The sequence below is a fragment of the Ruegeria sp. AG6 genome (assembly GCF_056541565.1).
Genome location: NZ_JBQFYQ010000007.1, coordinates 109,231 through 166,186 on the forward strand (window position 1 = coordinate 109,231; position 56,956 = coordinate 166,186).

Here is a 56,956-nt window from a genome sequence, read left to right on the forward strand (position 1 = left end):
CCACCATTGACCGCCGCGCATGGCGTTGAACACTGTGACGTCGGTCAACTGCGCGATCAGGAACGCGGTGCCCGAAGCGACGGCGATGCGCAGCGGCACGGCGGCATAGGTGAACCCGTCACCCTGAAGCATGATCTGGCTGCCGATCAGCGAGCAGATCACCCCGGTGACGAAGCCCGCGAAAACAACCTTGCGGGCCGGGCCCACACCATAGACGCGGTTCATAATATCAGTGACCAGAAAGGCCAGCGGATAGGTGAAGGCACCCCAGGTCAACAGGCCGTCAAAGATCAGGAACTGGACCAGGATGTTCGAGGCCACGACGATGGCGGCCATGGCAAGAATGCCGGGAATATAGTTGCGTTGCATTTTGTGATGCCCGTTTTGACAAGGTAGCGGCGACTTGGCCAAGGGACCGTCCCAAGGCAGGCTGTGCGTTTAGACCTTCATCTGCCGTGTGTCAATCGGGCAGCAGATACTCGACCAACTCGGTCCGTTGCAGTGCCAGAAAGTTGTCATCCGAGATCATCGTGGCCCGCAAACGTCCCCGATCATCCCGCCAGATCGACAAGCCTTCTAGGTTGTCATGCGCGCCGGTTCCGGTTTCGAACAGGGTTTCCTCGGCGTTTGGCACGTCGCCTGTCAGATCCCATCGCCGCAGGCGCGAGCGAAATCCGATTGCCGTGAGGTTTCGCTCCAACACGTAGAACCGCCCATCAGGACCGAAATCAGCGGCAACCGGTTTGAACCAACCACGCTGGGGCAGAACAAATGGGGTCGACCAGGTTTGGCCATTCCAGCGATAGACGGGAATATCTCCGTCCGAGGTGCGGTTCGTTTCCGGCAGCGTATACAGCCGCCCGCGCCTGTCGATGGCCAGACCTTCAAAGGACCCGTTGTCGGCGAGATGCTGAAATGCCTGCGGGCGCGGCAATACACGCGCCTTCGTGCCCGGTGCGGGGTAATGGGCGACGCGGTGCACCCCTTCGAATGAGATATAGAATCCACCGTCAGGAGCCGCCGCAATCCCCTCGGAATCGCCAACGCCGCCGGACATGAGATGCCCATTGCTGGACAGAACCGGCCATTGCCCCAGAATGCGAATGCCGGTGATCTCGCCATCAAGACGTTCAATGCGCGCAATCACCAACCGTGCCCGGTCGCTCAGCGCCATCATTTGCTGCCCATTGTCCGAAATGTGCAGCGCCGAGAATCCACCGAACCAATCCGCCTTGTCACGCCATGCAAAACTGCTTTGATGTGTGGCGGTTTTTACATCCACTCCAGGGGCCGCCGTGGCCAGAAACAGTGCCGCACCTACTTGGATTGCAAGACTGAGGCGCATTGCTTCGGCAAATCGGCCAGCACATATTCCCGGCGTTTCTTGGGCGGCGGCGCGTTTGGATCGGGCGGCGGCGGGTTCAGAATGTTACGCACCCATTGTTGCGCCTCGGCACAGCCATCGCCCTTGGGTGGTGCATCCTGGTTGACGCATCCCTTTGATCCTCTTGGGCATTTCAGGCGTACGTGAAAGTGGTAGTGATGCCCCCACCAGGGCCTGATCTTGCGCAGGTAGGCCCGGTTGCCTTTTTCATCGTTGCACATCTGAACCTTAGCCCCGGGGAACACGAAGATACGTGCCACGCGCTTGTCCTTGGCGGCTTCGCGCAGTACCGCGTGGTGCTGTTTGGTCCAGTTGCTGTTGACATAGGCGCCGTTCGAGCGGCGCAGCGATATGGACGAAATATTCTCGCGCGCCTTGCGCGACAGGCGCATGTTGTCACCCGGAAGCATCCAGATATCGATATCCAGCCCCAGCTGGTGCGAGCGGTGGCCCGAAGTCATTGGCCCACCCCGCGGCTGGCTGATATCCCCAATATAGAGACCGTTCCAACCCGGCTGTTTCGCCGCAAACCGGCTGAGGTCCTGCACGTAATCGATCGCTTCGGGATGCCCCCAGTTGCGATTGCGCGACAGGCGCATAGCCTGCCACGTGGGCCCGGTCTCGGGCAATTGAACCGATCCGGCCGCACATCCGCGCGAATAACTGCCGAAAGCAGCCGATTTTTGTTGCGAGCTTACCTTCTGTGCCCCGAACAACTGCTTTGCCAAGGGCTGCGCCGATGCCGTATTCGCCAGCGCGGTTGTTACCAGTAGTGCCAAAAAACGTAGTAAAATCATCTGCTCTGATCCCCTTCAGGTCTGACCCAGCGCATCAGGAATAGACCCAGAATAAACAACAGAATGATTGGTGACACCCCCAGACGCGCACTGCCGGTTGCGGTTGTTGCAATCCCGATCAACAACGGGGCCGCAAAAGCGGTCGCGCGCCCCGACAGACCATAAAGACCAAAGCTTTCGACCGGGGTTTCGGGGTCGGTGTGGCGCACCATCATCGAACGGCTGGCCGATTGCAGAATGCCTCCCATGCCACCGATCAGCACACCACAGCCAAAGAAGACCATGTCTGGCAGGTTGGATCCGTCAGGCAGGCCGATGCCGTAGATCTGCGTCCGGTTCATCGACACCACTGTGACGCAGACGAAAATCAATACCCAGATCGCTACCAATATCACTGGTTTCGGGCCGTATTTCTTGTCTGCCTTCCCCCCGATCCACGCAAAAACGGCCGAAGCGAGAACGCTGACGATCCCGAATACTCCGATCTTGATCAGATCCCATTCCAACACCAGCCGCGCGTAGACACCACCAAAACTGTACAGCCCGTTCAGAGCGTCGCGATAGAACATGGACGAACCGAGATAACTGGCCAGACTGACGCGATAGCGCAAGTTAGACACTGATTTCGACAACAGGCGCAGCGCCTCACCCACGCTTCCCTTCCTGTCCGTCGCCGCATCGTCGCGGACCCACAGGAAGTATGGCACCATGAACAGAATGAACCAGATTGCCGTAAATGGGCCGACAAAACGCGTGCCTTCCCGGGTGGCGGCATCCAGACCAAAGGCGGGCGTCATCCCGATCAGGGTTTTGCCGTTTGGCTGTTCCACAAACAGCGCCAGCATGATCGCCAGCGAAATCAGCCCTCCAAAATAGCCAAAGGCAAAGCCCGAGCCCGAGATCTCGCCCACTTCGCTGTCATCGCCCAGATCGGGTAGCTGCGAGTTGATGAAGATCAGCGCATATTCCGCACCTACAAAGCCGAAACCAAAAGCCGACAGCATCAGCCACATGTTCGAGCCATCGGGCATCGTATACCAAAGCGCCGCGGACCCGACCGCATACATGACCGAAAAGGCAAATATCCACGGGATGCGCCGCCCCGAGACATCCGCCATCGCCCCCAGAAGCGGCGCACCAAAAGCGATGATCAGCCCGGTGATCGTCAGACAGTTCGCCCAAACAGTCTGCGCGCGCGCCGCAGCCGCCTGCGCATCCAGCCCTTCAGTGGTGAAATACCCGGCGGCGACGCCCGCGAAGTAAGGGCCAAAGACAAAGGTGACCAGAAGGGTGTGAAAGGGCTGGCTGGCCCAGTCAAAGAACCACCAGCCCCAGATGCGCCTGCGCTTGGAAATCTCTGCCATCTCTGCCCCTGTTTATCGTTGCGATTATATGACTGGGCTTTCATTCAAATCGCAAGCGTTGAGTGCCAGACACTTGCTCTTTGTCGCCATGGTGCTTAGGTCTCGGCCAACAAGAATACGGAGAACCCATGCTGTCGCTGATCCAAATCCTGCTGCTGATCCTGGACATTGTCTGGTTCATCATCCTGGCCCATGTGATCATGAGCTGGCTGATCAACTTTCAGGTGCTGAACTTGCACCAACAGCTGGTCGCGCAAATCTGGTACGGGCTGAACCGCCTGTTAGAGCCTATTTATGGCCCGATCCGGCGCATCCTGCCCAATATGGGCGGTCTGGACCTGACGCCGCTGGTGGTGCTGATCGGGGTCTATGCGCTGCGGATCATCCTGATCAACAACGCGGTCTATTTCTACTGACCTCTTGTTCCCCGATTCCGACTGTGTGATTGTCCTTTCAAGAGCAGTCAAATCTTGAAACAGGGCACCCCCGCACATGTTCGACGCCGCGCCTCTGCTGCGAGATGTCTTTGGATTCGATGAATTCCGCCCCGGGCAGGAAGAGATCGTCGATGCCGTAACCGCCGGCCAGAACGTGCTGGCGATCATGCCCACGGGCGGCGGCAAATCCCTGTGTTATCAACTGCCTGCCCTGCTGCGCGACGGGGTCACGGTGGTGATCTCGCCGCTGATCGCCCTGATGCGCGATCAGGTGCGGGGGCTGCAAGAAGCCGGGGTCGAGGCCGGCGCGCTGACCTCGGGCAACACGCCCGAGGAAACCGATGCCGTGTGGGAAGCGCTTGAGGCCGGGCGGCTGAAACTGCTTTACATGGCGCCCGAACGGCTGGCGGCAGGCTCGGCACTGGGCATGTTGCGGCGGATCAATGTCAGCCTGATCGCGGTGGACGAGGCCCATTGCGTCAGCCAGTGGGGCCATGATTTCCGGCCTGATTATTTACGGATCGGAGAGTTGCGGCACGCCCTGAACGTGCCTCTGGCCGCCTTCACCGCGACCGCCGACGCCGAAACACAGGACGAGATCGTCGAGAAACTGTTCGACGGCACGCCTCCGCGCAAGTTCCTGCGCGGCTTCGACCGCCCGAACATCCACTTGGCCTTTGCCGCCAAGGACAGCCCGCGCAAGCAGATCCTGGATTTCGCCGATGCGCGCCGGGGCCAGTCGGGCATCGTCTATTGCGGCACCCGCAACAAGACCGAAGTTCTGGCGCAGGCGCTGCGCGAACAGGGCCACAGCGCCTGCCACTATCACGGTGGGATGGAGGCCGAGGACCGCCGCATCGTCGAAACCCGCTTCGCGCGCGAGGACGGGTTGATCGTGGTGGCCACCGTGGCCTTTGGCATGGGCATCGACAAACCCGACATCCGCTGGGTCGCCCATGCGGACCTGCCGAAATCCATCGAGGCCTATTACCAGGAAATCGGCCGCGCTGGGCGCGACGGCGGGCCGGCCGAGACCCTGACTCTGTTCGGCCCCGACGATATACGTTTGCGGCGGTCCCAGATTGACGAGGGGCTGGCGCCACCCGAACGCCGCATGGCGGATCATGCGCGGTTGAACGCGCTGCTGGGGTTGGCCCAGGCGCTGGAATGCCGCCGCCAGACCCTGCTGGGCTATTTCGGGGAACAGGCCGCACCCTGTGGCAAATGCGACCTGTGCGATACACCGCCCGAAGTATTTGATGGAACAACACCCGTCCGAATGGCCTTGTCCGCGATTCTTCGCACCGAGGAATGGTTTGGCAGCGGTCATCTGATCGACATCCTTCTGGGAAACGAGACCGACAAGATCCGCGCCCGTCGTCATGATGGTCTGTCCACCTGGGGCATCGGCAAGGACTGGTCGCGCGCGCAATGGCAGGCAATATTCCGCCAGATGATGGGGCACGATCTGGTGCGCCCCGACCCCGAACGCCACGGGGCCTTGCGGATGACCGAGGCCGCCAAACCAATTCTCAAGGGCGAGGCAAAGATCAACCTGCGCAAGGACGCCCTACGCAAGGCAACCCGTCGCCCCGCCGTGAAAGCCATGGTGTCCGATGAAGATGCGCCCTTGCTGTCGGCTCTCAAGGCCAAGAGACGCGCATTGGCAGAATCCGCCCGGGTCCCGGCTTATGTCATTTTTCCGGATCGTACCCTGATCGAAATGGCGGAAAAACGCCCCATGACGCTGGACGAGATGGCCCGGATCGGCGGCGTCGGCGCCAAGAAGCTGGAACGGTATGGCGACACCTTCCTTGAAGTGATAGCGGGCGAGGCCCAGGCGTTGCACCCGGCGCGGCGCAAGCTGGCCGGTCGCGATCAGGGCGACATCTATGACCGTTTGCTGGAAGTACAGTCCCAATTGTCCCGCGGTCCCGAGGGGATAGACAAGCCTCTGACCTGCTCGGCCTCGCAACTGGCAAAGGTGGCACAGATGCGCCCGGATGACCTGCGCGGGCTTGAACAGGTGCTGGGCGACCGGCGTCACGAAAGGTTCGGCACCGCCTTTCTGGACGTGCTGCGTGAGGCGGGCTAGATACGCCGGGACAGGTAAGGAAAGAGGGCAGGTATGCTGGTAGTGATTTCCCCGGCCAAGCGGCTGGACTGGACAGAGCGGGATGTTGAAGTCACACAGCCCGATTTTCAGGATGATGCGATCAGACTGTCCAAAACCGCGCGCAATCTGACCCTTGGCGATCTGAAAAAGCTTATGGGTCTGAGCGATGATCTGGCGCGCCTGAACCGCGATCGCTATCGTGCTTTTTCCGAAATGCCAGACGCCGATGCAACGCGCCCGGCCGCGCTGGCCTTTGCTGGGGACACCTATCAGGGTCTGGAAGCAGCTTCGCTCGATCCTGATGAACTGGCATGGGCACAGGATCATCTGCGCATCCTCTCAGGTCTCTATGGTGTCTTGCGGCCACTGGATGCGATACAGCCCTACAGGCTGGAGATGGGCAGCAAGCTGAAAACACGGCGCGGCAAGACCCTGTATGAGTATTGGCGCGACCAGCTGAGCAAAGCTCTGAACACACAAGGCAACATGATCGGCAGCGACGTTCTGATCAACTGCGCCAGTCAGGAGTATTTCGGCGCCGTGGACCCGAACGCTCTGAAATTGCGCGTCATCTCGCCGGTGTTCATGGAAGACAAGAACGGCACTCCGAAGATCGTGAGTTTCTTTGCCAAAAAGGCGCGTGGTGCAATGGCGCGATATGTCATTCAGCACCGCCTGACCGACCCCGATGCCCTGCTGGATTTCGATGCGGGCGGTTACGCGTATCGTGCTGACCTATCGGAAAAGGATAAACCTGTCTTTGTTCGACCTTATTCGTCCTGAGACCCTGACAACCTGATCGATATTTCCTTCCACGGTTCTGGGCCGTGGATCCGAGCGAGGGGCCAGCCCCTCGCGCTCCCCGGGATATTTTCAGCCAGATGAAGTGGGATCCTGTTCGCGGTCACACATGGGTGCATGTTTCTGGGCGAGGTGATTGTCCATGACTTCGCTTACGCCATCCGGTTGGTGTTGCAGGATCATTTGATGAATATGATTTTTGCGCAGCGGTTTCGTCATGTAGTGATCCAACCCCGCGGACAGGATGCCCTGATCGTCACCGGCCATTGCATGAGCAGTTAAGGCGACAATCGGGACATGACGCCCTGTTTCGACCTCGAGCCTGCGGATTTCAGCAGTGGCCTGTTTGCCGTCCATTTTTGGCATCGATATGTCCATGAAGATCAAGTCCGGGTCAAATTCCTGAAACATCTCGACGACTTCTATTCCATTGGACGCAAATCGCAGATCTATATGCAGGTCTTTGACCATCTTTTTCAGGATCAGCTGGTTGGTAAGATTGTCCTCGGCCGCAAGTACCTTCATGCGCCTTGCTTCCAAGGCCTTGGTTTCTTGGCGGACAGAGACGGGTTTTCGCTGCGTCGAACGACGTTCTGGCGGCGGGGTGTCCTTGAGAGCCACGAGCCTGGAATACAACTCGGCCCTGGGGATCGGCCTCTGCAACACACCGTCGATCAGTTCGCGGGCTGGGTGCGTGTGGATCAGAGATGGATTTGCAGACATCACGATGACCGAGGCGTCGCCCCACCCACGGTCTTTGAGGGTGACGGCAAGATCCAAGCCATCCATATCCGGCAGATCATGATCGCACAGGACAAGTTCAATCGCGTCATGCATTTCTGCCAGCGCCTCGGCCCCTGATGCGCAAACCGTCACTTCGGCCCCCAAACGGCCAAGTTGTTTCGCCAAAATAGCCCGGTTTACGGCCAGATCCTCGACCACCATGACGTGATTCACACAATCCGCCAGTTTCGGAGGTTCGGGCTGCGGGCCTTCTGCCGTGGGCAGCGACACCCTGAACCCGAAACAGGATCCCCGACCCGGTTCGCTTTCGACCCAGACTGAACCGCCCATCATGGTGATCAGGCGCCTGGTGATCGCAAGACCCAACCCGGTACCTTCAAATTGACGATTGCGTTCATCTTCGACCTGATTGAACTCACCAAAAACGTGGTTGATCTTTTCTGCATCGATACCGATGCCGGTATCTTCGATGGCAACATGGATGTCGCATGTCTGAGCCTGGGCATGCGGAACGCCTGTCACACGGATCAGGACATGACCTTCCGTGGTGAATTTGACTGCGTTGCCGACCAAATTGGTCAGAACCTGCCGTATTCGGCCCGGATCGCCCACAAAAAGGGTGGGCAGGAACAGGTCGTAATCCACAAGCAACGTGAGCCCCTTGTCACGCACGCTTGGCTGCAACAGCATCGCGACTTCAAGAATGCAGCGCTCCAGATCGAAGGGTTCAGGGTGCAGAACCAGCTTGTCCGCCTCGATCTTGGAGTAATCAAGCACGTCGTTGATGATAACCAACAATGCCTCACCCGAATTGCGGATCGTGTTGACATAGAGCCGCTGTTCTTCGTCCAGCGGAAATTCATCAAGCAGTTCGGCCATACCCACGATACCATTCATCGGCGTGCGGATTTCGTGGCTCATATTGGCGAGAAAGGCTGATTTGGCCCTGTAGGCCGCTTCCGCCCGTTCGCGGGCAACCTTCAGTTCTGTTTCGTGCCGGACCGACGCGGTGATGTTGAGTGCCAGGCTGACCACGTCACCACCGCTGCCACGCTGATCAATCAGGCGAATGTAGTGACCGTTCCACAGCTGCATGACGATCGGAGTTGGATTGGCCCGATTCCAGCGTGCCTGCATTCTGGCCTGCCATTCCTCGGCAGTTTCGTCACCGGTATCGACAATTCCTTCGGTGGTCAGCAATTGCAGAATGCGCTGGTAGGAAATCCCTGGCGCCACCTCATCCAGCCCTTCAAACACGCTGAGATATGCAGCGTTTGCGCTGATGAGCCTGCTGTCGCCGTCAAAGAATGCAAACCCGTCCTGAATGGTCTGGATCGAATGCCAAAGGCGGCGTTCGGCAATCTCGATCTTGGCATGAGCGACAGTGAGATCGGATTTGACCTTTTCGTTTTCCCCACGAACAGTTTCGACTTCGGCCTGAGTTTCACCAATGCGCCTGGTCAGCGCCATGGCGTGTTGGCCCAGTTTGCGATTGGCGGCCGAAAGCTCGGCCTGTTTCAAGGCAAGCATTCGTTCGGCTGCCAGACGCGCACGCCGTTCCTGTGCCAGTTTGTTTGCAAGACTCATTTTGATCGATTCCGGGACGTTCGGATTTCAGCATCGCGACAGAGAATGAAAAACTGTTTAAGCCGTTGCGCTACAGGCGCGCGCCATGCAAGGTTGAGCCCAAAGAGGAGAGCACGATGCACCGCTTTGTTTTTATTTCAATAACTTACATAATTGGCCTTCTGATCCTTCCCGCTGCCGTTCTGGCGCAGAGTGCGGTGCCTGAGTTCCGCTATGTCACCTCTCGGGACACGGATTTTTACGGGTCGGATCTGGATCCGTTGTTCGACACCGATCTGAAGTCCTGTGTTCAGGCCTGCTCGGCCAACGCGCAATGTACGGCGTTCACCTATAACACCCGTTCCGATGCCTGCTTTCCCAAAAGTGGCGTGAACAGACAAGAGGCGTATCAAGGCGCATTGTCCGCGCAAAAGGTGCCAAGCAGCGAACAGACTCTAATCTTGGGAAAAACGCGCGCGCAAGCACTGAGCGTCCTGAGTTCTGACGATCTGGATCACGCAAGAAAACAAGCCCGCGATCTGGGATTCCTGCACCCGGCAGGGGGGTATGATCTGCGGGCCGTTCTGGATGCGGCGCGCGACGCAGGCAGTGTCGCACAAACGATGCAGTGGACCGGTGTTGCCGTATCGCTCAGCGACCGCGCGGATCTTTGGAAGGAATATGCGCACCTGCTGCTGGCCATGAACCCTTCGCGTTGGAACGAGCGGCACGACCTGCGCAACCGCGCGCTGAATGCGGCGATCAATGGCTATCTGCGCGCCGAAACCCCCGGCACCCAGATCGCTGCTCTGATGACCCTTGCGGAAGCCCTGGAAGAGGTTGAGCGCGGGCGCGACATGATTCCCGTTCTTCGGTTGGCCGAGCAGGTGCAGCCGCGCGAAGACGTGCTGACCGCATTGGACAAAGCCATCGGCAAATACGGTTTCCGCGTGGTCGACAGCTCGGTCGAAAGCGATGCGGCAGCCCCCAGGATCTGTATCGAATTCTCGGAATCACTGGTCAAGGCCGGGGTCGACTATGATCCCTTCGTTCAACGTGACGCCGATGGGCTGGTCGTGCAGGCCGAGGACAGCCAGCTTTGCATCGATGGGGTCGCGCATGGCCAGCGTTATCGCCTGACATTGCGCGAAGGCTTGCCTGCCGCCTCGGGCGAAGCACTGAATCGCAGCATCGAACTGACCCATTATGTACGCGACCGGACGCCTTCGGTTCGGTTTCCCGGACGCAGCTATGTCCTTCCGAAATCTGCCAACGCGGCCTTGCCCGTCGAAACGGTCAATGTCACCGAACTGGACCTGACCCTGCGGCGGGTCAGTGACCGGAACCTGTTGCGGGCCGTGCAACAGGACTTTTTCGGCCGCCCGCTCAGCGAATGGCAGGAGGAAGAATTCTCGGACCAGATTGCCCAGGACATCTGGACGGGTACTGCCGAGGTTTCAAACCAGTTGAACCAGACCATGACGGCACGTCTTCCCATGGCCGAAGCGATCTCGGATCAACCTGCCGGTATCTATGCATTGACCGCCCGCGTTCCGGGGGCCGATCCCTATGACGATCCCGGCGCAACGCAATGGTTTGTGCTTTCTGATCTGGGGATCAGCACCGCCCTGGGCACTGACGGGCTGCACGTGACCGTGCGCGGGCTAAGCGATGCGGCACCGCGCGAGGGTGTCGAAGTTTCGCTGGTCTCAGGGGCGAACGCCGTCATCTCATCGGCACAGACCGATGAAACCGGCTATGCAAGGTTCGATCCGGGCCTGACACGCGGCACAGGGGCCAGTGCGCCTGCTCTGGTGACGGCGGCAATCGATGAGAGGGATTTCAGCTTTCTCTCGCTGACCGATCCTGCCTTTGACCTGTCGGATCGCGGCGTTGAAGGGCGCGCACCGGCGGGGCCGGTCGATGTCTTTCCGACCACCGACCGAGGTGCCTATAGGGCCGGTGAAGTAATCCATGTCACCGCCCTGTCCCGCGATGGCAAAGCGCAGGCCATCGAGGGCCTGCCTCTGACGGCGATCCTGTATCGCCCGGACGGGGTGGAATACCGCCGGTCTGTCTCGGATGGCGGTGTTGCCGGGGGCCATGTCTTTGCCCTGCCCGTGGCCGCAGACGTACCGCGCGGCGCATGGAAGATTGAAATCAAATCCGATCCAAAAGGCGATGCGCTGGCGCGTCAGACCGTTCTTGTCGAGGATTTCCTTCCCGAACGGATCGATTTCGAACTGACCCTGTCCGACGCACCCCTGCGCCCCGGCGACAGTCCACCGCTCGCGATCGACGCGCGCTATCTGTTTGGAGCGCCGGGGTCGGACCTGAGCATTGACGGGCAGGTCATCGCCCGCCCGGCGAACACGGTCCCGGGCTACGACGGATATCGCTTTGGCCGCTATGATGCAGAAACCTCGATCAAGAGCACATATTTCGGAGACACGCGCACAGACGCAACCGGGCACGCGACCGTGGCGGTCAAAGTCCCCGTGTTAGAAACTGAAGGAAAGCCAATCGAAGCTGAAATCATCGCCCGGCTGGCCGATGGCTCGGGCCGCCCGGTCGAGCGTCGCCTGACCGCGCCCGTCCTGCCGCCGCACCCTGTTATTGGTGTCAAACCTCTGTTCGACGAAGTCATCCCGGAAGGCACCGAGGCAGCGTTCGAGATCGTTGGCCTGTCTCCTGAGTTGACGCCCGTTCCGATGCGTCTCCGCTGGACGCTGAACAAGATAGAAACGCGCTATCAATGGTACCAGCTTCACGGCGACTGGAACTGGGAACCGACAACGCGCCGCAGCCGTGTCGCCACCGGCGAGGTGGACGTCCTCTCTGACCCTCTGACGCTGACGCAACCGGTGGAATGGGGGCGCTATGAACTGGTGGTGCAGCGAGTTGACGGAACATATTCCGAAACCGCCGTCGATTTCTATGCGGGCTGGTATCAGGCCGCCGATGCATCGACCACGCCGGACCGGCTTGAAATGTCGTTGGATCGCGACAGCTATCGCATCGAGGATACGGCGCAGTTGCGGATCGTGCCCCGCATGGCCGGTGTCGCTCAGATCGAAGTCCTTTCGAACCGTCTGATCCACCGCCAGATCGTGGAGGTGCCCGAAGGGGAAACTCTGATCCCGATTGAAGTGACCCAGGATTGGGGCGCCGGGGCTTATGTCACCGCAACCGTGATCCGCCCAATGGATGTTGCAGCCGGTCAGAACCCGGCGCGGGCGATGGGCGTTGCCCATGCCAGCATCGATCCAGTGGACCGCAGACTTTCCGTAACTGTCGACGTGCCCGAGGTCACCGCACCGCGTCAGACGCAAAAAGCCCGTATCAGGGTCGAAAATACCGTGGACGATGAGCCGGTCTGGCTGACGCTGGCCGCCGTCGACGTGGGCATTCTGAACCTCACCGGGTTCAAAAGCCCGGACCCGCAAGGATACTATTTCGGGCAGCGCCGTCTGGGTGTTGATCTGCGGGATGTCTACGGGCGACTGATCGACGGCATGAACGGAGCCATGGGCACAGTGCGCTCGGGCGGCGACAATGACAGCGGGATGCGTCGCCAATCTCCGCCACCGACACAAGACCTGATGGCCGTGTTCAGTGGCCCGGTCGAGATCGGCGCGGATGGAGAGGTTGAGATCGACATTCCCCTTCCTGCCTTCAACGGAACCGTCCGGCTGATGGCCGTCGCGTGGTCGCGCAAAGCCGTCGGTCAGGCCGAAGCTGAAATGATCGTCCGCGACCCGGTGGTCGCTACCGCCAGCCTTCCGCGCTTCCTTGCCCCGGGCGATCAAAGCCGGATGCGTCTTGAGATCGTCCATGCGGATGGCACACCCGGAGAAATGGCACTTGGCCTGACCGCCTCCAAGGGTTTGGAACTGGGCGCGGCACCGGCCAGCTTTTTGCTGGAGGACGGTGGCAAGGCGGTTTTCGAGATCCCGATCACGGCCAGCGCCATCGGCGATCCTGAAATCAGCGTATCGATCACCACACCTGATGGGCGCGACCTGTCGCAAACCCTGCGCATGCCGGTGCGGGCCAATGACCCGGTGATTGCACAGACGCGGCGTTTTGCCTTGGGCGCAGGCGATAGCTTCCTGTTTTCGCAGGATGTGTTTGACGGGTTCCAGCCGGGTTCGGCCAAGGCCATCCTGTCCGCCGGAGCGTTGGCCAAATTCGACACGCCCGGTCTGCTGGATCAGCTGAACCATTACCCCTATGGTTGCACCGAACAGATCACCAGCAAAGCGCTGCCGTTGCTGTACCTGTCATCCGTTGCGCAAGCCACGGGGCTGGGGGATGGCCCGGTTGTGGATCAACGCATCGCCGATTCGATCCGCAGTATCCTGACTCGTCAGGCCGCAAACGGCGCCTTTGGCCTGTGGCGCGCAGACAGCGGGGATTTCTGGCTGGACGCCTATGTGACCGACTTCCTGTCCCGTGCCCGCATTCAGGGGCATCTCGTGCCGGACCGGGCGTTCGCTCAGGCGATGGACAATCTTCGGAACAGGGTCAATTACGCGCCTGATTTCGACGAAGGCGGTCAGGACATCGCCTATGCCCTGATGGTTCTTGCGCGGGAAGGCGCGGCCTCGATGGGCGATCTGCGCTATTACGCGGATGTCAAAGGGGATGCCTTCGACACCCCTCTGGCGGCGGCGCAACTGGGCGCAGCTCTGGCCTCTTACGGAGACCAGACTCGAGCGGATGCGATGTTCAACCGTGCCGCGCGGATGCTGGATCGGCAACAGAACCAGCAACAGAACGTCTGGCGCGCTGACTACGGCACCCACCTGCGGGACGCAGCGGGCTTGTTGAGCCTTGCAGTGGACGCGGGCAGCGAGGCGATTGACCGCGATGCTTTGATCCAATGGGTGAGCACGGGCCGCGCGCCGCTGTCCACTCAGGAGGCCACGTGGTCATTGCTGGCGGCGCACGCGCTTGTGTCTGACCCAACGGGATCGGGCTTGATGGTCAACGGGGCGCCGGTTTCCGGTCCGTTTGTGAAAGTTCTGCAATCCGGACAGGCGGATGAGATCCACGTCACGGCCGCCGACGGTCAGGCGACGGATATCACTTTGACGGTCACAGGCATCCCGGAGGTTCCGCCCGAGGCAGGCGGCACCGGCTATGCAATCGAACGGCGGTATTATTCGATGGATGGCGATCTGATCGATTCAGACAGCTTTGCCGTGGGTGATCGGTTCGTCACTGTGCTGCAAGTTACACCGTTCGAAAACGGCGGTGCGCGGCTGATGGTGAACGATCCACTGGCCGCCGGGATCGAGATTGACAACCCAAGCCTGCTGCGCTCGGGCGAGGTCCGATCGCTGGACTGGCTGGATCTGTCCGACGCCACCCATACCGAGTTCCGCTCGGACCGGTTCCTGGCCGCCGTTGATTTGTCCGGTCGTGAAACCGTGACGCTGGCCTACGTGGCGCGCGCCGTGACACCTGGCGTGTTCCATCATCCGGCGGCCTCGGTCGAAGACATGTACCGCCCGCAGAACCGGGCGCGGACATCTACCGGACGGGTCGCGATCCAGTGACCGGACTTGCGCCATACCCTTGTTTGGGTGGTCGTCATGCCTAAGCGGTCGCGGCTCTTGTTTGCGCTGGCCGGAGCACTCTATCTGACGGCGCTGGCACGGGATGGTGTTGACCGCTGGGTCGATGCCACAACCCTGCCTTCCGTTATGGCTGAAACTCCGGTCGAGATGCGGGACCGGAATGGCGACCTTCTGCGGGCGTTTCCAGTTAAGGATGGCATCTGGAGGCTGCGGCCCGGCGCAGTTGACCCTGATTTCATCGCTATGCTGATCCGGTACGAGGATAAACGGTTCTGGACCCACGCCGGAGTGGACCTCATCGCGATGCTGCGGGCTGCCGGGCAAAGCCTGTGGAACGGGCGTAACGTGTCGGGCGGGTCCACTCTGACCATGCAGGTGGCGCGGTTGATCGAAGATGGTCCAACCGGGCGCTGGAGCGGGAAATTTCGCCAGATCAGAGTCGCATTGGCGTTGGAGCGGCGTCTGAGCAAACAGCAAATCCTGAACCTTTATCTGACCCATGCCCCCTATGGTGGCAATCTGGAAGGGCTCCGCGCCGGCGCCCGCGCGTGGTTTGGAAAGGACGCCACCCGGCTGACGCCCGCGCAAAGCGCCCTGTTGGTTGCGTTGCCGCAATCCCCCGAGGCCCGGCGCCCGGATCGCAAGCCCGAGGCTGCCCGGCAGGCCCGCGACCGGGTTCTGAACAGGCTGGTGCGCCACACCGTCCTGACCGATGCCGAAGCGCGCGCGGCCATGACCGAGCCTCTTCCGGATCGGATGAATCCGTTTCCGCGTCTTGCACCTCATCTGACTGACCGCGTGAGGCGGCAAGCACCCGCAACACAGGCCTTCGATCTGACTCTGGATGCCGGATTGCAGGCCCGGCTGGAAACCTTGGTGGCCCGGGCCGCCAACCGCGTCGGACCACGCGTTTCCGGGGCTCTGATCGTGGCCGACCATCGCAGCGGCGAGGTTCTGGCATCGGTCGGATCTGCCGGGTACCAAGATGCCCGTCAGGGGTTCGTGGATATGACCCGGGCCGTACGGTCGCCCGGATCGACCCTGAAACCTCTGGTCTACGGGCTGGCCTTCGATCAGGGGCTGGCCCATCCCGAGACCCTGATCAGCGACAGCCCCGTGATGTTTGGCCGATACGCACCGCGCAATTTCGACGGCGCCTTTCGTGGCGATGTCCGGGTGCGGGACGCCCTACAGCTGTCGCTGAACATCCCCGTCGTGCGCCTGACGAATGAGCTGGGCCCCGCTCGGTTGATGACAGCATTGAGGTTGGCCGGATCAGAGCCACGTCTGAATGGCGCAACACCCGGATTGGCGATTTCTTTGGGGGGCGTGGGGTTGAGCCTGCACGATCTGGTGCAGGTTTACGCCACTCTGGCAGCTGGCGGCACAGGCCCGATCCTGCATCATGACGTTCTGGCAGACGCCCAGCGCACCCGGCGCGTTCTGTCGGAAACCTCGGCCTGGCAGGTTTCGGACATTCTGGCCGGGCTTGCGCCACCGGCAGGCGGTGCAACAGGGTCGCTGGCCTACAAGACCGGCACGTCTTATGGCCACCGCGATGCCTGGGCCATCGGCTTTGACGGGCAGCACGTCATAGGGGTCTGGCTGGGCCGCGCCGATGGAACGCCTGTTCCTGGTGCATTCGGGGGCGACCTTGCCGCGCCCCTGTTGGCCGAGGCTTTCAACCTGTTGAAACCCGATCTAACGCCCCTGCGCCCACCGCCACCTTCGACCTTGCTTGTCGGCGCGGCCCAATTGCCTCAGCCGTTGCAGCGATTTCGCCCCCGCACGACAGCTTTCAAGGATGATCCCGCGGCACCGGACCTGCTGTTCCCGCCCGATAACGCCGTATTAGAGACGTCAGGAGCACCTCTGACGGTCAAACTGCGTGGCGGCGTCGGGCCGTTTTCCGTACTGGCAGATGGCGTGCCGGTGCTGACCGGGCAGCGGCGACGAGAGTTCGAAATCCCAAATCCGGGGACCGGCTTCACCTCACTTGTCGTGGTGGATGCGCAAGGTCAATCCGACAGGGCGTCAATCAGGATCGATTAGCGCCGCCCCTCCCGCAGCCAACCGCCCAACAGGAAACCTCCTGCCAACAGCAAAACCAGCCAAGGCGGCAGCAGACCCGCCTGGGTCACATCCCGTGTCTCGTAGGCATCGCGCGGGGTCAGACCGATCCAGCCCCGACCAGCCGCCGGGCGCCCGGCGCGCACGTTGCGGATCGACGGCAATCCATCTTCCACCCGGATCACGCCGCCCCGCATGCCGGCCAGAACCGGTTCAAGAACATCCCCCGTAGCGATGGTGCGTTCAAACTCCTTCGGCGCGGCGGGACCAAGCCCGATCACGGCCATGTGGTCACCTTCCTGCAAACGGTAAAGACCAATCTCGGGCCCATAGTATTGCGCTTCGAACCGCCCCGGAGAGACCTCCTGCAAGGTGATTTCCAGCGTTTCGCCGTTCGGGCGCGTCACAGTCACCGGACCCACATCATCCCCAAGCGTCTGTCGAATGATGCGCATGGACTGGCCGTTGGCTTCGGCCCACAGCGCCTCTTCCTCGAGTTCGGGTTCCTTCATCATCCAATGGGCCAGCCTGCGCAAAAGTTCCAGTTGCGGACCGCCACCTTCAAAGCCACGGCTCCACAGCCAGGCATGGTCCGATGCCAGCATCGCAACACGCCCTTCGCCCACTCGGTCCAGAACCAGCAGGGGGCGTTCGTCAATGCCCGTCATCAGAACCTCGCCCGAGCGATGGTTCACATCGATCTGGCGCAACCAGGCCCCCCAATCCTCGGAATCGCCAAGATTTGTTGTCACCGGATGGCGCTGACCCAACGCGCTGACCTTTGGAACAAAGCGTTCCTCGAAGACACGCGCGGAAGGTTGCGCTGGCAGGATGGGCGCCAGCGGCGACCGAAAAATGCTGTCAGCTCCGGCGAAATCGGGACCGGCGGCAATCAGAACGGCGCCGCCGTCATTGATATAACTGGTGACGTTGTCCAGATAGATTGCAGGCAGGATGCCGCGCCGCTTGTAACGGTCGAATATGATCAGATCGAAATCGTTGATCTTTTCCAGAAACAACTCGCGGGTCGGGAAGGCGATCAAAGACAATTCGTCCACCGGCACGCCATCTTGCTTCTCGGGCGGGCGCAGGATGGTGAAATGCACCAGATCGACCGAGCTGTCGGATTTCAGCAGGTTGCGCCATGTGCGCCCGCCCGGATGCGGCTCGCCCGAGACCAGCAGAACGCGCAGGCGATCCCGAACGCCGTTCATCTGGATCAGCGCGGTGTTGTTGCGGTCGGTCAACTCGCCTTCGGCCAGGGGCACGGAAAACTGGAGCACGTTGCGCCCGCCATGAGGCAGGGTGACAGGCAGTTCGACATCCCGACCGATTGGAATACTCAGCTGCTGAGGCTCACCACCATCCACGGAAATCTCCAGCGGCGCTGTCGCGGCACCCGCGGGGGCTGCTCCGCTGTCTTCAACGCGCAGGGTCAAAGTCACCGATTCACCGATGATGGCAAAGGCAGGCGCATTTCGGACGATAAGCCGGCGATCCCAGTCGTCCGCACGCCCGGATTGCAGCAGATGCATCGGCGCTGGCAATTCCGGGGCCTGATCGGCATCGTGCACGATCCCGTCCGATACCACCAGAATGCCTGCGATGCGCGCACGCGGCTCTTCGGCCAGGGCCTCATTCAGGGCGGCCATGACCTGCGTGCCCTCATCCCCGTCACCGTCGCCGATCCGAATGCGGCGCAGTTCCGTATTGTCGCGCGCCTCAATCTCGGCGGCCAGATCTTCGGCGGCCTGCGCCGTTTGTTCGGCCCGGTCCGAAAGTGTCTGGCTGGCGCTTTCATCCTCGATCATCAAAACGATATCCGTCAGCGGCGCGCGGTCCTCGACTTGATAGACCGGACCGGACAGTGCCGCGATGACAACCAGGGCCGCCAATCCCCGCAGGGCCCAGCCCGACAAGCCGCGCCACAAGGCCAGAGCTACTCCGACAGCGGCAATCGCCCCCACAGCAGCCAAAAGCGGCCACGGGATCAGCGGGTCGAATATGACGGTTCCGGTCATTGTCCCAACCTGTCCAAAAGGGCGGGCACGTGGACCTGATCGGATTTGTAATTCCCGGTCAGCACGTGCATCACCAGATTGACGCCAAAACGATTGGCCAGTTCGCGTTGCCGTTCCCCGGCATACCCACGACCGACAGGCAAAAGGGCCTGGCCGTTGCGATCCACGGCCCAGGCCCCGGCCCAGTCATTGCCGCCGATAACCACCGGTGTCACGTTGTCATTGAGGTTGCGGAATGGCATCCCTTCGATCTGTTCTGCATCCCCGGGTGCAGCTTCGACCCAGACTTCTGCGCCGGAATAGCGGCCCGGGAAATCCTGGAGCAAATAGAATGTTCTGGTCAGGACGTGATCGCGGGGAATCGGCTCTAATGCAGGGATATTCAGCGGTCCGGCCAGTTGCTGCAACTTGCGGCCATTCGGACTGGATGCGCCGAAACCGGCAATATCCGCATCGCGCGTATCAAACAGGATCATCCCACCCGAACGCAAATAGGCGTTCAGTTTGATATACGCCTCGGCCGAAGGTTGCGGCTGGTTCGGCGTGATGGGCCAATAGAGAAGCGGAAAGAATGCCAGCTCGTCTCGTTCCAGATCAACGCCGATTGGGTCCGCCGGTTCGACAGAGGTGCGAAAGAACAGGGTTTGCGCCAAGCCCCGCAATCCGGCCTCGGCAATATCGTCCACCTGCGTCTCACCGGTCAGCACATGCGCCAGCACAAGCTCGTGCGTTGCAGCGAGGGCAAATTCGGTATCTTCGGGCGTCTGCGCCTGTACGTCCGGCACCAGCAGAAAAGCGGCCAGCGCGGCAGCCGCCGTTCGCGCCAGGCCCAGCCTGCCCGACAAGGCCAGCGAGGCAATCACGTCAACCGTCAACAAGATCAGCGCGAGGCTGAGCAACAGGCCACCAAGCGGGGTTTCCGTGCTGACCTCCTGCCCTTTGATCGGCACATTGGCGGGCCAGGTCACCGGGCGCAGCTCGGTTTCTTCCGAAACCACGTTCAATGCCAGCTTCTGCTTTCCGCTTTCATAGAGACCCGGACGCAAATCTGGCCCGATCCGGCCCGAGATCAGCTGAACGCCATCCACACCGGCCAGGGTTCCGGCATCTGACAAGGCGCCAAACCCGTCCATGATCTGAACCGGCTCCCACGTGGTGCCTTGCAGTTGCGATTCTTGCCGCGACTTGGCTGCCGAAGCCACGGCCAAACGATCCAGCATCTCGACGAACAGGCCCGACAACGGCAGGCTGGACCATTCGGCATCCGCAGTGACGTGAAACAGCACCACCTGCCCAAGCCCCAAAGCCTTGCGTGTTACCAACGGAGTCCCGTCAGACAGCGAAGCAATCACGCGATCCGCCAAGTTAGGGTCTGGTTGCGCCATGACTTGGGTCGAAACAACCACGTCCTTTGGGATATCCAGGCCGAAAAACGGAGAGCTTTCGGGGAATGGAGCCAGCGTCTTGGCTTCGCCCCAGCTCATCGCACCGCCGACGGATCGTCCACCGCTGCGCAGCCGCGCCGGCAACAGGGTGTCTTCGGTATCCCTGCCCAGATCGCTGGCCGCCATGCGCGGACCGGCAAAACGCAGCAGAAGCCCGCCCTGTTCGACCCATTCGATCAAAGCGGCTTCTTCCGGCTCCGACATCTGCGCCACGTCCGACAGGACGATCACATCCGGGTTGGCGGGCAGAACCTCAAGCAGGCCGCCATCGACAAAATCCGCGGTCGGGACCAGAACCTGCGTCAGGTAATGGAGGGGTGACAACAGCTCTAGCCCTTCACGGTTGCGGGTTCCGGCAATCAGCGCAACCTCGCGCCGGCGCAGACTGTCATCGGTCAAAGTCACGGCCCCGGCGGACCTTTGGCCCTGAATTTCAAACCGCGTGATACGGGCGCGCAATTCCGACGGCAGCGCCAGATCGGCCTGCGCCGAGGTTTCGCCGGCCTCCAGGGTCAGCTCAACGGAATGCAGCACCCGGGCCGTGCCAGCCGGATCACGGCCTTGCGCCAATACCGTCACGCGGTCTTCCGGTCCGGGGCCCGCGCGCTGAACGGTCAATTGGATCAGCCCGTCCTGATAGGCCGCAGGCCGGATCGCCACGGGCCGGGAGGCCGCCTGATAGACCGTCACATCTCCGCGCGCCTGAAGGCTGGACACCAGTTCAGCGTGGTCTGCATAATCCAGCCTGTCACTGAACCAATGGGTATCAAATCCGCCGTCAACGGCGTTCAACGCGGCAATGATCTGAGCAATCTGATCCGCATTCGGCTGCCAGGGGTTCGGGGTCAGCCCCGGCAAACGCCCACGCCACGCTTCCGCAGCCTGAAATACCGGTGTTTCCGGCTCTGTCAGGCGCAAAATCGCAACCGTTCGGCCCGCGCGCCCGGCCTCCGACAGTTGCGTGTCGATTTGGTCAAGTGTCGCCGGCCAGCGCGCGGCTCCGGCCCAACTGGCGTCCAGCACCAGCAGCAGCGGCCCGGTTCCGGTTTCATCCCGTGACGGGTTCAGAACCGGCCCTGCCAGCCCGATGATGATCGCAGCCGCCGCCAGCATCCGCAGCAGCAGCAGCCACCATGGGGTGCGGTCGGATACGCTTTCGTCATCCTTAAGGCCCAACAGCAGCGTGACCGCCGGGAACAAGCGGCGGATCGGAGCGGGCGGAACCGCGCGCAGGATCAGCCACAGGATCGGCAGAGTCAGAAGACCCAGCAACACCCATGGCGCGGTAAAGCCGATGCCCGCCAGAACCGTCATCGCGTGCCCCCATCCAAGGCCCGATAAAGCCATAACAGAGCCGCTTGTGCGCTGTCACCCGTGTGGTGCAGGCCCAGTTGCCAGCCCGTCGCTCGGCACAGTTGCCTCAGCGCGTCCTTGCGGTGCGCCAGGCGTTCCAGATAACGGTCCCGCAGCTCGGCGGCCTTTAGCGTTTCGTGTCGGACGGACCCTCCGACGCTTTCGAAAATGGTGCGCCCGCGATAGGGAAACGACTCTTCACCCGGATCCAGCACTTGCAGAACCACGCCGCGCACGCCACGGTCGGCGGCTTTGGTCAGGGCAAGTTCAACCTCATCCATGGGGCCCAGAAAATCCGAGATGAACACGGCGCGGGCATGAGGGATCATGGCGCGGTGTTCGGGTGGGGCGTAATCCGCTTGATCATCCTCGGACCAGGCCTGCGCCAGCCGAATGATCTGCGCATTGCCGCGCCGGGGCGGCAAGGTGGTGCCGGTCAGACCTACGCGTTCACCGCCGCGCACCAGAAGGATGGATGTCGCCAGCCCCAACAGCCGCGCGCGATCCGCTTTGGTCGGCAGGGTCTTGTCGGACGCAAACCGCATCGAAGCCCCCTGATCGACCCACAGCATCACGGATTGCGCGATCTGCCATTCCCGTTCACGTACGAACTGCTGATCCCCCCGCGCCGAGCGGCGGTGATCGATCATGCGACGGCTGTCGCCGACCTGTGCCGGGCGGTATTGCCAGAAATCATCCCCCATCCCGGACCGCCGTCGACCGTGGTCGCCCAGAAGAACGGTTCCGGCCAAGTGCTCAGCCCGCGCCAAGAGGGGCGGTAGCCGCGATGCCTCGGCTTCGGATCTTTCGCGAAGGGTCAGCTCGGCATTCACGCCGCGGCCTCGGTCCGGATCAGCCCGACAGCGGTCGAATCAATCAGCTCTGCAAGGCTGTCACCACGCGCCCTTGCCGCAAAGTTGAGCGCCATCCGGTGGCTGAGCACCGGGCGCGCCATATCCAGAACATCCTCGGCATTGGGTGCCAGGCGCCCCTGCAACATGGCCCGCGCGCGCACCGTCATCATCAGCGCCTGCGCGGCACGGGGGCCCGGACCCCAGGCCACGGTTTCGGCAACCCGTTCGGACACACCGGGTTCTTCGGGGCGGAACGCCCGCACCAGATCAAGGATCAGTTCAACGACGGATTCTCCGACCGGCATCCGGCGCAACAAGACCTGCGCGGCCAGCAACTCTTCCTTGCTGAAAATCTGATGCGCCTCTTCCTCTTCAACCCCGGTCGTAGCCAGCAGAATATCCCGCTCTGTCTGGCGGTCGGGGTATTCGACGTCAATCTGCACCAGGAACCGGTCAAGCTGGGCTTCGGGCAGCGGATAAGTGCCTTCCTGCTCGATCGGGTTTTGCGTTGCCAGCACGTGGAACGGCGTACCCAATGAACGATCTTCACCCGCCACGGTAACGGTGCGTTCCTGCATCGCCTGCAACAGCGCCGATTGTGTCCGCGGACTTGCCCGGTTGATTTCATCCGCCATCAACAGTTGACAGAAGATCGGGCCGGGAATGAACCGGAAATGGCGGCTGCCATCGTCGGCAGTGTCCAGAACCTCGGACCCAAGAATATCGGCGGGCATCAGATCGGGCGTGAACTGAATGCGGCTGCCATGCAGGCCCATCACCGTCGACAGAGTCTCGACCAGGCGTGTCTTGCCCAAACCCGGCAGACCGATCAACAGGGCATGGCCGCCGCACAAAAGTGCGGTCAGCGTCAGGTCCACGACCCTCTCCTGCCCGATGAAGCGGCGGGTGATCGAGGCCTTGGCCTCTTGCAGCTTGTTTTCCAGCGCTTCGATCTCGGCTACGAGGTCGGCAGGTTCGGTCATGACTTTCCCTTCCGTGGACTATTATGATTGAAGTGTATCGCGCTGAGAGGAAATGGCAAAAGCAATGAGCGGACAAAAACCTGTGAAACCGTCGCCAGATGGTCTGGCGGCATCGGTCAAGGCGGCCAAAACCAACGGTTTACCGCCCGTTCACCTCTGGAATCCTCCGTTTTGCGGCGATCTGGACATCAAGATCGCAAAAGATGGCACATGGAGTTATTTAGGCTCACCCATCAACCGTTTCGAGCTTGTGAAGCTTTTTTCCTCAATTCTTAAGAAGGAAGACGGCAAATACTTCCTAGTCACCCCGGTCGAGAAGGTGGGAATCACTGTCGATGACGCGCCGTTTGTCGCTGTGGATTTCGACCGGGACGGGGATGGAAAGGACCAGTCCTTGACCTTCACAACCCATGTTGGCGACCGGGCCTCGGCCGGAGTTGATCATCCGATCCGAGTTGTAATCGACCCTGAAACAGATGAACCCTCACCCTACATATTGATCCGCGACAACCTTGAAGCTCGGATAGACCGCAAAAGCTTTTACCGCCTCGTCGAGATCGGAACGCACCACGACGGCTGGTTCGGTGTTTGGTCAGGCGGGCAGTTCTTTGGCCTGATCCCTTCAGCCGACCTGAGCTGACCGCGGCGCGCGATCCTGTGCCAGCACGACAGCCATTGCAACAATGCCCGCACCAAATGCCCGGGTCCAGTTCCACTCGTCCCCCAGCATCAGCATGATCAGCATCACGTAGAAAGGGGCAACATTGATGTGAAAAGAGGCCAGCGCCACGCCCAGCTTGCCGACGGAGGTGATAAATAATACCTGGCTGAGACCCATGGAGATAAGCGCATAGATCATCAGCATGCCCGCCTGCTGCGTGTCGAACGCAGTTGCAGGCATCACGTCCAGACCAAACTGCGCCGATCCGAAAACCAGCAGCGATGCCATGGCCAGCCCTCCGACGAAGGTGATCGTCGTGCGCCCGGTCTGGCTCAGTTCGGCGAAATCACGGGCGGTTGCCATGCTGGCCCAGCAGAACAACACCGTTGATCCAACCGCACAGGTCGCGCCCAGACCCAACTGGGCCGGGGCCAAGGCGCTGGTGGCGATCAATCCGCCGACAATCGACACAAGAACGCCCAGCGCAAAATTCCACTTCAGCCGGCGTGTGCCAGCAGCCAATTCAAGCAATGTGGCCACCAAAGGTGCGCAGGAGACGATGATTGCTACCGTTACCGGGTCGGTTAGCTTTTGCGCCAAGATCAACAGGAACATTCCCAACCCGATTCCAAGGCCTCCGACGGTCATTGCATGACCCCAGCGGGCTGAAACAACCCGGCGCGGCCCGTCCAGAATTACCCAGACCGGAACCATCACCAACACGGCCAGCGCCAGTCGCGCGGCCAACAGGGCAACGGGCGGCCATGTTTGCAACAGCACCTCGGCCGCCGGAAACCCGGCCGCCCATGTCAGCATCGAAGCCACGGCCAACCCGTTGCCCGACAAGGCAGAATGCTGTCCCGCCGGCGCAGAAAGACTGTTCCCGCGGACGGGGTCTGGGCTCATCGCCATCGTTTTCAAACCTTCCATTGGCACGGCGTCAGAAAATTGATTCGCCGCAATGCAGGAAGCGTTTCCGATTTCATCGGGTCGATCTGGTCGAATTTCGACAAACTGTCGTTTTCTGTCACTTTCACAGAAATCAACGCGCGGATAAGGTCGGGCCACCTGAAATCCATGGGCCGCCTATGCCAAAATTCGCCGCGAATATCTCATTGCTCTTTGCCGAACTTCCGTATCTGGATCGGTTTCAGGCAGCGGCAGATGCCGGGTTCAAGGCGGTCGAGATCCTGTTTCCGTACGAACTGGCTGCAAAAGAAACCCGGCGTGCCTTGCTGGCCAACGGGCTCGAACTGGTTCTGATCAACGCGCCCCCGCCGAATTATACCGGTGGCGCACCGGGTTATGCCGCCATCCCCGGCGGTGCGTCCCGGTTTCAGTCTGATATCCGCCGCGTTCTGCGCTACGCTCAGGTGCTGCGGCCGGGTTTCATTCATATCATGTCCGGATACGCCGCCGGGACGGATGCGTTGGACTGCTTCGTGCAAAACTTACAGTGGGCCGCCGATTTCGCGCCGCAGCAGACATTTACGATCGAACCCCTCAATCCGATGTCCCAACCCGGCTATTTCCTGAACGACTATGATCTGGCGACCGAGGTACTGGGCCGCGTGGATCGCCCGAATGTCGGTCTGCAATATGACAGTTTTCACGCACATATGATCCACGGCGACGCGCTGGCCGTCTGGAAGCGTTTTCACCCCAGCGTTGTCCACGCCCAGATCGGGGCCGCCCCCGAACGTTCTGAACCGGGGCGCGGGCCTACGGATTTCACGCAGCTTTTCGCGGCAATGGATGATGCTGGTTACACCGGTTGGGTCAGCGCCGAATACGCGCCTTCTACCGCTCGAACGGATGCGACACTGGCTTGGATGCGACGTTAACGCCGTTCATTGGTCTGGAATTAGCAGCCCGAAAGGCGCACATATCGGGCAAGCCGTTTTCAAGGATGACCGATATGATCCCTGCCCGCTTTGCCCATGCCATCTTTGGACTGATCATGTCAGGGCTGATGTCGTGCATTGTCACCGGGATCGCTACGGTCAAGGCAGTGGGGTTCCATCCTGAAACGCTGGGCGACTGGATGGCGTCCTGGGCCTTTTGCTGGCCCATCGCCTTCACGGTGATCCTGGTCCTGGGACCTTCGGTGAAACGTATGGTCGAAGGGTGGGTCAGGCCACAAGGCTGACTTGGGGGGCTGACCCGGCGCTAGTGCGCCTCGGCCCAGTTCGCACCCTGGCCGGCATCAACGCTCAGCTTCACATCCAATTTCACCGCCGGGTCCGAGGCACCCTCCATCACCTCGCGCGCCACATCGATCAGCGGATCCACGGAATCCTCGGCGACTTCGAACAACAGTTCGTCATGGACCTGCAACAGCATCCTGGCGGGCAGCCCGTTGATCGCACCCGGCATCCGCACCATCGCGCGTCGGATCACATCCGCCGCCGTGCCCTGAATCGGCGCGTTGATCGCCGCCCGGCGCGAGAATCCTGCATGCGGCCCCTTGGCGTTGATCTCGGGCGTGTGGATCTTGCGCCCGAACAGGGTTTGGACATAGCCGTGCTCTTTGGCAAATGCCACCGTGTCATCCATATACTGTCGAATGCCCGGAAAGCGTTCGAAATAGCGGTCGATGAAACCCTGTGCCTCGGCCCGCGGTATGCGCAGGTTGCGCGCCAGGCCGAAGCCCGAGATGCCATAGATCACACCAAAGTTGATTGCCTTGGCCTGGCGGCGGATGTCCGGCGTCATCTCGTCCAGCGGCACGTCGAACATTTCCGACGCGGTCATGGCGTGGATGTCCAGCCCATCGGAAAAGGCCTGTTTCAGGGTCGGAATGTCGGCGATATGCGCCAGGATGCGCAGCTCGATCTGGCTGTAGTCGAGGCTGACCAGAACATTTCCGGGCTCGGCGACAAAGGCCTCGCGGATGCGGCGGCCCTCCTCGGTGCGCACGGGGATATTCTGCAAATTGGGGTCAGTCGAGGCCAGACGCCCCGTATTCGCCCCGGTGATGGCATAAGACGTGTGCACCCGGCCCGTGTCGGGGTTGATATGGGTCTGAAGCGCGTCGGTATAGGTCGATTTCAGCTTGGACAGCTGGCGCCAATCCAGCACACGGCGCGGCAGTTCATGCTCGGTCGCCAGATCTTCCAAGATATCGGCCCCGGTCGAGTACTTGCCGGTCTTCCCCTTCTTGCCGCCTTCCAGGCCCATCTTGTCGAACAGGATCTCGCCCAACTGCGCGGGTGAGCCGACATTGAAATTCTCACCCGCCAGCTCGTGGATTTCAGCCTCTAAACCGGCCATTTTCTGGGCAAAGGCGTTCGACATACGGCTCAGCACGTCGCGGTCGACCTTGATGCCATGCATCTCCATCTCGGCCAGAACCGGCACAAGTGGTCGTTCGAGTGTCTCGTAGACAGTCGTCACCTGCACCCGGTGCAGCTGCGGTTTGAACAATTGCCACAGGCGCAGCGTTATATCCGCATCCTCGGCGGCATAGGCAGTGGCCTCGTCGATCGGCACCTTGTCGAAGGTGATCGCAGATTTGCCTGACCCCAGCAGCGGCTTTATCGGGATCGGCGTGTGGCTGAGATACCGTTCCGAGAGTGTATCCATGCCGTGTCCATGCTCACCGCCATGCATGGCATAAGACATCAACATCGTATCATCGATGGGGGCCACATCGATACCTTGACGCCGGAAAATCTTGGCATCGTATTTCATGTTCTGCCCGATTTTGATGATCGAGGGGTCCTCAAGCACCGGCTTCAGCAGCGTCAGCGCCTCATCCAGGGGCATTTGCCCTTCAGCCAGCGCGTCCGACCCGAACAGATCATCCGCCGCACCATCGCGGTGGGTCAGCGGGATGTAACAGGCTTCGCCGGCCTCGACACACAGCGAAATACCGACCAGATCGGCGATCATTTCATTCAGACCGGTGGTTTCAGTATCAACAGCGATCCAGCCTCGTTCATGGGCCTGATCGATCCACTTTTGCAATGCCGCTGCATCACGGACACATTCATACTTTGCCGCGTCAAACGGGATCGTCTCGGCCTCAACTTCTTTGGCCGCAGGCGCCGGAGCGTCGGCGATGGCCGGTGCTTCGGCCCCCAGCTTGTCGGCGATCCGTTTGGTCAGTGTGCGGAATTCCATATCCGCCAGAAAACCCAGCAGGGTCTCTGCATCGGGCTCTCTCACTTCAAGGTCATCCAGCGTGAAATCCAGCGGTGTGTTCTCGTCCAGCTGCACCAGTTTCTTCGACAGTTCGATCTGATCGCGCTTTTCGATCAGGGTCTGCCGGCGCTTGGGCTGTTTGATTTCCTCGGCCCGGTCCAGCAGTGTTTCCAGATCACCGTATTCATTGATCAACAGCGCGGCCGTCTTGACCCCGATTCCCGGAGCGCCCGGCACGTTGTCAACGGAATCCCCGGCCAGCGCCTGAACATCCACAACGCGCTCAGGAGCAACTCCAAACTTCTCGATCACACCGTCCCGGTCGATGCGCTTGTTCTTCATCGCATCCAGCATCTCGACGCCATCACCGACCAACTGCATCAGATCCTTGTCGGAACTTACGATGGTCACGCGGCCCCCAGCCTCGCGCGCCTGCACGGTCAGGGTGGCGATGATGTCGTCGGCCTCATAGCCTTCGAGTTCCTTGCAGGCGATATTGAACGCCTTTGTCGCCTCACGGGTCAGCGGAATTTGCGGGCGCAGGTCCTCGGGCATCGCTTCGCGGTTGGCCTTGTACAGGTCGTACAGATCATTCCGGAATGTGTGCGACCCCTTGTCGAAAATCACCGCCACATGGGTTGGCGCATCCGGCCCGGTGTTTCCTTCGACATATTTCTGAAGCATGTTACAGAACCCGGACACCGCCCCAATCGGCAGACCATCCGACTTGCGGGTTAGCGGAGGCAGCGCGTGATAGGCCCTGAAAATAAAGGCCGATCCGTCGATCAGATGCAGGTGACATCCTTTTCCGAAATTGCTCATGCGCGCGCTCCCTGTCGGTCAGGGATGGTTCTGCCACAGGGTCGCGCGGGTGACCAGCCAAGAACGCAGCCTAACCGCCAAACAATCCCGAGAAGACGTCAGAGAAACTGTTCAGCAAAGCCATGATCACCAACACCCCCAGCAAGGCAAAAAATGCAAAGGCAAAGAACTGGAACAGGATTGCCCCCGTACCTATAACCATTCCGGCGATGGCAGGGCGCCGCTTTTCGTGACGCAGGATGCCAACGGCCGAGATGACGATCGCAAGCCCGCCAAGCATGGCGACTCCGATCCGCAGGAAATCATCCAGATCGCGGGCGCGGGTAACGGGCTCGGGTTGTTCCATCCCCGCGGCGGCCCTCAGGGTCGACTTGCCGATCTCGGCCGCCAGTTCGCCCAGTGACACACCCGCAGTCTGCTGAGGTGCAAAGGGCCCCGCCCAGAATACGAACAACGCAGCAAACAACGCCAAAGACGCGATGCAGAACCCAGCCCAGCCGAAAACCGGGTTAACATTGTCAGTGGCCGAAATTCCGGTCATCACGTATCCCTGCTTTGGTTGCGCCAAAGCACTAACATGAAAACCGAGGCAAGATTTGGGCCAAACCCGGCTGGTCGGGCAATCAGCCCTGATCACGGCCCTTCAGCACATATTTGCAGTCGCAATACGGGCATTCGACCCAGCCTGTATCCTCGGGGATTTGCAGCCAGACGCGCGGATGGCCCAATGCGCCTTCGCCGCCGTCACAGGCGACACGGGCGGTTTCGACGATCTTGGTTTCCGGCGCTTCGATGGTCACGGCTGGCGATCCTTCTTCGGTTGTCGGCCTCGCGGGCATGTATTAGGTGCGTTTATGAGCGATGAGCAATCCGGGGGCAAGAGCCACATGAGCGATGCGGCAATCAGGATCGAAGGTCTGCGCAAGACCTATCGTGGCGGCAAGGGTCAGCCTGAGAAACACGCGCTGAAGGGCATTGATTTGACTGTTCCCAGGGGCTCGGTTTTCGGGCTGCTGGGCCCGAACGGCGCCGGGAAATCGACCCTGATCAATATTCTGGCCGGGTTGGTGGTGAAGTCCTCGGGCCGTGTGTCGATCTGGGGTTTCGATCAGGATCAGAATCCGCGGCAATCCCGCGCCGCGATTGGTGTGATGCCGCAGGAGCTGAACCTTGACCCGTTTTTCACCCCGCGGGGCGCCTTGGAAGTACAGGCAGGCCTGTACGGCGTTCCGAAATCCGAACGTCGCAGCGATGAAATCCTTGAACTGGTCGGCCTCAGCGACAAGGCCGAGGCCTATGCCCGCACGCTGTCGGGCGGGATGCGGCGGCGGCTGCTGCTGGCCAAGGCGCTGGTGCACCACCCGAAAATCCTGGTGCTGGACGAACCCACGGCAGGCGTGGATATCGAACTGCGCCAGATGCTGTGGGCCAATGTGCGCAAGCTGAACCAGCAGGGCATGACCATCATCCTGACCACCCACTATCTGGAAGAAGCGCAGGAGATGTGCGACGAAATCGCCATCATCAACCACGGTGAAAAGATCGCTCAGGACAGTACCGCCAACCTGCTGGGCCGAATGGACAGCCGGACCATGGTCATTGTTCCCGACACCCCGGTGGTCGACCTGCCGGTGACCGAAGGCGTCGAGGCCAGCTTACGTGAAGACGGCAGCCTGATACTGCAATATCGCAGCGCCCGGACCAGCGCCGAACAGGTTCTGGAATCCGTCCGGGCGGCGGGCATCCGCATCCGCGACGTGCGCACCGAAGAGGCCGATCTCGAGGACGTGTTTCTGGCCCTGACCTCCTCGCGCACCGACGATGCCCCGGCCGACGATCGGGACCAGCCGCGCCGGGGCCTGCACCGGGTCAAGCTTTAAGCCCGGTCGATCCGTGCTTGGTAGCAGTTGTTCCGTGCAGATCTGACGTGAATATAGGCCACGTCCGGGCGGGCAAAAATGTCGCTGACTTTTGCGTTGATCTGATCCTTGGGCGTGATTGCCCCGGTACCATAAACGATCCGGTCATCTGGTCCATACCCCTTGATCAAATAGTCGGGTGCAGTGGTCAAAATCTCGGGCAGGGCGTCGCCTTCATAGCGCTCGCAAGGCGTTGCGCACAGAAAGATCGGTCCTGTTTCAGCGTATGGATGTGGCTCTAAAAAGGGGCGATGCGCCAATATCAGCATCTCTGCGCCTTCGGGAATGTTCTTCAGGCAGTGGCGACAGGGGTTGCCTGCCCCCGACGAAACGGCGCGTTCGGGCGCAGCGCCATATGCATCAGGCTGGCCTGCCTGAAGAGCGCGGACTTCGTCAGTGGGCAGAGCGGTGATCTTGAACATATCAGGTCTCCTTTTTCTGCAACCATGCGCGCCTGGCCAGGTTCAGGCGACCCGTTTCCTGCGCAAAGGACTCGAAAAAGAACAAAACGTGAATATAATGTGGAATCGCCATGTATGCCGAACTGTCGATCACGTCGAACTTCACCTTCCTCACCGGGGCCTCGCACCCCGAGGAGTACATGGAGCGCGCCGTCACCCTGGGCCTGCCCGCCATCGCCATCGCCGATGACAACTCGGTGGCCGGCATCGTCCGCGCCCATACCCAGGCGCGCGAGATCGCCCGCAAGGTCCGTGAGCGCCGCGCGTGGGACGAGCAGAACACGCCCATCGGCCCGCCCTGCCCCGATCACATCCCGAAACCGCCCTCGTTCCCGGTGCATGCGGTGCCGCGCCTGATCCCGGCGGCGCGGCTGATTTTTACCGATGCCCCGCCCGTCACCGCCCTGCCCATCAACCGGCAGGGTTGGGCCAACCTGTGCCGCCTCCTGTCCACCGGACGGCTGCGCGCGGCCAAGGGCGACTGCATCCTGCACCTGTCCGACCTGCTGGAATTTTCCGACGGTCTGCACCTGCTGCTCTGGCCACAGGCGGGCCGCCCAACCGGCGGCGCGAGCGGATGGCGGACACAGGCGGAACAGCTGACGCGCCGCTTTTCCGGTCGCATGCATCTGCTGATTCACCCCCGGTATGATGGCGCCGATAGCGCATTTTTTCATCTGTTAGAGACTGAATCTCATCATCTGAACCTGCCCACAATCGCCAGCGCCGCGCCGATGATGCATCACGGGTCGCGCCGCAAGCTGGGTGATGTGCTGTCCGCGATCCGCCTGCGCCGCAAGGTGGATGATCTGGGCCGCGACGCGCTGGCCAATGGCGAACAGCGCCTGCGCTCGGAACCCGAGATGCTGCGCATTTTCAAGGGCTTTGAGGACGCCGTGGCCCGCGCTTATGCGCTCAGCCAAGAACTCACATTCTCGCTGGACGAGCTGCGCTATGAATACCCCAGCGAGGGCAGCGAGCAGGAAACCCCGACCCAGCGCCTGCATCGGCTGGCGCATGAAGGGTTGAAATGGCGCTATCCCGCCGGGGCGTCCGAGAAAGCCAAAAAGATGCTGGCGCATGAACTGACGCTGATCGGCAAGCTGAAATACGAACCCTACTTCCTGACCGTCCGCGACATCGTCCATTTCGCCCGCTCGCGCGGTATCCTGTGCCAGGGGCGCGGCTCGGCAGCAAACTCTGTCGTCTGTTTCTGTCTCGGCATCACCGAGGTCAGCCCCGAGATGGGCACCATGGTGTTTGAACGTTTCGTCTCCGAGGCGCGGGACGAGCCGCCCGACATCGATGTCGATTTCGAACATGAACGCCGCGAAGAGGTGATCCAGCACATCTATGACTGCTATGGCCGCGAACGCGCGGGGCTGTGCGCCACGGTTGTCCACTATCGGGGCAAGCGCGCCATCCGAGAGGTGGGCCGCGCCATGGGCCTGACCGAAGATACGATCTCGGCGCTTTCCTCACAGCTTTGGGGGTTTTTCTCGGCCTCGGGGCTCGAGGCACAACGGATGCGCGAGATCGGCCTCGACCCCCAAGACCGCCGCCTGAAACAGACTCTAATGTTGGTTCATGAGATCGACGGCTTTCCCCGCCACCTCTCTCAGCACGTGGGAGGATTCATCATCACCGAGGGTCGGCTGGATGAGCTTGTCCCCATCGAAAACGCCACGATGGAGGGCCGCACGGTCATCTGCTGGGACAAGGACGATATCGACAGTCTTGGCATCCTCAAGGTCGATGTCCTCAGCCTTGGCATGCTGACCTGCATCCGCAAGGCCTTCGACCTGATCGGCCAGCATCACCAGACCAGCTACACCCTTGCCACCCTGCCGCCCGAGGATCCGGTGGTCTATGACATGCTGTGCAAGGCAGACTCGGTGGGCGTGTTCCAGGTGGAATCACGCGCGCAGATGAACTTCCTTCCCCGGATGCGGCCGCGCAATTTCTATGATCTGGTGATCGAGGTCGCCATCATCCGCCCCGGCCCCATCCAGGGCGATATGGTTCACCCCTATATCCGCCGCCGGAACGGAGAGGAGGAGGTCAGCTTTCCCTCGGACGCACTGGGCGAGGTCTTGGGCAAGACGCTGGGCGTGCCGTTGTTTCAGGAACAGGCGATGCAGATCGCCATTGTGGGTGCGGGGTTCACCCCGGAACAGGCCGACCGGCTGCGACGGTCGCTGGCGACCTTCAAGAAGCATGGCAGTGTCAGCGAATTCCGCACCCTGTTCCTGCGCGGGATGCAGCGCAACGGCTATGACGCCGAATTTGCCGAACGCTGTTTCTCGCAGATCGAGGGGTTCGGCTCCTACGGCTTCCCCGAAAGCCACGCGGCCAGCTTTGCGCTGCTGGTCTATGCCAGCGCCTGGATCAAGTGCCACCACCCGGGGATTTTCGCCTGCGCGCTTCTGAATTCGCAGCCGATGGGCTTCTACGCCCCCGCCCAAATCGTGCGCGATGCGCGCGAGCATGGCGTGCAGGTGCGCCCGGTCTGCATCAATGCCAGCTTCTGGGACAACGTAATGGAGCCTGACGGTCAGGGCGGGCTGGCCCTGCGGCTGGGCTTTCGCCAGATCAAGGGGCTGAGCGAGGAAGACGCCAGCTGGCTGACCGCCGCGCGCGGCAACGGCTACCATCAGGTCGATGATGTCTGGCGTCGTGCGGGGCTGGGCCCGTCGGTGATCGAACGGCTGGCCGAGGCCGATGCCTTTGCCGCCTGCAGCCTGACCCGGCGCGAGGCGCTGTGGCAGGCCAAGGCAATTGCCACAGCCAAGCCTCTGCCCCTGTTTGCGCAGGATCTGGAAGGCGAGGCGCTGGACGAGCCCGCCGCCCATCTGCCCCGGATGTCGCTGGGCGAACAGGTGGTCGAGGATTACGTCGCCACCCGCCTGAGCCTGCGGGCGCATCCCGTGGCCCTGCTGCGGCACCTGCTGACGCCGGGGCAGCGCGACAATACCACCTCTGTCACATAACGCCGGAACCGCCTATCTGCCAAAAAACAGAGGTGAAAACAGGCCACCATGACCAGACCAACCCTTCCGCCGCGCTTTCCCGCGACGCCCGAGCAGATCAACGCACAGGTTCGCGCCTTTTACGCCCGTGTGCGGCAGGACGCGGTACTTGGCCCGGTATTCGCCAACCATGTCACCGACTGGCCCGCGCATGAGGAAAAGATCGCATCCTTCTGGCGCAACGCCATCCTGTTCGAGCGCAGCTATGACGGCAACCCGCAGCGGGTGCATATCGAACGACCGGACGTGAAGCCCGAGATGTTCGCCCATTGGCTGGACCTGTTCGAAGAGGTCGCCACCCAGACCCTGCCCCCGGAAACCGCCACCCCATGGGTCGCTCTGGCGCGCCGCATCGGTGTTGGGATGAAAGCCGGGGTGCAATCGGCCCGCCAGCCCAAGAACGCGCCACCGATCCTGCGTTGAGCCCACGTCATGGCTGCCTTGCGATGTTAGCGGTAAATTAGGGGCTATGCGGGTCGAGGAAATAGGGTTAGTCAGAGACACGACAGCCCCTTTTGCGCTGCCCCTTCACATCGACACATCACCCGAGGCCGACCCATGAGCACTCAGAACACCACCCTCCGGGGTCTTGGCTATGCATTCGCGGGCTTTGCGGTCTTCGCCACCCATGACGCGCTGATCAAGGTGCTGGGCGGGACCTACTCGGTGATGCAGATCATCTTTTTTGCCACGCTGTTTTCCTTTGTTCCGATGGCCGTGACGATCTTGACGGACCGGACCACGGGCAACTTCCTGCCGCATCACCCCTGGTTGGTGTTGCTGCGCTCGGGTCTGATGGTCACGGCCATGTCCTGCGCGTTCTATGCCTTTTCGGTCCTGCCCCTGGCCGAGGTCTATTCGTTGCTGTTTTCTTTCCCGCTGATCGTCACGGTCCTGTCGATTCCGATACTGGGCGAAGTCGTCCGGGCCCAGCGCTGGGCTGCGGTTGGCGTGGGTCTGATCGGGGTGCTGATCGTTCTGCGCCCCGGCGCAACGGATATCACGCTCGGCCATCTGGCCGCCCTGATGGCCGCATTCTGCAGCGCCTTTGCATCGGTGCTGGTGCGCAAGATCGGAAACGAGGAACGATCGGCCGTGCTGATCCTCTACCCAATGCTGCTGGCGATCGTGGTCATGAGCCTGGCCCAACCGGCCGTTTATCAGCCGCCGTCCCTGTTGCATCTGGCCATGATGGCGCTGGTCGGCGTGTTTTCCGTGATCGCCCAGCACCTGATCATTCTGGCCTATCGCGCTGCGCCCGCCGGCGTCATCGCGCCCAGCCAGTACAGCCAGATCATCTGGGCCACGATATTCGGCATGATGTTCTTTGGCGAAACGCCCGACATGTGGGTCGCAGTCGGGGCCAGCATCATCATCGCGTCCGGTGTGTTCGTTGTCTGGCGCGAGAGCCGGGCCAATGTGTCGCCGAACAAGCCTGTTCTGCGCGTCCGCTCGCCGCGTTCCGACACCGGCGCCTCTGCGCGGCCTGGGTCGTAGGGCGGCTGCTACTGATCTTTCAGTCTGATCTTCAGGCCGCCGTTTTCGCCTGTTTCCTCGAATTTCCCGGTGGCTCGCACCAAGTCGCTCAGGCGCTTGAAGCCATAGGTTCGCGTATCAAAATCCGGATAGTTCATGCTGAGCTGGCTGCCTACCAAGCCAAGGCCCGCCCATCCGTCCGGTTCCTCGGACTTGAGCACGACATTCCGGATTAACTGGAAAGCATGATTCAGCTCTTTTTTGAGCTTAACTGCATTTACCTTCTCGCCGCCATTCATCTCTTCCTTTTTGATGTTCTCAATTAGAATGAAGCGGTTACAGGCTTTCTTGAAGGCGTTGGGCGTCTTTTCCTCGCCGATCCCGAACACGCTCAACCCTTGTTCGCGGATCCGGCTGGCAAGCCGGGTGAAGTCGCTGTCTGACGACACCAGTACAAACCCACCGAACCGGCCGGAATGCAATATGTCCATGGCATCAATCACAAGGGCGATATCCCCGGCGTTCTTGCCAGTGGTATTGGCGAATTGCTGGTGCGGTACGATGGCGTATTCCGCCAGCTTCTCGGCGCTCCAACCCTGCGGCGTGCCGCCCGAGAAATCTCCGTAGATCCGGCGCAGGCTTGCCTCACCCAGTGTGGCAACTTCTTCGAAAATCTCGGCAACATGCTTTGCCGGTACATTCTCGGCGTCAATCAGAACGGCCAGGCGCTCCGTTGCTTCAGTGATCAATTTAGTCCCTCTATTCAAATATTTATCAATATTCTGAAGATAGGAAACAAGAAGGGCGGGTTAAACCCCGCCCTTGCAATTTCTGGTAGTCAGTAAATCACCACAGACCGGATGCTTTCGCCCTTGTGCATCAGGTCGAAGCCGGTGTTGATATCGTCCAGACCCATGGTGTGGGTGATCATCGGGTCGATCTCGATCTTGCCTTCCATGTACCAGTCGACGATCTTGGGCACGTCCGTGCGCCCACGTGCGCCGCCAAAGGCGGTGCCGCGCCATGACCGGCCGGTGACCAGCTGGAACGGACGGGTCGAGATTTCGGCCCCTGCAGGTGCCACGCCGATGATGATCGACTCACCCCAGCCCTTATGAGCCGATTCAAGTGCTGCGCGCATCACGCCGACATTGCCTGTGGCGTCAAACGTATAATCCGCACCGCCCTTGGTCAGGTTGACGAGATACGGCACCAGATCGCCTTCTACTTCGGACGGGTTCACGAAGTCGGTCATGCCGAACCTGGTGGCCATTTCCACCTTGGAGGGGTTCAGGTCGACGCCGACGATCTGGTCTGCTCCGGCCAGACGCAGGCCCTGAATGACGTTCAGGCCGATACCGCCCAGACCGAACACGATGGCGCGGCTGCCGATTTCCACCTTGGCGGTGTTGATGACCGCGCCGATACCGGTCGTGACACCACAGCCGATATAGCAGATCTTGTCGAACGGCGCGTCCTCGCGCACCTTGGCCAGCGCGATTTCAGGCAGAACTGTGTGGTTCGAGAAGGTCGAGCAGCCCATGTAGTGCAGGATCGGATCGCCATCCAAGGTCGAGAAACGAGAGGTGCCATCGGGCATCAGACCCTTGCCCTGGGTTTCCCGGATCGCCTGACACAGGTTGGTCTTGGGGTGCAGACAGTATTCACACTCGCGACATTCCGGCGTGTAAAGCGGGATCACATGATCGCCCGGCTTCAGGCTGGTTACGCCCGGACCCACTTCGACCACCACGCCTGCGCCTTCATGGCCCAGAATGGCCGGGAACAAGCCTTCGGGGTCGGCACCCGACAGGGTGAATTCGTCGGTATGACAGATACCGGTGGCCTTGATCTCGACCAGAACCTCGCCCGCCTTGGGGCCTTCGAGGTTCACATCCATCACTTCCAAAGGTTTGCCTGCCTGAATGGCGACGGCGGCACGGGTACGCATGGTACTTATCTCCCTGTCACTTTTGCCCCGACCCTGCGTCAAATACAGGGTGGTTTCAACTGTGCTTTCTTGGCAGGTTGGCTAATTATTTGATATTGCAGAAACGACATTGCCAGAATGAGGAACGCCAATGCACCGTTTTTTACCGATCTTTATCTTTCTGGCGGCCTGCGCAGACACAAGCGTCCCGCAGGATGTCGCCGCCACCTCAGAAGACGCACCTGTTGATCTGGCATTTTGCAAGGGCGAGCCCTTTGCCGAATCCGTTGGTCAGCCCGTTTCAACGATTCAGGCTGGTCTTCCCGAACGGTCTCGTGTTTTGGGCCCGGACGACATCGCGACACAGGATTACCGTATCGACAGGCTGAACGTCTATGTGAACGACGCCGGTGTTATTCAGCGTCTGACCTGCGGGTAAGCGTGGACTCGGCAGGTGATTCTGAATTAAGAACAAAATAAGAACATCAATGATGCCTGCCGATGCCCAAACGCCGAATTCTTTCGCTCTGGTTTCCCCGTCTGGGGGCCGAACGGCTGGTCCGCGCCGCGCGGGGCCTGCATGCCGGGCCTTTGGCCGTTGTGGCCGAACAGTCGAACATGCAGATCGTCACGTCATTGAATGCCGAGGCGCAGGCCGCCGGATTGCGCGTGGGTCAGCCGGTCCGCGATGCCCATGCCATGTGCGCCAGCCTGATCACCCGCCCTCGCAACGCCCCGGCCGAGGCTGCGTTTCTGACCGCGCTGCGCCGCTGGGCGGGCAAGTTCAGCCCGTGGGTGGCCGAAGAGGCCCCCGATGGCCTGATCGTTGACCTGTCGGGCTGTGCCCATCTGTTCGGCGGTGAAGAGGCCTTGCTGAGCGTGCTTGAGACCGACTGCGCCGACATGGGCCTGAGCGTGCAGATGGGCATCGCCGACACGCTGGGCGCAGCCTGGGCGTTGGCGCGCTATGCCGGGCAAGAGGCCACGTCCGATCGCAACGGCGACGCCATCAACCAAGAGGCCCGCGCCACCCGCGCCCGGGCAAGCAAGCGGCGGCACTGGACCAGGGGCGGGGCCGCGCCACAGGTGATGGCGCTGGGCGGTGGCGCGCGGATTGCCGCGCCGGGGCAGGCCTATGGCGCGCTCAGCCCCTTGCCCATCGCGGCGCTGCGGCTGGACGATCAGACCGTGGCGCAACTGAACCGCCTGGGCCTGCGCCGGATCGGTGATCTGCTGGGCCAGCCGCGTGCCAGTTTGGCACGGCGGTTCGGCCGCGGGCTGGTGTTGCGTCTGGATCAGGCCATGGGCAGCGCGCCCGAGCCGGTCTCGCCCGCCCGTCCGCCCAATCACTTTGCGGTGCGGATGACTCTGCCCAACCCGATTGGCCTGGTCGAAGACGTGATGGCCGCTGTCGATCGGATTCTGCCAACGCTCTGCACCAAACTGGAAGAGAAGGGGCGCGGGGTCCGCACGCTGCGCCTGGAAGCCCACCGTGCGGATCAGGCCGCTGAAATTATCGAGATCGGCCTGGCCCGTCCGACCTATGATAAAAACCGTATTCGCCCTTTGTTAGAGATGAAAGTTGACAAGATCGACGCAGGCTATGGCATCGACTTGCTGCGGCTTGAAGCGATCCAGACAGAACCCATCCACGCCCGCACCATCGCCGGTCATGCCGAAGCGCGCCGCGTGGCCCGCAACCGGCTTGAGGGCAATACAGCCGTGGATGACCTGATTGGGAAACTGGGCGCGCGGGTAGGGCTGGACGCGATCACCCGGCGGCATCCTGCGGCCTCTCATATCCCCGAGAAAACGGCGCAAACGCTGGCGGCGGCCTGGTCGGAACCCGCGCGCGACTGGCCTGCCCCGCCGCGCCCCCGCCCCTTGCAGATGTGGCAGCCCGAACCCGTGATGGCCCCGGAAACCCCGAATGTGCCCCGCACCTTTCGCTGGCGTGGACGAGACTGGCAACTGGCACAGGCCACCGGCCCGGAACGCATCGCGCCGGAATGGTGGCTGGATGATCCCAACTGGCGCAGCGGGGTACGCGATTACTGGGTGGTGGTGACAGAACAAGGGGAGCGCCTGTGGTTGTTCTATGGGCACGGGGGCGCGATGTCCGCAGGCTGGTTCTGTCAGGGGCAGTTTTGTTAGAGTCTATTTCCCACGATAAACCAGCAGATCCGGCAGACAGTCGATCAGACGAATGAACCAGGAAAACGGTGCCGGAAAATCCGTACGGAAACGGCGACGCGCCATCGCCTTGACCACGCGATCCGCCGCATCCTCGGGCGACATCAGCATCGGCATCTTGAAACCGTTCTTTTCGGTCAGTCGGGTCTTGATAAAGCCCGGATTGACGATACGCACCGTCACGCCAGTATCCGCCAGATCGTGTCGCATCGTCTCGGCCAGAGAAATCAGTGCGGCCTTGCTGGCTCCGTACCCGATGGCGGCAGGCAGCCCATGATACCCGGCCAGTGACCCGATCAGAGTAACCTCTCCCTGGCCTGCCCGGACAAAACCCGGAACGGTTTCACCCAGAACCCGCAGCGCACCCAGATAGTTCACATCGCTCATCCTGAGCGACGCCTCGGTGTCCCATTCGGCCGAACGCATGGGGTCATAAGCCCCGGCATTGTAAACCAGCCCATCGACATGCCCCGCCTCGGCAACAGCCGAACGAACAGAGTCTAAATGGGTCACATCGCACCGAATCGCGCGCGCATCCGACAGTTCAGAACACAGTTCGGACAACCTCTCAAGATTGCGCGCAGACAGGATCAGGGAAGCACCCTGTTGGCCAAGCGCATGCGCCAAAGCGCGACCCAGCCCTTCGCTAGCGCCGATGATCCAAATGGTTTTGCCGTCAAAGCTGCTCATGTGTGGGCCAATTCAGTTGTGTTTCACGATAATACGGCCTTGCGCCCGCTTCGGATCAAAACGGTGGCGCAGGTCACGGAAGCTCAAACCAGACGCCACAAGGTAATGCATCTGTTAAAAACTTCTAATCGGATTGATCCACTTGTGCCTACCCTGCGTATCTTCTTGTAAACTGTCACATAAAGAGGCTGGAATGTTCGACGAACCCCGGGGTGTACGGAAAAAAATCGCGATTGTAGGTGCAGGCATTTCGGGTCTTTCCGCCGCTTACTATCTTTCAAAAAACAACGACGTGACAGTCTATGAGGCCGAGCCTCGGCTTGGTGGCCATGCCCGCACGGTGATGGCCGGAAAGAACGGGGATCAACCGGTCGATACGGGCTTTATCGTGTTCAACTATGCGACATATCCCTACCTGACCCGGCTGTTTGATGAGCTCGGCGTGCCCGTGATCGAAAGCGAGATGAGCTTTGGCGCGACAATCGACAATGGCCGCATTGAATACGGGTTGAACAATCTGCGCACACTGACCGCTCAAAAGCGCAATCTGGCGCGTCCGGCTTACTATAAGATGATCGCTGATATTCTGCGGTTTGGCAAAGAAGCCCCCGAAGCCGCCAAGGACGATGACACCACGATTGGCGAATTGGTGGACCAGCTGCGGCTGGGTCACTGGTTCCGGCACAATTATCTGATGCCGATGTGCGGTGCCATCTGGTCTACGCCGGTCGAGTTCGTGGATCAGTTCCCCGCACGCTCTTTGGTACAGTTTTTCCGCAATCACGCTTTGCTGGCAAGAGGTCGCGCAAACCAGCATCAATGGTACACGGTCAAAGGCGGCAGCATAGAGTATGTCCGCCGGATCGACGCAGCCCTTCGTGCGCGGGGGGCAGAAATACGTCTGGCCAGCCCCGTTCAGAATATATCCCGTGACGAGATGGGCATCACCATCCACAGCCAGGGCGCCGTGGATCAGTTCGATGAAATCATCCTGGCCACCCATTCGGACCAGTCGCTTGCCATTTTAGGTGATGGCGCGACCCCCGCGGAAGCCGCTGCATTGGGCGCAATCCGCTACCAGCCCAATATGGCCATATTGCATTGTGACCCAGGTCAGATGCCAAAGCGGCGCGCCTGTTGGTCAAGCTGGACCTATCGATCGCAAGCCGGAGACGTGGGGGTAACCTACTGGATGAACCGGCTTCAGAACATTCCGGACAGTGACCCGCTGTTTGTAACGCTGAACGCTTCATCAGAAATTCCCGCGGAAAAGATCTATGACAAAGTCGAATTTGCCCATCCGGTCTTCGACAAGGCCGCGCTGAAGGCGCAAGGGCAAATCCGCGAAATGCAGGGACAGAACCGAACCTGGTTTGCCGGTGCTTACAACCGGCACGGATTTCACGAAGACGGGATAGCCAGCGCGATGCATGTCGTTGCTCGAATAAATGGTGCCCCGCAAACCATCGGAGCTGATAATGGCATTCTTGGGAAAGACCCGGCCCTATCTGTTGCCGCAGAATAAGGCGATATGGCGCACAGCGTTTCTTGCACTTTCCTTGCTGATCCCCAATGGGCTGATCGCATCGCCGGTCACGGAAGAACTGAACGGTGCCCAACTGCGCGGAACCGCGACGTTCCGGTATCTGGGTTTGCCGATCTATGACGCCAAACTCTATACGCCCAAAGGTGCGCCGTTCAGTTGGAGCGAAGATATCGCCCTGCAACTGACTTATCGCAAGAACATCAAGAAGAAAGCGTTGGTCAATTCGACGCTTGACGAGATGGACCGCATCGGCCGTTCAGCACCGGTTCGCGACCAACTGAACCGGTGTTTCAAAGCCGTGGCAAAAGGGGACAGCTATCTGGCGGTTTCTGATGGTCCCGACAAGGTCAGTTTCTGGTTGAACGGGCAAAAGACGTGCACCATGGCGCATCCGGGCATCAAGCGCAGTTTCATGTCTGTATTCTTGGGAGACAACACGAGGTCCGCGTCCTTCACGCGCAGGCTACAGGGGCGGTGATGCTCTATCCCCGGGTCAGTCTCTATGCGCTGATGCTCGCTGCGGCGGGTATCCCGCTTTATATCCACTTGCCGCGCTTTGCAGCCGTGAACCTGGGTATTGGCCTTGGGGTCATTGGTACGGTGCTGCTGGTGATCCGTTTGGTGGATCTGGTGCAGGATCCGCTGATCGGTTGGGCAATCGACCGATGGCCCGGCGGCCAGCTTGCATTTGCCGCGATGGCGGCTTTGGGGCTGGCGATCGGGTTTCCCCTGCTTTTCAATCTGCCGCAGGGTGCCAGCGTGCCGGAACTGGTCGCGATCCTGATCTTGCTGTTCTCGGCATACAGCCTGGGAACCATCCTTCTGTATGGTCGCAGCGCAACTCTGGCGAAGCGAACCGATCCGAAAGAGCTGATGACACTGGCCGCCTATCGTGAAGGCGGGCAGTTGACCGGAGTGGTCATCGCAGCCAGCGCTCCGGCCCTGTTGGTTGCTTTCGGGGCACACTCCCAAGGCTACCCCGCATTCGGCGCGTTCCTGGGGCTTCTGTCCGTTGTGACCCTGATACTGACGATCCCGATCTGGCGACGCAGACCGATCACCGGATCAGGCCTGTCCTTTGCGGGTCTGGGTCAGGCCGGTGGCTTGCGCCTTCTTGCGCTGGCTTTGGTCAACAGCCTCCCGGTTGCCATAACCTCCACCCTGTTTCTGTTTTTTGTGGAAGACCGGCTGCAACTGCCGGGCAAGGCGGGTCCTTTGTTGATCCTGTTCTTCCTGAGCGCAGGCGCGAGCGTTCCGCTGTGGGCAAAGCTCAGTAACAAAATTGGCCCGAAACAGACTCTGATTATCGCCATGCCGCTCTCGATCGCCGGCTTTATCGGCGCTGCCACACTGAGTTCAGGAAACCTTGCGGGTTTTGCAATGATCTGTCTCGCCTCGGGCGCGGCGTTGGGCGCGGATATGGTCGTGTTGCCTGCGATGTTCTCGATCGTCCTTACCCGGGCCGGGCTGAACGCATCAGCCGCGTTTGGCATCTGGTCCTTCGCTGGCAAACTGGGCCTCGCCCTGGCTGCCTTTTTCACTCTGCCGCTGCTGGAACGCAGCGGTTTCACCCCCGGTCAAACCAATTCAGCACAGGCTCTGGATACACTCAATCTTGCCTATGCGGTGCTGCCCTGCATCCTGAAAGTCGGAGCGTTCGGGATGGTGTTGACCCTGCCCACCGAGGTCACAAGCAAATGAACGCTTTCAGCATCATCCTTCTGGTCCTTCTGACCGCCGTCTTCATCCGTGCAAGGCTGCTGAGCTTTCGCGCGCAATCGCCGTCCGATTACAGTGGCACCGGGCCAAATTTTTCGCTGAAAAAACACCTGAACGGAGAGATCTTGTCCGAAGGCCTGATCTATGGCCCCAACGGCAAAATGTCGAACAGCTTTGTCGCGCGCATGTCCGGCGAATGGCAAGGCAACTCGGGCACGCTGACCGAGTACTTCACCTATTCCAACGGAAAACAGATGACCCGCAAATGGTACCTGACGCTGGGAACTGGCAACACATTCACGGCAATGGCGGATGATATCGTGGGCGAAGGTCGGGGCATTATCTCGGGGTCCACGGTAAAACTGACCTATCGTATCATTCTGCCAGATGACGCTGGTGGACACACACTGGATGTCACCGATTGGATGTACCTGACAGAAACCGGCGTCATCATGAATCGGTCCGAGATGCGCAAGTTTGGCGTCAAGGTCGCGGAACTGATCGCCACAATGCGTCCAAGCCCCAGATCGAAACCGATGCATCCAAGTGGGTCAAACGGGTATGACGCGACTTTGGAAGGGAAGCCGTTGCAATGATCACCTTTCGCTCTTTCATCGCCTGCATTGCCATCGCAAGCCTTACACTTCTGGCGGCCTGCTCCAGCAAACCGAAGGTACCAAAAACGTTTCTGTCGGACCGGCAGTTGAACCTGGAAGAGTTTTTTGAGGGTAAAACAGTGGCCTACGGTCAGTTTCAGGATGTTCTGGGAAATATCCCCCGCAGATTCACGGTTGATATCGACGGAACATGGGACGGCGAAACCCTGACCCTGGTCGAAGACTTCGTCTACGACGATGGCGCGACGGAACAACGCATCTGGACATTGACCAAAACCGGAGAGGATACGTGGACCGGTACGGCGCCTGGCGTGCTGGGCACCGCCAGCGGGATTGAACGCGGGGATACGTTCAACTGGAAATACAAGATCGACCTGCCGATCAAGGACGGGACCATGCGTGTCAAATTCGACGACTGGATGTGGCTGCTGGATGACGACCGTCTGCTGAACCGCGCGTATGTCTCACGCTATGGCGTCCGTCTGGGTGAAGTCATCCTGTTCTTCGAGAAGAAATAGGGCCGTCAGGCCCGGTTTCATCACAAAAGTCAGTAGAAAATAAACTCGTCCACCAATGCTGTCGTCGATCCCTTGACCTCACCGGCCGTGTTTGCCCTTGGCCCGTCCGAGGCTGCGCCCTCGGCGCGTTCGCCGCCCTCGACCTTCAAGCGCGCGCGTTCTATCTGCCCCCAGAGGAAAAACAGACCATCCCGTTTTCCCATGAGGCGCGAAGGAACTGTTGTCCGCAAAACACCTGTTTTCGGTTTTGGCATCTGCTCTCTTACTGCCTCCGGTGTTTTCCACCATTTTCGGAAAACGTAATGGTTTTTCCCGAAAAAGACAATTTTTTATGGACAAAATGAGGTTTTCTACCGTCCGTTGACAGGATGGACTGACAACTCTCGCATGACGGATATTCGCCTTCTTCACCTGCCTCATGGCAAGCCAGCACTATCCCAAACGGATCAACTTCACCCAAAAGGGTTTGCTGCAAACCTCCTTCACTTGGCCTGACTCTCTCTTTTCCAGCCATGCTCAGGCGACGTGCAGCGTTTCGTTTCTGAGCAGAGCAGCCGGGCCTTCGCTGTCACGGCTGGGGGACAATTTGACGGCGCGGATGTCAGACGTGGCCGCATCCATCGCAAAGCCCACTGGCCCCTGCAGAACGCCGTGCTGGCGGGCTTGCCATGCCCCTGTGCCAAGGACCGTGATCCCGGCGCCGTCCACTCAACCGGAAAATTTCCATGTCTGTTTTGAAACCGGAAATGTCGCAAGCATTTCAGCGCCCAAGCAGGTAGAAAGTAGGCTGCCATCGTGAGGTGCCGCTGTTTGATTCTCAGACCGCGGAGAATTGGGAAGCCGGTGGAATTCCGGCGCTGCCCCCGCAACGGTAAGGAAGGTCAGGTTCGACAATCAACCACTGGGACGAGGATCCCGGGAAGGTGTCGCAACCGGGTGCAAGCCCCTTTCAAGTCCGGAAACCAGCCTTGCAGATATGTCAAACCGCGGGTGGCGGTGGGGACACGGGTTTCGGACGTGGTCCTCGCGCGCCTCCGGACGGTTCCTCCCTGTCATCTGCCCAAGCAATGCCGCGGGGCGCGGCAGGAGAGCCAGAAGTGAACAATGTCCAAAACCTGTTGGCGCGTCGAATCCCGGGCTATGCTCTGGAACGGGCCTTTTACACCGACCCCGAGATCTTTCAGACCGACCTGGAAACCATCCACTATCGCGAATGGCTCTTTGCCATTCCGGCCTGTGAACTGGTGAAAGCCGGCGACTATGTAACGTACAACGTGGGTGCCTATCGCGTGATCATCGTGCGCGGCGCCGACAACCAGATCCGGGCGTTTCACAACACCTGCCGCCATCGCGGCTCGATCATATGCAAGGCAGCAAAAGGCAACGCGCCGAAGCTGGTTTGCCCGTATCACCAATGGACCTACGAGCTTGACGGCTCTTTGCTGTGGGCCCGCGACATGGGGCCGGAGTTTGATCCCAGACAGCATGGTTTGAAGACGGTTCATTGCCGCGAGCTTGCCGGGTTGGTCTATATCTGTCTGGCGGATGTCGCCCCGGATTTTGACACGTTTGCCAATATCGCGCGCCCGTATCTTGAGCCGCATGATCTTGCGAATGCCAAGGTCGCATTCGAAAGCTCGATCATCGAGAACGGCAACTGGAAACTGGTCTGGGAAAACAATCGCGAGTGCTATCACTGCGGCGGCAACCACCCTGCGCTGTGCCGGACCTTCCCTGATGATCCGGGCGTGACGGGGATCGAAGGCGGTGAAACCCCAGCCTATATGCAAGCCCATTTCGACAGGTGCCAGTCAGCGGGTATGCCATCGCAGTTCTATCTGCACGAGGACGGCCAATTCCGTCTGGCGCGGATGCCGCTGAAAGAAGGCGCCGAGAGCTATACGATGGACAGGAAATCCGCCGTGCGCCGCTGGTTGGGCCGGTCGCCCTTTGCGGATGCGGGATCGCTTTTGAAGTTCCACTATCCGACCACGTGGAACCACTTTCTTGCCGATCACTCGATTGTTTTCCGTGTTACGCCGATCAGCCCGACAGAGACCGAGGTCACGACCAAATGGCTGGTCAACAAGGATGCGGTTGAAGGCGTTGACTACGACGTGAAACGCCTGACCGAAGTCTGGGTCGCCACGAATGACGAAGACCGTCAGGTGGTCGAGGACAACCAGCAGGGCATCAACAGCCCGGCCTATGTGCCCGGCCCGTATTCAGCCATTCAGGAATCCGGCGTACTGCAATTCGTGGATTGGTATTGCAGCACAGTGTCGGCCCGCCTGACCCCTGACTACATGGCGGCGGAGTAAGTCTGATGAAAGATCTGGACACGCTTTCATCAGCCGTTTGGCAGGATGGAGAGATGCTGGAATGTGTCTCGGTCGTGCCCGAGATGCCGAACACCGCCAGCTTTTCGTTCCGAGCCCCCTCGGGGGCGCAGTTCGCCTATCACCCCGGTCAGTTCCTGACGCTCGAGATTCCGGCGCCCGGCCAGCCCGGGGGAGTCGTGTATCGCACCTACACAATCTCATCGTCGCCATCGCGGCCGCGGTCGATCACCATCACCGCCAAAGCGCAACCCGACAGTATCGGCACGCGCTGGATGCTGGACAATCTTCAACCCGGCATGCGGCTCAAGGCCGTTGGGCCTGCGGGCCTGTTCACCAACGCACTGAGCGATGCGCGCAAGTTCCTGTTTATCTCGGCTGGCTCAGGCATCACACCGATGATGTCAATGACCACCTGCATGTGGGACGAAGGCCGCGATCTGGACGTTGTCTTCATCAACTGCGCCAAGCGGCCATCCGAGATTATCTTCCGCCAGCGCTTGGAACAGATGGCCAGCCGCACGGATGGTTTGGACCTGAAATTCGTTGTGGAAGAGCCGGACCGCTACCGCCCATGGACGGGATATCAGGGTCAGTTCAACCAATTGATGCTGGGCCTGATGGCGCCGGATTACCTTGAGCGCGAAGTCTATTGCTGCGGTCCCGAGCCCTTCATGCAAGCGGTGCGCGACGCGCTGGCCGGTCTTGGTTTTGATATGGACAACTATTATCAGGAAAGCTTCGGCGCGCCGGTGGAAACCGAGGCGGATCAGCCCGAGTTGGATGACGTTGTTCTGGACGACGACAGCAGCGCCGAAATCCTGTTCGCGACCTCGGGCGTAACGGCCAAGGTTGCCGAGACCGACACGGTGCTTGCCGCCGCCCGCTCGGTTGGCCTGAACATTCCGTCAGGCTGTACCTTCGGCGTGTGCGGTACCTGCAAGGTCAAGAAAACTGCTGGCGAGGTCCACATGGTCCACAACGGAGGGATCTCGGAAGACGACATCGACGCGGGGTACATTCTGGCCTGCTGCTCGAACCCGATCGGCAAGGTCGAAGTCGAGGTTTAGGTGCTTCGCATCCCGATCAAAGCCGCAGCGTGGCTGACACCCGCTGCGGCTTTCGGCGCGTTTTTTCTGCCCGTTGCAGAATCCGGGCCAGATTGGGTCGCCGGATGTCCGGCACTTTCAGAACTTTGTCATCTTCACGCAGAACCAGCTGCCCGTCTGCTCTGGGTTTCGACATGTGCGAGGCGTGGACCTCTTCCATCGCATCCCGCTTGATACCATGCTGGCCGAATTCGAGATTTGTTCCGCCGAGGTCGTGTTGGATGGCACAAAGCGTGTCCGGCACCTCGATCAAGCCCGTGGCTTCGACCGTCGTTCACAGCTGGGCCAAACACAAGCAGTTCGCTGTAAGCCAAGATCATAGTCCATGGAAAAAAGTGGTGAGCCGTGCAGGATTCGAACCTGCGACCCACTGATTAAAAGTCAGTTGCTCTACCAACTGAGCTAACGGCCCACTCTTTTGTTGGATCTGTTGATCCGTGGCGCTCTTTACGGCAATTCCCCGACCGGGTTCAAGCCCTTATTTTGCGCCTCGTTTCGCCGTAACAACGCGTGTTTCCGGCAACCCGATAGGCGGCCTAATTAGGCAGGTGGCGCTGGAGGGTCAACCCCTTTTTTGAGGAATCTTCGCGACAGGGTGGATTCATGTTCGGACCGACGTTATATGCCCGCCATGCAACAGAGACTCGACACCGGACTGCCCTTCATAAAGATGCACGGGCTGGGCAATGACTTTGTCATTGTTGACGCACGCGCACAGGAGGCCCCGATCACGCCGACGCTGGCCCGGGGAATCGGGCATCGGCAATTTGGAGTGGGATTCGATCAGTTGGCCGTTATCGAAAAGGGTGAAGCCGACGCGCATCTGGTGTTCTACAATTCCGATGGATCAACTTCTGCCGCCTGCGGCAACGCCACCCGCTGTATTGCACGGTTGCTTATGGATGAGACGGGTCGCTCTGCCCTCAAGCTCACCACGGAACGGGGAACCCTTCATGCGCGGGATGCCGGCGATGGGCTCACCTCGGTCAACATGGGGCACCCGCAGCTGGACTGGCGCGAAGTTCCTCTTGCAGAAGAGATGGACACGCTGGAATTGCCGATCGAAGGCACCCCGACGGCAACGGGAATGGGAAACCCGCATTGCACGTTCTTCGTTGACAACGCCGAAGCGATCCCGTTGGCAGAATTCGGCGCGCGTTACGAATACCACCCGCTTTATCCCGAACGCACTAATGTCCAGGTGGCCCAGGTCATTGGCCCGGATCACATCCGTATGCGCGTCTGGGAGCGCGGAGTAGGCATCACTCTGGCATCTGGGTCTTCGTCCTGTGCAACGGCCGTGGCTGCCGCGCGACGGGGGCTGACCGGGCGCAAGGCGCGGATTGATTTGGATGGTGGCACGCTTTGGGTCGACTGGCGCGACGATGGTGTCTGGATGACCGGCCCGACATGTCACGTTTTCTCTGGCACTCTGACGCCTGAATTTCTGAGGTCGCTGGGATGAACCCGCCCAAGTTCACCACGTTGGGCTGCCGCCTGAATGCCTATGAAACTGAGGCGATGAAAGAACTGTCGCAACAGGCCGGTCTGACAGACGCTGTGGTGGTGAACACATGCGCCGTGACGGCTGAGGCCGTGCGCAAGGCCCGGCAGGAAATCCGCAAGCTACGGCGCGAGAATCCGAATGCCCGCCTGATCGTCACAGGCTGTGCCGCCCAGACCGAGCCCGAAACCTTTGCGCAGATGGACGAGGTCGATGCGGTCATCGGTAACACTGAAAAGATGCAGCCCGAGACCTGGCAAGGCATGGCGACTGATTTCATCGGTCAGACCGAGGCGGTGCAGGTGGATGACATCATGTCGGTCACCGAAACGGCCGGCCATCTGATCGACGGATTCGGCACCCGCTCGCGCGCCTATGTGCAGGTCCAGAACGGTTGTGACCACCGCTGTACCTTCTGCATCATTCCCTATGGCCGGGGCAACTCGCGCAGCGTGCCGGCCGGTGTGGTGGTGGATCAGATCAAGCGGCTTGTCGACAAGGGCTATAACGAGGTCGTGCTGACCGGGGTCGATCTGACATCCTGGGGCGCCGACCTGCCCGCAAGCCCCAAACTGGGCGATCTTGTCATGCGCATCCTCAAGCTGGTGCCCGACCTGCCGCGCCTGCGCATCAGCTCGATCGATTCGATCGAGGTGGACGAGAATCTGATGCAGGCCATCGCAACCGAGCCGCGCCTGATGCCGCATCTGCACCTGTCGCTTCAGCACGGCGACGATCTGATTCTAAAGCGCATGAAACGCCGCCATCTGCGCGACGACGCCATCCGCTTTACCGAAGAGGCACGCAAGCTGCGCCCCGACATGACCTTTGGTGCGGATATCATCGCAGGCTTCCCGACCGAGTCCGAAGCGCATTTCGAAAACTCGCTGAAGCTGATCAGCGACTGCGACCTGACTTGGCTGCATGTCTTCCCCTATTCCAAGCGTGAAGGCACACCGGCGGCCCGCATACCGCAGCAGGTGAATGGAACGGTCATCAAGGATCGCGCCGCCCGGTTGCGCGCAGCAGGCGACGCTCAGGTCACAAAGCACTTGTCACAACAAATCGGCAAAACCCATCACATCCTGATGGAAAGCCCGCACATGGGCCGAACCGAGCAATTCACCGAAGTGTCCTTTTCGGCCCCCCGGACCGAGGGCGAGATCGTGACGGCGGCAGTCACCGGTCATACTCAAACCCAGCTGATCGCGTGATGGCGTCGGCTGCCGGCGGCATTCATTGCCCGGTCACGGCAGCGAGGGCGGCCGTGTCGTAGAATTCCTGATATTCGCAGACCCGGTCGCCGCAGAACTTGCAAATGACAACGACCGGCGTTTCGACCTTCTGGCCGCTGGCTTTGTGTGTCCAGGCCGTGACGCCCACCCCGACGACCCGGTCGTCCTGGGCTATGGTGTCCTGCAACGTCCAGTGGACCATTTCGAAGGCATCCGTCAATTCCTTCAGATATTGGTGCATCTGACCCTGCCCCTTGCGGGCGCAACTGAAGTCCAGCCCGTTTTTCCCGTCGCCAAGGGACCGGATGCAGATATCGTCGGTCGTGTAGTCGTCCCACATTTTCAGGTTCGAACCCTTGGATTCGTTCCATCTGGAAAAGGCCTCGCGCAGTTTCGCGGCATTCGACAAAGCGTTCATGACAATTCACTCCAAAATGACTTCTACAATGAAACCAGCGTCGTGTTGCACGGGGTTCGCGTCAAGGAACAAGTTGTCGAGCGGTTTCAAAGAAAAAGCCCCGTGCGACGCACGGGGCCTTTTTAATTTTCTTAAACCTACCCTGACGGATCAGGCGGATTTCTTGCCCTTGTGCGGAGCCCACAGGCGCTTGTTGACCAGATAGAGAAGCACCGACAGAACGGTGAGGAAAATCACGCCAACAAAGCCGGCGTTCTTGCGCTCCATCATCTTCGGCTCGGCCGCCCACATCAGGAACGCCGCGACGTCCTCTGACATGTGTTCGACAGAGTTCGAGTGCCCGTCAGCAAACTCGACCTGTTCATCCGCCAGCGGCGGTGCCATCGAAATCCAGCCGCCGGGGAAGGCCTTGTTTTCGTAGAGGACAGTGCCTGCCTCTTCCTTCTCTTCACCAGTATAGCCGTCCAGCAGTGAGGCGATGTACTCGGCTCCGCCCATGCCTTTGACCAGCTGATTGATGCCCAGACCGTAAGGTCCGTGGAAGCCCGCGCGGGCCTTGGCCATCAGGCTCAGGTCCGGCGCGCCGACACCGTTGTTGGCCGGGAAGTGGTCAGTCGGAATCGCCGGGCGGAAGTCGTCCAGCTCGGGGTCAAACACTTCGAAGTTGCCCGCTGCATAAGCGATAACTTCTTCTTCCGAATAGCCCAGCGCTTCCAGATCGCGCAGAGGCACATATTGCAGACCGTGGCAGGCTGCGCAGACCTCGGTATAGATCTGCAGGCCGCGCTGCAGCTGATGCTGGTCCCAGGTACCGAAGGGACCTTCGAACGAGAAGTCGAAGTCTTCGATATGCTGCTCACCCCCACCTGCTGCAATGGATGCAACAGGGGTCAGGGCCAAGGCAAACGCGGCGCCGATTGCAAGTTTCTTGAACATGTTTCCGGTCCCTCTTCTTACTCGGCCGGCGTGGCTTTGGCGTCAGCCTTGCCATAATGCGCGTTGAAGTCTTCTTCGATGGTCTCGGGCTGTGCCAGAGGCTTCTCGATCACTCCGAGGATCGGCAGGATCACGAAGAAATAGGCGAACCAGTAGGCGGACGCGATCAGCGAGAAGGTCGCATAGGGCTCTTCCGCGGGCATCGCACCCAGCCACATCAGGGCAAAGAAGTCGATGACCAGCAGGTAGAACCACCATTTGAACATCGGACGGTACTTGCCCGAACGCACGTTCGAGGTGTCCAGCCAGGGCGCCAGCGCCATGGCCAGGATCGCACCGAACATCGCCAGAACACCGAAGAACTTGGCATCAATGATACCGCCGGTGATGAAGCTGGCGAATTGAACGACCCAGACCTCACCGGTGAACGCGCGCAGGATCGCGTAGAACGGCAGGAAGTACCATTCGGGAACGATGTGTGCAGGTGTCACCAGAGGGTTGGCTTCGATGTAGTTGTCCGGGTGGCCCAGATAGTTCGGCATAAAGCCCACGACGGCCCAGAACACGACCAGGATCACGGCTAGGGCGAAGAGATCCTTGATCACGAAGTACGGCCAGAACGGCAGCGTGTCTTTCTCGGCCTCAGCTTTCGAGCCCCGGCGCACTTCAACACCTGTCGGGTTGTTGTTGCCGGTGGTGTGGAAAGCCCAGATATGCACCACAACCAATGCCGCAATGATAAACGGCAGCAGATAGTGCAACGAGAAGAAGCGGTTCAGCGTGGCGTTATCCACCGCCGGTCCGCCCAGCAGCCAGGTCTGCAGCGCATCACCGACAAACGGGATGGCGCCAAACAGGCCGGTGATCACGGTCGCACCCCAGAAGGACATCTGACCCCAGGGCAGAACATAGCCCATAAAGGCGGTGCCCATCATCATCAGATAGATCAGCATACCGATGATCCACGTGATTTCACGCGGGGCTTTGTACGAGCCGTAGAACAGGCCGCGGAACATGTGGATGTAAACCGCCACAAAGAACAGCGACGCGCCATTCATGTGCAGATAGCGGATAAAGTGACCGCCATTCACGTTGCGCATGATGTGCTCGATGCTGGCAAAGGCCAGATCGACATGCGGGGTATAGTGCATCACCAAAACGATACCGGTGATGATCTGCAGCGCCAGGCAGAACGCCAGAACGATGCCCCAGATCCACCACCAGTTCAGGTTCTTGGGGGTCGGGATCATAAGGGTATCGTACAGCAGGCCGACAATCGGCAGGCGGCTGTTCAGCCACTTCTCGCCGTTTGTCTTCGGCTCGTAATGATCGTGGGGAATTCCGGACATAAGTTTGGGTCTCCCTTAGCCGAGTTTGATTGTGCTGTTGTCCACCCATTCTGCGGGCGGGACAGGCAGGTTCTCAGGCGCGGGGCCTTTACGGATACGACCGGCGAGGTCGTAGTGCGAGCCGTGGCACGGGCAGAACCAGCCACCGAAGTCGCCGGCATCCCCCAGAGGCACACAGCCGAGGTGCGTACAAACGCCCATCTGAACGATCCAAGCACCCGGCGCTTCGCCTTCCGGTGACGGCATGACACGGTTTGCGTCAGTCGCAGGCGCATCTGCGCTAAGGTTGAAGTTGCGTGCCAGCGGATCTGGCAGCGCATCAACACCTTCGGCGTCCTGTTCCTGGGCTTCCTGAATCTCGGCACCGGTGCGGTGACGGACAAAAACGGGTTTTCCCAGCCATTTTACCGTCAGTTGCGTGCCCGGCTCGACGCCGCTCACATCCACACGGATCGAGGACAGCGCCTGAACGTCTGCCGACGGGTTCATTTGGTTGATCAGTGGCCATACGGCTGCACCCGTTGCAACGACACCTGCGCCGCCAGCGACGTAGTACAGGAAATCTCTGCGGGTGCCTTCGTGGTCTTCTGCGTGGGACACGAGGTTATCTCCGATTATCTGGCGCCCGCGGACGGGCAAATAGCTCGCGCACCGCACGAATGCGGTGTCTTAACCGCGCTTACTATCGGGGAGAATAGTGTTCGTCCAGCGTTCATAAACGCGCAATACGCCGCATGTGTCCCTTCATGCACGTGACGAGGGGCTTTTTTTGGTGATTCTCGTCCGCAACTTTACCTGCGGCTTCGAATCAACGGGGATTGATTCGAACTTCGAACTCAGTTTTGCAGGCGAAATCCAGCCCGATTCTGACCACCAGTCGGCCAGTCATTTGAGAGCGTATTCTTGACAATCAGCATCGCGAAGCAGCGATTGTCTGCTGGGTAAATCATATTTGCCAAATAGATGATTTAAATCGAAAATTGAGCGCAATTACACAGTTGCACTTTTTGCGTGAATACCGGACAGCGCAAAAACGCGCGAACTCCTGCAAGGAGACCCCAATGTCAAAAATCACCCTGGCCACTGCGATACTCACATTGGCCCTGTCCTCGCAAACACTTGCGGCAGGTGATCCAGCGAAAGGCGAGGCGATGTACAACCGCTGTTCATCCTGTCATGCGATCATCAAGGACGGCGAAGTACTGGTCAAAGGCGGAATCACCGGCCCGAATCTCTATGGTGTCGTCGGACGTGTCGCCGGGTCCGAAAATGACTATCGCTACGGCAGCGAGCGCCTGCCGGTCGGTATGTTCACCGATGACATGATCCGTGCTGGCGAAGAAGGTCTGATCTGGACCGAAGAAAACATTGCCGCCTATTCCAAAGACCCCATCGGTTTCATCAAAGAGTATCTGGATGACGAAACCGCCCGCCCGAACATGAGCGTCAAGCTCAGGAAAGGCGCGGAAGATATCGCCGCCTATCTGGCAACTTTCAGTTCCGAGTAATCCTGTTTCCCGGTGCTGGTTACGCCTTGTGCATCAAGGCGGCCAGCTGACCGGTTTCACTGCCAAATCCGCCGGGCACTTTGTCGGCAGCAGCGATTCTTGCATCCTCCGGCTTGTTCTGGCCCAGTTTCCAGGTGCCCTGGATATCCTCTACCTGCATCCGGCATGGTACGATCATCCGCATCATTCTGGCCAACGCGTCATTAGACATTTTCCCGGTGACCCATGGCGCTTTGGGCAACAGTCGATCTTCAAAGAATGCCGTTTGTCGATCCAGCAAATCACGCAGCTCGTCCTGCGGGCGCAGTTCAAGCCGTCCGGTCAGGTGCACGGCTACATAGTTCCAAGTCGGAACCTGATCGGCGACACCGTACCAGTCGGGCGAGACATAGCCATCAGGCCCCTGCACCGCGATCCTGACCTCTTTCGGCCCGTGCAGCATACGGACAATCGGGTTTGATCGCACCAGATGAAGATCGACCACCGCACCGTCCTCAGACAGCAGAAAGGGCACGTGACTGATCAATGGCGCGCCGTCGCCGGAAATCGCCAGAACGCCAAAAGCCCGGTCACGGGCGAATTCAATATGACGCGCACGATCCTCGGCGCGGAAGGCTGGATTTGGGTGCATGGGCGACCTCCTGCCAAATCTCTTGCAGATGGGGTTGGTTCTTGGCAAGGTCTGCCTCGTTCTCAGGGCGGGGTGGAATTCCCCACCGGCGGTATGCGGGCCATGACCCGTAAGCCCGCGAGCGGCTCTGCCGTGTCCACGATCCGAACGGCAGGAGCCGGTATTCGGACAAAGTGTGGAACCACGAAAGAGTGTCAGCAGATCTGGTGAGAGGCCAGAGCCGACGGTCAAAGTCCGGATGGAAGAGAACGTGCAAGTCGTGCCGGTGAACCGGCGCGCCTGCTCGTGATCGCCTTGGGTGACGTGTCATGCCGGGCTGGCAGCAAAGGTTTTCGCGACCGCCAGCAGGCCACCGAACTGAAAGGAGATCACGATGACACACACCCGCTATGCTTTTGTCAAAGCCAACTGGCATTCCGACATCGTCGACCGCGCGCTGGACGGGTTTCTTGAACTGATCCCGGCCGATCAGGTCGATGTTTTCGACGTTCCCGGCGCGTTCGAGATGCCGCTGCTGGCCCGCGATCTGGCCCAAACCGGCCGCTACGCGGCTGTCGCCTGCGCCGCATTTGTCGTGGATGGCGGCATTTACCGGCACGACTTCGTGGCGCAGGCCGTCGTGGACGGGTTGATGCGCGCCGGCATGGATACCGGCGTACCGGTCCTGTCCGTCTCCCTGA

The 56,956-nt window shown here is 60.4% G+C and carries 49 protein-coding genes, 1 tRNA gene, 1 pseudogene and 2 riboswitches (2 of these 53 running past the window's edge); of the genes and pseudogenes, 25 read left to right on the top strand and 26 right to left on the bottom strand.

Translation table 11 applies throughout. The annotated features are described in order from the left end of the window. The 4 genes from ACR0I0_RS14875 to ACR0I0_RS14890 all read right to left on the bottom strand — a co-directional run. A protein-coding gene (locus tag ACR0I0_RS14875; protein WP_480492028.1) for a queuosine precursor transporter crosses the window boundary here: on the bottom strand, positions 1-369 show its 5' portion. The gene continues 279 nt to the left of window position 1, outside the view; the window shows 369 of its 648 coding nt (coding positions 1-369); its start codon is at positions 367-369; its stop codon lies off the left edge, out of view. Positions 370-460: 91 nt separating this feature from the next. Then, positions 461-1,345, bottom strand: coding sequence for an esterase-like activity of phytase family protein (locus tag ACR0I0_RS14880; protein ID WP_480492030.1), 885 nt, complete (start codon positions 1,343-1,345; stop codon positions 461-463). After that, entirely contained in the window at positions 1,318-2,181 is an 864-nt protein-coding gene (gene mepA / locus ACR0I0_RS14885) for a penicillin-insensitive murein endopeptidase (protein WP_480492032.1), read from the bottom strand. The genes ACR0I0_RS14880 and mepA overlap by 28 nt, the downstream gene beginning before the upstream one ends. Beyond that, complete coding sequence (locus tag ACR0I0_RS14890) at positions 2,178-3,545, bottom strand: MFS transporter (RefSeq protein ID WP_480492034.1); 1,368 nt, start codon at positions 3,543-3,545, stop codon at positions 2,178-2,180. The genes mepA and ACR0I0_RS14890 overlap by 4 nt, the downstream gene beginning before the upstream one ends. Positions 3,546-3,673: 128 nt before the next feature. Between ACR0I0_RS14890 and ACR0I0_RS14895 the strand changes: the two genes are divergently transcribed. From ACR0I0_RS14895 to yaaA, 3 genes are all read left to right on the top strand, one after another. Continuing rightward, positions 3,674-3,961: a YggT family protein gene (locus ACR0I0_RS14895; RefSeq protein ID WP_005980077.1), complete on the top strand. Its 288-nt coding sequence runs from the start codon at positions 3,674-3,676 to the stop codon at positions 3,959-3,961. 76 nt (positions 3,962-4,037) lie between these two features. Continuing rightward, complete coding sequence (recQ, locus tag ACR0I0_RS14900) at positions 4,038-6,077, top strand: DNA helicase RecQ (RefSeq protein ID WP_480492035.1); 2,040 nt, start codon at positions 4,038-4,040, stop codon at positions 6,075-6,077. 33 nt (positions 6,078-6,110) lie between these two features. Continuing rightward, positions 6,111-6,881: a peroxide stress protein YaaA gene (yaaA, locus tag ACR0I0_RS14905; protein ID WP_209835175.1), complete on the top strand. Its 771-nt coding sequence runs from the start codon at positions 6,111-6,113 to the stop codon at positions 6,879-6,881. A gap of 90 nt (positions 6,882-6,971) precedes the next feature. Here yaaA and ACR0I0_RS14910 read toward each other — a convergent pair whose 3' ends face one another. Beyond that, positions 6,972-9,230: a response regulator gene (locus ACR0I0_RS14910; protein WP_480492036.1), complete on the bottom strand. Its 2,259-nt coding sequence runs from the start codon at positions 9,228-9,230 to the stop codon at positions 6,972-6,974. A gap of 116 nt (positions 9,231-9,346) precedes the next feature. Here ACR0I0_RS14910 and ACR0I0_RS14915 point away from each other — a divergent pair, with 116 nt between their 5' ends. Both ACR0I0_RS14915 and pbpC read left to right on the top strand, forming a co-directional pair. Further along, positions 9,347-14,773 (top strand): alpha-2-macroglobulin family protein, encoded by a 5,427-nt coding sequence (locus tag ACR0I0_RS14915; RefSeq protein ID WP_480492038.1) that lies wholly within the window; start codon positions 9,347-9,349, stop codon positions 14,771-14,773. A 36-nt stretch (positions 14,774-14,809) separates the two neighbouring features. Then, positions 14,810-16,846 (top strand): penicillin-binding protein 1C, encoded by a 2,037-nt coding sequence (gene pbpC / locus ACR0I0_RS14920; protein ID WP_480492040.1) that lies wholly within the window; start codon positions 14,810-14,812, stop codon positions 16,844-16,846. On the opposite strand, the gene ACR0I0_RS14925 is transcribed toward pbpC, so the two are convergent. Genes ACR0I0_RS14925 through ACR0I0_RS14940 form a run of 4 tightly spaced genes read right to left on the bottom strand, consistent with a single transcriptional unit; the run spans position 16,843 to position 23,520 of the window. Beyond that, positions 16,843-18,885 (bottom strand): hypothetical protein, encoded by a 2,043-nt coding sequence (locus tag ACR0I0_RS14925; RefSeq protein ID WP_480486313.1) that lies wholly within the window; start codon positions 18,883-18,885, stop codon positions 16,843-16,845. The two genes, pbpC and ACR0I0_RS14925, sit on opposite strands and share 4 nt — an antisense overlap. After that, positions 18,882-21,644, bottom strand: coding sequence for a DUF4159 domain-containing protein (locus ACR0I0_RS14930; RefSeq protein ID WP_480492091.1), 2,763 nt, complete (start codon positions 21,642-21,644; stop codon positions 18,882-18,884). The genes ACR0I0_RS14925 and ACR0I0_RS14930 overlap by 4 nt, the downstream gene beginning before the upstream one ends. After that, positions 21,641-22,516, bottom strand: coding sequence for a DUF58 domain-containing protein (locus ACR0I0_RS14935; RefSeq protein WP_171637426.1), 876 nt, complete (start codon positions 22,514-22,516; stop codon positions 21,641-21,643). Before ACR0I0_RS14935 ends, ACR0I0_RS14930 begins: the two co-directional genes overlap by 4 nt. Next, positions 22,513-23,520, bottom strand: coding sequence for an AAA family ATPase (locus ACR0I0_RS14940; protein ID WP_152459465.1), 1,008 nt, complete (start codon positions 23,518-23,520; stop codon positions 22,513-22,515). The genes ACR0I0_RS14935 and ACR0I0_RS14940 overlap by 4 nt, the downstream gene beginning before the upstream one ends. A gap of 64 nt (positions 23,521-23,584) precedes the next feature. On the opposite strand from ACR0I0_RS14940, the gene ACR0I0_RS14945 reads away from it, so the two are divergent. Next, positions 23,585-24,160, top strand: a complete 576-nt coding sequence (locus tag ACR0I0_RS14945) for a DUF1285 domain-containing protein (RefSeq protein WP_480492042.1) — start codon at positions 23,585-23,587, stop codon at positions 24,158-24,160. Here ACR0I0_RS14945 and ACR0I0_RS14950 read toward each other — a convergent pair. Then, on the bottom strand, positions 24,143-25,111 hold the full coding sequence (locus tag ACR0I0_RS14950) for a DMT family transporter (RefSeq protein ID WP_480492044.1): 969 nt from the start codon (positions 25,109-25,111) through the stop codon (positions 24,143-24,145). The two genes, ACR0I0_RS14945 and ACR0I0_RS14950, sit on opposite strands and share 18 nt — an antisense overlap. A gap of 158 nt (positions 25,112-25,269) precedes the next feature. On the opposite strand from ACR0I0_RS14950, the gene ACR0I0_RS14955 reads away from it, so the two are divergent. After that, positions 25,270-26,025 carry a hydroxypyruvate isomerase family protein gene (locus ACR0I0_RS14955; RefSeq protein WP_480492045.1) on the top strand — a complete coding sequence of 252 codons (756 nt, stop codon included), beginning with the start codon at positions 25,270-25,272 and terminating at the stop codon, positions 26,023-26,025. 74 nt (positions 26,026-26,099) lie between these two features. Further along, positions 26,100-26,330, top strand: coding sequence for a DUF2798 domain-containing protein (locus tag ACR0I0_RS14960; RefSeq protein WP_171117031.1), 231 nt, complete (start codon positions 26,100-26,102; stop codon positions 26,328-26,330). Between the two features lie 20 nt (positions 26,331-26,350). Here ACR0I0_RS14960 and polA read toward each other — a convergent pair whose 3' ends face one another. From polA to ACR0I0_RS14975, 3 genes are all read right to left on the bottom strand, one after another. Further along, complete coding sequence (gene polA, locus ACR0I0_RS14965; protein WP_480492047.1) at positions 26,351-29,149, bottom strand: DNA polymerase I; 2,799 nt, start codon at positions 29,147-29,149, stop codon at positions 26,351-26,353. A 70-nt stretch (positions 29,150-29,219) separates the two neighbouring features. Then, on the bottom strand, positions 29,220-29,690 hold the full coding sequence (locus ACR0I0_RS14970; RefSeq protein ID WP_480492049.1) for a hypothetical protein: 471 nt from the start codon (positions 29,688-29,690) through the stop codon (positions 29,220-29,222). An 82-nt stretch (positions 29,691-29,772) separates the two neighbouring features. Next, entirely contained in the window at positions 29,773-29,949 is a 177-nt protein-coding gene (locus ACR0I0_RS14975) for a zinc-finger domain-containing protein (RefSeq protein WP_171637437.1), read from the bottom strand. An 87-nt stretch (positions 29,950-30,036) separates the two neighbouring features. On the opposite strand from ACR0I0_RS14975, the gene ACR0I0_RS14980 reads away from it, so the two are divergent. Then, positions 30,037-31,029 (top strand): ABC transporter ATP-binding protein, encoded by a 993-nt coding sequence (locus ACR0I0_RS14980; protein ID WP_171637479.1) that lies wholly within the window; start codon positions 30,037-30,039, stop codon positions 31,027-31,029. Here ACR0I0_RS14980 and ACR0I0_RS14985 read toward each other — a convergent pair. Beyond that, a complete protein-coding gene (locus ACR0I0_RS14985; RefSeq protein ID WP_171724734.1) occupies positions 31,026-31,490 on the bottom strand; it encodes a DUF1203 domain-containing protein in 465 nt (154 codons plus the stop codon). The genes ACR0I0_RS14980 and ACR0I0_RS14985 overlap by 4 nt on opposite strands. A 110-nt stretch (positions 31,491-31,600) precedes the next feature. Between ACR0I0_RS14985 and ACR0I0_RS14990 the strand changes: the two genes are divergently transcribed. The 3 genes from ACR0I0_RS14990 (at position 31,601) to ACR0I0_RS15000 (ending at position 36,055) form a co-directional block, all read left to right on the top strand. Beyond that, on the top strand, positions 31,601-34,519 hold the full coding sequence (locus ACR0I0_RS14990; RefSeq protein WP_480492052.1) for an error-prone DNA polymerase: 2,919 nt from the start codon (positions 31,601-31,603) through the stop codon (positions 34,517-34,519). Positions 34,520-34,567: 48 nt separating this feature from the next. Next, the gene (locus tag ACR0I0_RS14995; RefSeq protein ID WP_480492054.1) at positions 34,568-34,981 is read left to right on the top strand and encodes a group III truncated hemoglobin; all 414 of its coding nucleotides are present in this window, start codon (positions 34,568-34,570) and stop codon (positions 34,979-34,981) included. A gap of 135 nt (positions 34,982-35,116) precedes the next feature. Beyond that, entirely contained in the window at positions 35,117-36,055 is a 939-nt protein-coding gene (locus ACR0I0_RS15000; RefSeq protein ID WP_209835164.1) for a DMT family transporter, read from the top strand. 8 nt (positions 36,056-36,063) lie between these two features. Here ACR0I0_RS15000 and ACR0I0_RS15005 read toward each other — a convergent pair whose 3' ends face one another. Then, positions 36,064-36,780, bottom strand: coding sequence for an NYN domain-containing protein (locus ACR0I0_RS15005; protein ID WP_480492093.1), 717 nt, complete (start codon positions 36,778-36,780; stop codon positions 36,064-36,066). Positions 36,781-36,872: 92 nt separating this feature from the next. After that, positions 36,873-37,985: an S-(hydroxymethyl)glutathione dehydrogenase/class III alcohol dehydrogenase gene (locus ACR0I0_RS15010; RefSeq protein ID WP_480492056.1), complete on the bottom strand. Its 1,113-nt coding sequence runs from the start codon at positions 37,983-37,985 to the stop codon at positions 36,873-36,875. Between the two features lie 130 nt (positions 37,986-38,115). Here ACR0I0_RS15010 and ACR0I0_RS15015 point away from each other — a divergent pair, with 130 nt between their 5' ends. Together ACR0I0_RS15015 and ACR0I0_RS15020 are read left to right on the top strand one after the other, a co-directional pair. Beyond that, positions 38,116-38,403, top strand: coding sequence for an I78 family peptidase inhibitor (locus ACR0I0_RS15015; protein ID WP_171637451.1), 288 nt, complete (start codon positions 38,116-38,118; stop codon positions 38,401-38,403). A 62-nt stretch (positions 38,404-38,465) separates the two neighbouring features. Then, positions 38,466-40,118 (top strand): DUF6504 family protein, encoded by a 1,653-nt coding sequence (locus ACR0I0_RS15020; protein WP_480492057.1) that lies wholly within the window; start codon positions 38,466-38,468, stop codon positions 40,116-40,118. A 3-nt stretch (positions 40,119-40,121) separates the two neighbouring features. Here ACR0I0_RS15020 and ACR0I0_RS15025 read toward each other — a convergent pair whose 3' ends face one another. Beyond that, the gene (locus ACR0I0_RS15025; RefSeq protein WP_480492059.1) at positions 40,122-40,847 is read right to left on the bottom strand and encodes an SDR family NAD(P)-dependent oxidoreductase; all 726 of its coding nucleotides are present in this window, start codon (positions 40,845-40,847) and stop codon (positions 40,122-40,124) included. Between the two features lie 193 nt (positions 40,848-41,040). On the opposite strand from ACR0I0_RS15025, the gene ACR0I0_RS15030 reads away from it, so the two are divergent. From ACR0I0_RS15030 to ACR0I0_RS15050, 5 genes are read left to right on the top strand one after another with little or no spacing between them, the layout of a single operon-like run. Beyond that, positions 41,041-42,372, top strand: coding sequence for an NAD(P)/FAD-dependent oxidoreductase (locus tag ACR0I0_RS15030; protein ID WP_480492061.1), 1,332 nt, complete (start codon positions 41,041-41,043; stop codon positions 42,370-42,372). Beyond that, the gene (locus ACR0I0_RS15035; RefSeq protein WP_171637459.1) at positions 42,326-42,871 is read left to right on the top strand and encodes a chalcone isomerase family protein; all 546 of its coding nucleotides are present in this window, start codon (positions 42,326-42,328) and stop codon (positions 42,869-42,871) included. The genes ACR0I0_RS15030 and ACR0I0_RS15035 overlap by 47 nt, the downstream gene beginning before the upstream one ends. Continuing rightward, the gene (locus ACR0I0_RS15040; protein WP_171637460.1) at positions 42,871-44,094 is read left to right on the top strand and encodes an MFS transporter; all 1,224 of its coding nucleotides are present in this window, start codon (positions 42,871-42,873) and stop codon (positions 44,092-44,094) included. Before ACR0I0_RS15035 ends, ACR0I0_RS15040 begins: the two co-directional genes overlap by 1 nt. Next, positions 44,091-44,708 (top strand): DUF3833 domain-containing protein, encoded by a 618-nt coding sequence (locus ACR0I0_RS15045; RefSeq protein WP_171724744.1) that lies wholly within the window; start codon positions 44,091-44,093, stop codon positions 44,706-44,708. Before ACR0I0_RS15040 ends, ACR0I0_RS15045 begins: the two co-directional genes overlap by 4 nt. Next, the gene (locus tag ACR0I0_RS15050) at positions 44,705-45,247 is read left to right on the top strand and encodes a DUF3833 family protein (RefSeq protein ID WP_171637464.1); all 543 of its coding nucleotides are present in this window, start codon (positions 44,705-44,707) and stop codon (positions 45,245-45,247) included. The genes ACR0I0_RS15045 and ACR0I0_RS15050 overlap by 4 nt, the downstream gene beginning before the upstream one ends. 29 nt (positions 45,248-45,276) lie before the next feature. Here ACR0I0_RS15050 and ACR0I0_RS15055 read toward each other — a convergent pair whose 3' ends face one another. Both ACR0I0_RS15055 and ACR0I0_RS15060 read right to left on the bottom strand, forming a co-directional pair. Continuing rightward, positions 45,277-45,501 carry a hypothetical protein gene (locus ACR0I0_RS15055; RefSeq protein ID WP_152459486.1) on the bottom strand — a complete coding sequence of 75 codons (225 nt, stop codon included), beginning with the start codon at positions 45,499-45,501 and terminating at the stop codon, positions 45,277-45,279. Positions 45,502-45,802: 301 nt separating this feature from the next. After that, a pseudogene (locus tag ACR0I0_RS15060) lies at positions 45,803-45,955 on the bottom strand (IS5/IS1182 family transposase); the annotation flags it as partial. Positions 45,956-46,028: 73 nt separating this feature from the next. Further along, positions 46,029-46,232: riboswitch (cobalamin riboswitch) on the top strand. A gap of 82 nt (positions 46,233-46,314) precedes the next feature. Between ACR0I0_RS15060 and ACR0I0_RS15065 the strand changes: the two are divergent. Then, entirely contained in the window at positions 46,315-47,568 is a 1,254-nt protein-coding gene (locus ACR0I0_RS15065; RefSeq protein WP_480492064.1) for an aromatic ring-hydroxylating oxygenase subunit alpha, read from the top strand. A 5-nt stretch (positions 47,569-47,573) separates the two neighbouring features. Then, complete coding sequence (locus ACR0I0_RS15070; protein WP_480492066.1) at positions 47,574-48,656, top strand: FAD-binding oxidoreductase; 1,083 nt, start codon at positions 47,574-47,576, stop codon at positions 48,654-48,656. Positions 48,657-48,672: 16 nt separating this feature from the next. Here the strand turns inward: ACR0I0_RS15070 and ACR0I0_RS15075 are convergent, their stop codons facing one another. Both ACR0I0_RS15075 and ACR0I0_RS15080 read right to left on the bottom strand, forming a co-directional pair. Further along, positions 48,673-48,948, bottom strand: a complete 276-nt coding sequence (locus ACR0I0_RS15075) for a hypothetical protein (RefSeq protein ID WP_209835156.1) — start codon at positions 48,946-48,948, stop codon at positions 48,673-48,675. A gap of 83 nt (positions 48,949-49,031) precedes the next feature. Beyond that, a tRNA-Lys gene (locus ACR0I0_RS15080) sits at positions 49,032-49,107 on the bottom strand. 210 nt (positions 49,108-49,317) lie between these two features. On the opposite strand from ACR0I0_RS15080, the gene dapF reads away from it, so the two are divergent. Both dapF and mtaB read left to right on the top strand, forming a co-directional pair. Next, positions 49,318-50,160, top strand: a complete 843-nt coding sequence (dapF, locus tag ACR0I0_RS15085) for a diaminopimelate epimerase (RefSeq protein WP_480492068.1) — start codon at positions 49,318-49,320, stop codon at positions 50,158-50,160. Then, positions 50,157-51,413 (top strand): tRNA (N(6)-L-threonylcarbamoyladenosine(37)-C(2))-methylthiotransferase MtaB, encoded by a 1,257-nt coding sequence (gene mtaB, locus ACR0I0_RS15090; protein ID WP_209835146.1) that lies wholly within the window; start codon positions 50,157-50,159, stop codon positions 51,411-51,413. The genes dapF and mtaB overlap by 4 nt, the downstream gene beginning before the upstream one ends. Before the next feature lie 22 nt (positions 51,414-51,435). On the opposite strand, the gene ACR0I0_RS15095 is transcribed toward mtaB, so the two are convergent. From ACR0I0_RS15095 to petA, 4 genes are all read right to left on the bottom strand, one after another. After that, the gene (locus ACR0I0_RS15095; RefSeq protein ID WP_480486281.1) at positions 51,436-51,852 is read right to left on the bottom strand and encodes a nuclear transport factor 2 family protein; all 417 of its coding nucleotides are present in this window, start codon (positions 51,850-51,852) and stop codon (positions 51,436-51,438) included. Between the two features lie 150 nt (positions 51,853-52,002). Then, positions 52,003-52,788, bottom strand: a complete 786-nt coding sequence (locus tag ACR0I0_RS15100) for a cytochrome c1 (RefSeq protein WP_171638459.1) — start codon at positions 52,786-52,788, stop codon at positions 52,003-52,005. Between the two features lie 17 nt (positions 52,789-52,805). Further along, positions 52,806-54,137 (bottom strand): cytochrome b, encoded by a 1,332-nt coding sequence (petB, locus tag ACR0I0_RS15105; RefSeq protein ID WP_171638457.1) that lies wholly within the window; start codon positions 54,135-54,137, stop codon positions 52,806-52,808. 15 nt (positions 54,138-54,152) lie between these two features. Further along, positions 54,153-54,737 carry a ubiquinol-cytochrome c reductase iron-sulfur subunit gene (gene petA, locus ACR0I0_RS15110; protein ID WP_152459513.1) on the bottom strand — a complete coding sequence of 195 codons (585 nt, stop codon included), beginning with the start codon at positions 54,735-54,737 and terminating at the stop codon, positions 54,153-54,155. A gap of 461 nt (positions 54,738-55,198) precedes the next feature. On the opposite strand from petA, the gene ACR0I0_RS15115 reads away from it, so the two are divergent. Continuing rightward, on the top strand, positions 55,199-55,645 hold the full coding sequence (locus tag ACR0I0_RS15115; protein ID WP_171638455.1) for a c-type cytochrome: 447 nt from the start codon (positions 55,199-55,201) through the stop codon (positions 55,643-55,645). Positions 55,646-55,664: 19 nt separating this feature from the next. Here the strand turns inward: ACR0I0_RS15115 and ACR0I0_RS15120 are convergent, their stop codons facing one another. After that, complete coding sequence (locus ACR0I0_RS15120; protein ID WP_480492071.1) at positions 55,665-56,276, bottom strand: FMN-binding negative transcriptional regulator; 612 nt, start codon at positions 56,274-56,276, stop codon at positions 55,665-55,667. A gap of 54 nt (positions 56,277-56,330) precedes the next feature. Next, a riboswitch (FMN riboswitch) is annotated at positions 56,331-56,530 on the top strand. Positions 56,531-56,649: 119 nt separating this feature from the next. Here ACR0I0_RS15120 and ACR0I0_RS15125 point away from each other — a divergent pair. Further along, positions 56,650-56,956: the 5' portion of a 6,7-dimethyl-8-ribityllumazine synthase gene (locus ACR0I0_RS15125; RefSeq protein ID WP_480492073.1), read on the top strand. Its footprint extends 134 nt past the window's final position; the window shows 307 of its 441 coding nt (coding positions 1-307); the start codon lies at positions 56,650-56,652; the stop codon falls past the right edge of the window.

Excerpts from the sequence above, each read along its gene's own strand:
- ACR0I0_RS14995 (WP_480492054.1), top strand. The coding sequence starts at position 34,568 with ATGACCAGACCAACCCTTCCGCCGCGCTTTCCCGCGACGCCCGAGCAG.
- ACR0I0_RS15095 (WP_480486281.1), bottom strand. The coding sequence starts at position 51,852 with ATGAACGCTTTGTCGAATGCCGCGAAACTGCGCGAGGCCTTTTCCAGA.
- ACR0I0_RS14940 (WP_152459465.1), bottom strand. The coding sequence starts at position 23,520 with ATGACCGAACCTGCCGACCTCGTAGCCGAGATCGAAGCGCTGGAAAAC.
- recQ (WP_480492035.1), top strand. The coding sequence starts at position 4,038 with ATGTTCGACGCCGCGCCTCTGCTGCGAGATGTCTTTGGATTCGATGAA.
- ACR0I0_RS14970 (WP_480492049.1), bottom strand. The coding sequence starts at position 29,690 with ATGACCGGAATTTCGGCCACTGACAATGTTAACCCGGTTTTCGGCTGG.
- pbpC (WP_480492040.1), top strand. The coding sequence starts at position 14,810 with ATGCCTAAGCGGTCGCGGCTCTTGTTTGCGCTGGCCGGAGCACTCTAT.
- ACR0I0_RS15025 (WP_480492059.1), bottom strand. The coding sequence starts at position 40,847 with ATGAGCAGCTTTGACGGCAAAACCATTTGGATCATCGGCGCTAGCGAA.
- ACR0I0_RS14925 (WP_480486313.1), bottom strand. The coding sequence starts at position 18,885 with ATGACCGGAACCGTCATATTCGACCCGCTGATCCCGTGGCCGCTTTTG.
- ACR0I0_RS15100 (WP_171638459.1), bottom strand. The coding sequence starts at position 52,788 with ATGTTCAAGAAACTTGCAATCGGCGCCGCGTTTGCCTTGGCCCTGACC.
- ACR0I0_RS14880 (WP_480492030.1), bottom strand. The coding sequence starts at position 1,345 with ATGCGCCTCAGTCTTGCAATCCAAGTAGGTGCGGCACTGTTTCTGGCC.
- ACR0I0_RS15115 (WP_171638455.1), top strand. The coding sequence starts at position 55,199 with ATGTCAAAAATCACCCTGGCCACTGCGATACTCACATTGGCCCTGTCC.
- yaaA (WP_209835175.1), top strand. The coding sequence starts at position 6,111 with ATGCTGGTAGTGATTTCCCCGGCCAAGCGGCTGGACTGGACAGAGCGG.
- ACR0I0_RS15035 (WP_171637459.1), top strand. The coding sequence starts at position 42,326 with ATGGCATTCTTGGGAAAGACCCGGCCCTATCTGTTGCCGCAGAATAAG.
- ACR0I0_RS15000 (WP_209835164.1), top strand. The coding sequence starts at position 35,117 with ATGAGCACTCAGAACACCACCCTCCGGGGTCTTGGCTATGCATTCGCG.
- mepA (WP_480492032.1), bottom strand. The coding sequence starts at position 2,181 with ATGATTTTACTACGTTTTTTGGCACTACTGGTAACAACCGCGCTGGCG.
- ACR0I0_RS15020 (WP_480492057.1), top strand. The coding sequence starts at position 38,466 with ATGCCCAAACGCCGAATTCTTTCGCTCTGGTTTCCCCGTCTGGGGGCC.
- ACR0I0_RS15065 (WP_480492064.1), top strand. The coding sequence starts at position 46,315 with ATGCCGCGGGGCGCGGCAGGAGAGCCAGAAGTGAACAATGTCCAAAAC.
- ACR0I0_RS14950 (WP_480492044.1), bottom strand. The coding sequence starts at position 25,111 with ATGGAAGGTTTGAAAACGATGGCGATGAGCCCAGACCCCGTCCGCGGG.
- ACR0I0_RS15050 (WP_171637464.1), top strand. The coding sequence starts at position 44,705 with ATGATCACCTTTCGCTCTTTCATCGCCTGCATTGCCATCGCAAGCCTT.
- ACR0I0_RS14890 (WP_480492034.1), bottom strand. The coding sequence starts at position 3,545 with ATGGCAGAGATTTCCAAGCGCAGGCGCATCTGGGGCTGGTGGTTCTTT.
- polA (WP_480492047.1), bottom strand. The coding sequence starts at position 29,149 with ATGAGCAATTTCGGAAAAGGATGTCACCTGCATCTGATCGACGGATCG.
- ACR0I0_RS15030 (WP_480492061.1), top strand. The coding sequence starts at position 41,041 with ATGTTCGACGAACCCCGGGGTGTACGGAAAAAAATCGCGATTGTAGGT.
- ACR0I0_RS15070 (WP_480492066.1), top strand. The coding sequence starts at position 47,574 with ATGAAAGATCTGGACACGCTTTCATCAGCCGTTTGGCAGGATGGAGAG.
- mtaB (WP_209835146.1), top strand. The coding sequence starts at position 50,157 with ATGAACCCGCCCAAGTTCACCACGTTGGGCTGCCGCCTGAATGCCTAT.
- ACR0I0_RS14895 (WP_005980077.1), top strand. The coding sequence starts at position 3,674 with ATGCTGTCGCTGATCCAAATCCTGCTGCTGATCCTGGACATTGTCTGG.
- ACR0I0_RS14945 (WP_480492042.1), top strand. The coding sequence starts at position 23,585 with ATGAGCGGACAAAAACCTGTGAAACCGTCGCCAGATGGTCTGGCGGCA.
- ACR0I0_RS15045 (WP_171724744.1), top strand. The coding sequence starts at position 44,091 with ATGAACGCTTTCAGCATCATCCTTCTGGTCCTTCTGACCGCCGTCTTC.
- ACR0I0_RS15120 (WP_480492071.1), bottom strand. The coding sequence starts at position 56,276 with ATGCACCCAAATCCAGCCTTCCGCGCCGAGGATCGTGCGCGTCATATT.
- petB (WP_171638457.1), bottom strand. The coding sequence starts at position 54,137 with ATGTCCGGAATTCCCCACGATCATTACGAGCCGAAGACAAACGGCGAG.
- ACR0I0_RS14990 (WP_480492052.1), top strand. The coding sequence starts at position 31,601 with ATGTATGCCGAACTGTCGATCACGTCGAACTTCACCTTCCTCACCGGG.
- ACR0I0_RS14960 (WP_171117031.1), top strand. The coding sequence starts at position 26,100 with ATGATCCCTGCCCGCTTTGCCCATGCCATCTTTGGACTGATCATGTCA.
- ACR0I0_RS15055 (WP_152459486.1), bottom strand. The coding sequence starts at position 45,501 with ATGCCAAAACCGAAAACAGGTGTTTTGCGGACAACAGTTCCTTCGCGC.
- ACR0I0_RS15010 (WP_480492056.1), bottom strand. The coding sequence starts at position 37,985 with ATGCGTACCCGTGCCGCCGTCGCCATTCAGGCAGGCAAACCTTTGGAA.
- ACR0I0_RS14915 (WP_480492038.1), top strand. The coding sequence starts at position 9,347 with ATGCACCGCTTTGTTTTTATTTCAATAACTTACATAATTGGCCTTCTG.
- ACR0I0_RS14980 (WP_171637479.1), top strand. The coding sequence starts at position 30,037 with ATGAGCGATGCGGCAATCAGGATCGAAGGTCTGCGCAAGACCTATCGT.
- ACR0I0_RS14930 (WP_480492091.1), bottom strand. The coding sequence starts at position 21,644 with ATGACGGTTCTGGCGGGCATCGGCTTTACCGCGCCATGGGTGTTGCTG.
- dapF (WP_480492068.1), top strand. The coding sequence starts at position 49,318 with ATGCCCGCCATGCAACAGAGACTCGACACCGGACTGCCCTTCATAAAG.
- ACR0I0_RS14910 (WP_480492036.1), bottom strand. The coding sequence starts at position 9,230 with ATGAGTCTTGCAAACAAACTGGCACAGGAACGGCGTGCGCGTCTGGCA.
- ACR0I0_RS14955 (WP_480492045.1), top strand. The coding sequence starts at position 25,270 with ATGCCAAAATTCGCCGCGAATATCTCATTGCTCTTTGCCGAACTTCCG.
- ACR0I0_RS15040 (WP_171637460.1), top strand. The coding sequence starts at position 42,871 with ATGCTCTATCCCCGGGTCAGTCTCTATGCGCTGATGCTCGCTGCGGCG.
- ACR0I0_RS15015 (WP_171637451.1), top strand. The coding sequence starts at position 38,116 with ATGCACCGTTTTTTACCGATCTTTATCTTTCTGGCGGCCTGCGCAGAC.
- ACR0I0_RS14985 (WP_171724734.1), bottom strand. The coding sequence starts at position 31,490 with ATGTTCAAGATCACCGCTCTGCCCACTGACGAAGTCCGCGCTCTTCAG.